Genomic DNA, 57671 nt, shown 5'->3' on the forward strand with positions numbered 1-57671 from the left:
ACTCGGCCTATTGAGTGGTGAGGAGCGGGTGTTCGGCTTTGGATTTGTGGTGGATTTTCCCCTCATCGGAACGCCGCCCGCCCAGCCCTCTCCCGAGGGAGAGGGGCCGATTTGTGGGCTTTTCAGAACCTGAGTTCAATTCGGTATTTCACGTCGGCGTAGCTCTCCCAAACACCCCGATCAGTCCTCCTAATCTCATGGATATGGGGCCGATTTTTTTGCTGTTTTGAGCCCGAGTTCGACGCGGTATCGCATTTCGGCGTACCTCTCCCAAACACCGCGATCAGTCCCCTCTCCCTTTGGGAGAGGGTTAGGGTGAGGGGCTTGTGATCTTCCTTTGGCTTTGGCTTTTGCTTTGGCTTTGGTTTTTGCTCTTTTGCCCCTTCGGCAGGCCGAGCGGAGGTGTTCATCCGGGGGTAGGCGCGCAGCGCCGTGCGGCGCAGCCGCATTCATCGAGAGGAGGTGCAGCGAAGCAAACCGTAGGCGATGCCCCCGGATGGACACCGTAGCGAGGGAACACTGAGCCTCAGCGAAGTGCCGTACGCCGGGGCAAAGCCTTTTGGGTTACCTTTTCGGCGTTTGGAAAAGGTGACTCGCTGTAAGAGCGAAACCGCCAGCGGCAGCACCCGCAGCAACGGATATGCCCCCAAAACCAAAACTCAACGCCCATTGACCCACCCTTAGACGATGCGTAGCCTTGCGCTTTCGAGGTTCTTCGGCCGTTGCCGAAGCTAAGAAGGGAACGCGGTCAATGCCGCGGCTGCCCCCGCAACTGTGAACGGTGATGTTCGCTGCCACGCCACTGCCAGCTCAATCGATGAGCCTGCGGGAAGGCGCAGCAAACGCCAGGCTTAGCGCCTGAACGCCGTCAGCCAGGAGACCTGCCTCGTCACAGATTCTCAATTCAACCGGGCGGGGTGATCCGGTGGCGAACTCTCCGGGCACGCACGCGCGTTGCCGGTTCTCGTCCCGTATGCCCGCCGCTTGCCAAAGGGCATACCGATGAAAACACTGGCCAAACTCCCCGTCACCATCGTCACCGGCTTCCTCGGCTCGGGCAAAACCACGCTGCTGCGACACATGCTCGATAACGCCCAGGGCCGTCGTATCGCGGTGATCGTCAACGAGTTTGGCGAGCTGGGCATCGACGGTGAAATCCTCAAGCAATGCACCATCGGTTGCACCGAAGAAGAAGCCACCGGCCGGGTTTACGAGCTGGCCAACGGCTGCCTGTGCTGCACCGTTCAGGAAGAGTTCTTCCCGGTGATGCGTGAACTGGTCGCGCGTCGCGGTGACCTCGACCACATCCTTATCGAAACCTCGGGCCTGGCCCTGCCGAAACCGCTGGTGCAGGCCTTCCAGTGGCCGGAAATCCGCAGCGCCTGTACCGTTGACGCGGTAATTACTGTGGTGGACAGCCCGGCCGTGGCCGCTGGCACCTTCGCCGCGTTCCCGGATCAAGTCGATGCCCAGCGCAAACTCGATCCGAACCTCGATCACGAATCGCCGCTGCACGAACTGTTCGCTGACCAACTGGCCAGCGCCGACCTCGTCATCCTGAACAAGGCCGACCAGACCAGCCCGGAAGATCTCGCTCGCGTACGCGCTGAAGTCGCCGAAGAGCTGCCACCGGCGGTGAAAATCATCGAAGCCAGCAATGGTCGTCTGCCGCTGGACGTGTTGATCGGCCTCGGCGCCGGTTCCGAAGAACACATCGACAGCCGCCACAGCCATCACGATCACCACCATGGTGAAGGCGATGACGACCACGATGACCACGATCACGACGCCTTCGATTCGATCTCCATCGAACTGCCGCAAGCCGACGAAAGCCTGCTGCTCGACGCCCTGACGCAACTGGTGGTCAAGCATGGCATCCTCCGTGTCAAAGGTTTCGCCGCCATTCCGAACAAGCCAATGCGCCTGCTGATCCAGGGCGTGGGCACGCGTTTCGACAAGCATTTCGACCGTCAGTGGGGCGCCGATGAAGCGCGCGTCACGCGTCTGGTGTTGATCGGTCAGGAACTCGACGCGGCGCAACTCGAAGCGCAACTGCGCGCCGCGCTCAGCGTTTAAACCATGCACCTGCTCAGGACCCAGCCCGGCGGTTTCGTTTCGGATGACAACATTGCCGACCTTGGACAGACCCCCGCCGAGCTGGTGATCCTGTGCAGCGGCGACTCCAGCCTGGCGCTGCTCGCCGAAGCGGCGCAGCAGTTGCCGGAAGATTATCCGAGCCTGCGTCTGGCCAATCCGATGCAGGTGCAGAATCACGCCTCAGTCGATCTGTACGTCGACGAAGTGCTGCGTCATGCCAAGGTAATTCTGATTTCGCTGCATGGTGGCATCGCCTATTGGCGCTATGGCGTCGAGCGGCTGGTCGAGCTGTCCGAACGTGGTGTGCAGCTGATTCTGGTGCCGGGCGATGACCGGCCTGATCCGGAGCTCAGCGACTTGAGCACCGTCAACGCCGAGGATCGCGACCGCCTCTGGCAATTCTTGCGTCAGGGTGGCTTGGGCAATGCGCTGGATTTCTTCCGCTGCATGGCCAACCGTTGGCTCGCCCGCGATTACACATGGGATGAGCCGCAGACCCTGCCGCGCACGGCGATTTACCACCCAAGCAAAACCAGCGCCGCACTGAGTGACTGGCAAGCCGAATGGCTGCCGGAAAACCCGGTTGCGGCGGTGTTGTTTTACCGCTCGCATTTGCAAGCGGCGAACACCGCGTTCATCGATGTTTTCTGCCAGCGCTTGCAGGCGGCGGGGTTGAATCCGCTGCCGATCGCGGTGGCCAGTCTGAAAGAACCCGGCTGCCTGGCGGTGGTCGAGGATTGGCTGGATGAAGTCGAGGCGGGGGTGATTCTCAACACCACCGGGTTCGCTCAGTCCAGCCCGGAAGCGCCGCATCTGCGGCCGTTTCGCCGCAATATTCCGGTGATCCAGGCGATCTGCGCGCAGGACAACGAGCCCGGCTGGCGCGACAGCGAGCAGGGCCTCGGCCCGCGCGATCTGGCCATGCACATTGCCTTGCCGGAACTCGACGGGCGCATCATCAGCCGGCCGATCAGTTTCAAGGATCTGGCCTGGCGCAGTGAGCGCAGTCAGTCCGATGTTGTCTGCTACCGTGCACAACCCGAGCGCATGGATTTCGTCGCCGAACTGGCGCGGCGCTGGATCGATCTGGCACGGGTGCCGAATGGCGAAAAACGCATCGCGCTGATCCTCGCCAACTACCCGACCCGCGACGGACGCATCGGCAACGGCGTCGGCCTCGACACTCCGGCAGCGGCGCTGAACATCCTGCGCGCGTTGCAGGCTGAGGGTTATCCCATTGCGGCCGAACTGCCGGACAGCGGCACTGAGTTGATCCAGCAATTGCTCGGTGGCGTCAGCAACGATCTCGACACGATTGATCTGCGACCGTGCCAGCAAAGTCTCGCCATGGACGCTTACCTGACGATGTTCAACGCGCTGCCCGAAGCCAATCGCGCCGCTGTGGTTGCTCGATGGGGAGCGCCACAAAACGACCCGATGTGCCGCGACGGGCGGATGATGATTGCCGGCATTCGCTTCGGCCTGACCTTCGTCGGCATCCAGCCGGCGCGCGGTTATCAGGTCGATCCGAGCGCGGTCTATCACGACCCGGATCTGGTGCCGCCGCACGGTTATCTGGCGTTCTATTTCTGGCTGCGCAACACCTACGGCGCGCACGGCGTGATTCACGTCGGCAAGCACGGCAACCTCGAATGGCTGCCGGGCAAAGGCGTCGGTCTTTCGGAAAACTGCTGGCCGGATGCACTGCTCGGGCCGCTGCCGAACATCTATCCGTTTATCGTTAACGATCCGGGCGAGGGCGCCCAGGCCAAGCGGCGCACACAAGCGGTGATCATCGACCACCTGATGCCGCCGCTGACCCGCGCCGAAACCTACGGCCCGCTGCGCAATCTGGAACTGCTGGCCGACGAGTATTACGAAGCGCAACTGCTTGATCCGCGCCGCGCCCGCGAGTTGCAGCGCGACATTCTGCAATTGGTGCGCGAGACGCAGATCGACCGCGAACTGCAACTCGATGCCGGGCTGGACAGCGACGCCGATGCGGCGATCTGGTTGCCGCGTCTCGATACGTATTTGTGTGATCTGAAGGAATCGCAGATTCGCGACGGGCTGCACATTTTCGGCGAGTCACCGACGGGGCGATTGCGCATTGATACGTTGTTGGCGTTGCTGCGTATTCCAAGAGGGGACGGCAAAGGCGCGCAATCGAGTCTTCTGCGCGCATTGGCCAAAGCGTTCGAACTCGGATTCGATCCGCTCGATTGCACCTTGGCCGACCCATGGACAGGCCCGCGCCCCGAAGCACTGCAATCGCAAAGCGACGAAGTCTGGCGCACCGCCGGCGACACCCGCGAACGCCTCGAACTGTTTGCCACTGAACTGATTTCCCAGTCACTGCAATCCCCTTGTAGGAGTGAGCCTGCTCGCGATAGCGGAGTGTCAGTCGCTGAAGATTTACCTGATCCACCGCTATCGCGAGCAGGCTCACTCCTACAGGAACCGCGTTGGGCGGAGGTCAGCGCAATCATTCAGAATCTGCGGGAGGTCGTCGCGCCACGTCTGGACGCCTGCGGCCCCGCCGAAATGCGTGGTCTGCTCGACGCCCTCGGCGGTCGTTTTGTGCCCGCCGGCCCCAGCGGCGCACCCAGCCGTGGCCGCCTCGACGTCCTGCCCACCGGCCGCAATTTCTATTCCGTGGACGTGCGCAACCTGCCGACCACCACCGCATGGCGCATCGGTTTCCAGTCAGCGACGTTGATTCTTGAGCGACACCTGCAAGATCACGGTGATCACCTGCGCCAGCTCGGTTTGTCGGTCTGGGGCACGGCCACCATGCGCACCGGCGGCGACGACATCGCTCAGGCGATGGCGTTGATGGGCGTGCGTCCGGTGTGGGCGACCGGCAGTCAGCGCGTCGATGATTTCGAGATTCTGCCGCTGAGTCTGCTCGACCGTCCGCGTGTTGATGTCACGTTGCGCGTTTCCGGATTTTTCCGTGATGCCTTCGCCAATCTGATTCGCCTGTTCGATGCGGCGGTGCAGGCAGTAGCGGCACTGGACGAGCCGGACGACCTCAACCCATTGGCGGCCAAAGTACGAGCCGAGCGCGAGGCACTGCTGCAATCGGGCCTTGATGAGGACACCGCACGGCGTCAGGCCGGTTGGCGGATTTTCGGCGCCAAACCCGGTGCCTATGGCGCAGGTGTGCAGGGCGCCATTGATGGGCGTTTGTGGCAGAGCCGCGACGATCTCGCTGAGGTTTACCTGAACTGGGGCGCCTACGCCTACGGCGGTGCCGACGAAGGCACCGCTGCGCGCGAGCAATTCGTCCAGCGTCTGAGCCAGGTGCAAGCGGTGCTGCAGAATCAGGATAACCGCGAGCACGACCTGCTCGATTCCAATGACTATTACCAGTTCCAGGGCGGCATGCTTGCTGCCGTGGAAACCCTGCGTGGCGAGGCGGCGGCCAGTTATCACGGCGATCACAGCCAACCGGATCTGCCGAAGATTCGCACCTTGAAAGAAGAGCTGAACCGGGTGATTCGCTCACGGGCGGCCAATCCGAAATGGATCGACGGGGTCAAGCGCCACGGCTATAAAGGCGCGTTCGAGATGGCGGCGACGGTTGATAACCTGTTTGCGTTTGATGCCACTACGCAGTTGATTGATGACCACCAATACGCTTTGCTGGCCGATGCTTATCTACTGGATCCAGCAACCCGGGAGTTTGTTCGCGAGCATAATCCGCATGCGCTGCGGGACATGACTGAGCGCATGCTGGAAGCGCAACAGCGGGGGATGTGGCAGGAGCCGGGGGCTTATAAAGAGGCGTTGGAGAATCTGCTGCTGGATATAGAGGAAGATGTGTAGGCGTTCAAAAGCTACCCTCACCCCAGCCCTCTCCCAGAGGGAGAGGGGGCCGATCGGTGTCGGCTTTGAATTTTGAGTTCAACTCGATAATTCAGGTCGGCGTACCTCGAAAGAACACCTCGGTCAGTTCCCTCTCCCTCTGGGAGAGGGCTAGGGTGAGGGCCACCCGGACTGACACACCACCACACCACACCAAGAACACCCACGACCACGACAGAGAAAACCCAAATGACCGACACCCCGCATTTCCCGCTCTCCGCCGTGGTCGGCGCCGATGACCTGAAACTCGCCCTGTGCCTCACGGCCATCGACCCGAAAATCGGCGGTGTGCTGATCGAAGGCCCGCGTGGCATGGCCAAATCCACGCTGGCCCGTGGCTTGGCTGATTTGCTCGCCAGCGGTCAATTCGTCACCTTGCCGCTGGGCGCGACTGAAGAGCGCCTGGTCGGCACCCTCGACCTCGATGCCGCCCTCAGCGAGGGCCGCGCGCAATTCTCACCGGGCGTGTTGGCCAAGGCTGACGGCGGCGTGCTCTATGTCGATGAAGTCAATTTGCTGCCTGATCACCTGGTCGATCTGCTGCTCGACGTTGCCGCCAGCGGCACCAACCTGATCGAGCGAGACGGTATTTCCCATCGGCACTCCGCGAAATTCGTGCTGATCGGCACGATGAACCCGGAAGAGGGCGAGCTGCGTCCGCAGTTGCTCGACCGCTTCGGCTTGAACGTTGCCCTCAGCGGCCATACGGCACCGACTGAACGCGGGCAGATCATTCGTCGGCGACTGGATTTCGACAGCGACCCGCAAGCGTTCTGTGCACAGTGGGAAGCCGAGCAACACGCTCTACGTACTCGCTGCGAAAACGCTCGCGCTGCCTTGGCCAACATTGCGCTGGACGATGCCGCACTGGCGCAGATCACCGAGCGTTGTTTTGCCGCCGGCGTCGACGGCTTGCGTGCCGATCTGGTCTGGTTGCGCGCTGCTCGCGCCCATGCGGCTTGGCGCGGCGCTGAGGAGATTGGCGAAGAAGACATCGACGCCGTGGCCGAGTTTGCCCTGCGCCATCGGCGGCGCGAGCAGCCGGCATCGAATCCACAGCCACCGGCGCAGTCGCCGGTCGAGTCTCAGGCCACGCCAAGTGAAGGCCAGGGCCAGTGGGGCGACCTGCCGGCGCCCGCGCTTGCCACAGGCGCTCGCCGTGAAGTGCCGAGCTGGCCAAAAAAGCCCTAGGCATTCGCCCCCGATCCGACGCGGGGGCGAATGCCAGACCCCGCGCCGGACGTCTGGACAACGGACGCCAGGGCAAGCGCCATGCCGCCCGCAGCGGCGCGGTGAACTGGCCGGGCACGCTGCTCAATGGGCGTCCTCGGGTGAGGGAAGATCTGCTGTTTCAACTGCGCACACGCTCGCCGCATGAACTGTGGCTGGTCATCGTCGATGCCTCCGCTTCGACGCGACGCCATCACGCCTTGAGCGATGCCAAAGGTCTGCTCGCGCAACTGTTCGATGACGCCTATCGCCAGCGCGCGCGCCTCGCATTGTTGACGGCAAGTGGCTCGGCGCCGAAATGGCAGGTGCAGGGGTTGAAGGCGTCCAGCGGTTTGCGCGTCTGGCTGGAGGCTCTGGGTGCAGGCGGTGGCACACCGTTGCTCGCGGCGCTGGTGCAGGCCGAGCATTGGCTGGCGGTGCGGCGCAAGCGTTTTCCTGCCGAGCAGCAACGACTGTTGGTGGTAACGGATGGGCGTCTGAAGCAGTGGTCAGGATTGCCGGCACTGGCGTGTCCGGGCTTGTTGATCGATATCGAGCGTGGGCCGATTCGGTTGGGGCGGGCGCGGGATCTGGCTTCAGCGTTGAGTGCAGAGTATCGACATATCGATGAGCTGATTTCTCTCTGATACCTTCTGTGTCTGGTCGGGCCTCATCGCGAGCAGGCTCACTCCTACATTTGGAATGCGTTCCCCTGTAGGAGTGAGCCTGCTCGCGATTGCATCAATCCGGTCTTGAGCCGAACAACCAAAACCCGCATCCCTGCTCTATGCTGCACCCAGCCAAATCACAAGGAGTGAGCGATGCGCGTATTGGTCAAAAATCCTGCGGACGATTTCCGCGTCAAAGCCTACGCCGGCACCAACGGCGTGCTGCTGGCCATGGACCTGGCCGAGCCCCGTCGCAAAGGGCTGTTGGGTTTCGCCATCGAAAAGCAGCAGGGCGCCAAACCCTGGTTGTTCCTGTTCAACAGCCTGACATTCCCTGGCAAGGCGCACACGTTTCCCCAGTTCCACGCTACAACGAGCGATACCGCGCCGCTGCAGAAATTTCGCTGGGCGGATTACGCGGTCAATCCGGGCATGACCATCCACTATCGCGTGCACCTGGCCTACGGCACTGCCGATGCCGTGCAGTTGGGCGAGTCGCTGGAGCTGTCGATCACTTCCGATGACGGTCACCCGAGCAACCAAAGCGTGATATTCAATCGAGCCGTTGCCGCCAGTCAGGCATTCCAGCGCAAGTTTCCCGACCTCGACGCGCAGATCAGCGCCAACAAAAACATGCCCATCGAAGCCTGGCCCGATGCGGCCCGTCAGTGGCTGGAGAACGGCTTGCTCGGGCGCTTGCTGGGTTTTATCGAGCGCGCCGTCGATGGCCAATGGGCGCTGGACATTGCCATCTACGAGTACCAGCTACAGGCGATCATCGATGCGGTGAACGCGGTATTCGCGCGGGGCGTGCAGGTGCGGGTGCTGTATCACGCCCGGCCGGATGACGAAGACACCACGATCAACGAAGCGAGCCTGGCGGCGCTGCCCTCCGCGAGCAAACGCGGGCGAGTGACTCATAACATCTTTCACGACAAATTCATCGTTCTCAGCCGCGTCGCTGCCAGCGGTGAGCATCAGCCTGAAGCGGTTCTGTGTGGCAGCACCAATTTCACCGCCAACGGCGTCTACCGGCAGGCCAACGTGGTGCATGTGCTGGACGACGAATCGGTTGCTGCCAGTTACCTGCAAACGTTCGAGCAGATTTGGCTGCAGCCGGATGATGTCGGTGCTACCCGCGACTGGATCACCAAGCACAACCCGATGAATCCGCAACAACCGCTGTTCGTCGGTTTTTCACCGCGTACCGGCGGGGCTGACCTGGAGGCGTTCGTGAAGATCATCAGCGCGGCAAAAAAGGACGTGCTGTTCGTCACGGCGTTCTCGCTGCCGGACGCGATTCTCAACGCGTTACTTGGCCAGCCCCACGACGACATTTTGCGTTATGGCCTGCAAAACACCGCCAGCCGCATCACCGGGTTTCACGCCGACCGCAGCGCCGAATTCGCCGCCACTGCGTTGCTCAACACCGGGCTGGAAGGCTGGTTGCGCGAGAACATGAAAGGTCAGAAAGGCAACCTGCTGGTGCACACCAAAGCGGTGGTCACCGATTTCACCAGCGATTCGCCGACGATCATCAGCGGCAGCCACAACCTCAGTGCTTCGGCCAGCAATGGCAACGATGAAAACTACCTGATCATTCGTGGCGACACCGATCTGGCGGATCGTTACGGGCTGGAGCTGTTGCGATTTTACGAGCATTACCGGTTTCGCTATTTCGCGAAGAAACTGGCGTTGAAACAGGTGAACCCGTTAGCGGTGGATGACCGTTGGACCAATGATTACTACATCGAAGGGGATTTGCGGCAGCTGTCGCGGTTGCGCTTCGCTGGCCGCTGACACCGTACTGTAGGAGCTGCCGAAGGCTGCGATCTTTTGATTTTAATTGTAAAAAAGCAAGATCAAAAGATCGCAGCCTTCGGCAGCTCCTACAGAGGTATTCGGTGCTGATTACAGATTTTGAAATGATTTGCCGCTGTAGGAAATGTTCCCAAAGCCTGTACGCTCCAAGGCCATTTTTCATTCAGGATCTACATGAACACCCTCTCGGAGCCTCCCAGTCGCACCTTCCCCTCGCGCCATGGCGCGGTCTTGACGCACTCGCAGCATCCAGTTTTCCGACATCCGACTATCGTTGTTAACGCGGCCCCAGAGCCTTCGCGTTGCGCTTTGCCGTGTCCGGCAGCCTGAATTAACCGAGAGAGATAGAGACGTTTTATGGAATGGTTAGCGGATCCCACGGCCTGGTTAGGCTTGTTGACTTTGATCGTGCTGGAACTGGTACTGGGTATCGACAACCTGGTGTTCATCGCAATTCTGGCGGACAAACTGCCACCGCATCAGCGTGACCGTGCGCGGATTATCGGTCTGTCGCTGGCGCTGATCATGCGCCTTGGTCTGTTGGCGAGTATCTCCTGGCTGGTCACCCTCACTCAGCCGTTGTTCGAGGTGTTCGACAAGAGCTTCTCGGGCCGTGACCTGATCATGCTGTTCGGTGGTGTGTTCCTGTTGTTCAAGGCCACCATGGAATTGCACGAACGCCTTGAAGGTCACGTCGGCGAACGCACGACCAACAGCGCTTATGCCTTGTTCTGGCCGATCGTCGCGCAGATTGTGGTGCTTGATGCGGTGTTCTCGCTCGATGCGGTGATCACGGCCGTGGGCATGGTCGATGAACTGGCGGTGATGATGATCGCGGTGATCATCTCGATTGGCTTGATGATCGTCGCCAGCAAGCCGCTGACGCGCTTCGTCAACGCACACCCGACGGTGATCATGCTGTGTCTGGGCTTCCTGATGATGATCGGTTTTGCCCTGACGGCCGAAGGTCTGGGCTTCCACATTCCGAAAGGCTATCTGTACGCCGCCATCGGTTTCTCGATTCTGATCGAAGTGTTCAACCAGATCGCCCGGGCGCGACGCAAACGTTCGATGCAAGGCCTGCGACCGATACGCGAACGTACTGCTCACGCGGTCATGCGCTTGCTGGGCGGGCGCAAACTGGCGGCGGAAGAAGTCGGTGAGGAAATCTCCGACCTGCTCGACGACGGTGACGCGCCAAGTGCCGAATTGTTCGACCGTCGCGAACGGGTGATGATCAGCGGCGTACTGCAACTGGCCGAGCGGCCGATTCGCGGACTGATGACGGTGCGCGCCGATGTCGACACGATTGATCTGGCCGATGATCGCGAGGCAATTCGTACCCGCTTGATGCACTCGTCCTACTCGCGTCTGCCGTTGATCCGTAACGGTGCGGTGGATGAGCCTTTGGGCTTCGTGCACAAGAAGGAGCTGCTCAAGGAATACCTGGCCGGCGTCGAGCCGAATCTGGAACATCTGGCGCGCAAGACCATCAACCTGCTCGACAGCTATTCGATTCTCAACGCGCTGGAGCAGATGCGCGCGGCCTCGACGCACATTGCCTTCGTGGTCAATGAATTCGGTGATTTTGTCGGTGTGTTGACCATGACCGATATCCTCGAATCGATTGCCGGCGAGTTGCCCGACGCCAGCGAAATCGAAGGCCCGGACGTGGTCGAGGAGCAGGGCGGGTTTATGGTCAGCGGTGCGCTGAACCTGGCGCGGGTGCGCCAACGCACCGGGTTTGGTGCGCAGCCGACCGAGGACTATCAGACCATGGCCGGGTTAGTGATGAGCCTGCTGGATCGTCTGCCGGTCATTGGTGATCGTCTGGAACTTGAAGGCTGGCAGATGACGGTCAAAGCGGTGGAAGAGCGGCGGGTGACGCGGGTGTTGTTGGTGTGTACTGCCGCGTAATACTTGAGTTATCTACTCACTGTGCCGGCCTCTTCGCGAGCAGGCTCGCTCTCACATTGGAACGCGTTTCAAATGTGGGAGCGAGCCTGCTCGCGAATGCTTGGGTTCAGGCATCGCAGTATTCACTGATGAACAATGTAGCGATCCTTCCTGTTCCCACCCAACTGCGAGAAACATCTGACGGACAACGCAGAAACGTCGCTGGAAATCACGTGGTATCGTCAAATGGACTGACGTTAAGACCTTCAGGGAGTGCTATTTTAGGTGCTACTAAAAGTACTTCAGGAAGCACCTTTATGGCGCATATCGTTCTTTCCCACGTAGTAGCGAGTATTTCCGAATTAAAAAAAATCCGATGGGCACCGTAGCTGCTGGAGGTGGACGCTCCGTAACGATTCTCAACCGAAATGAACCAGCGTTTTATTGCGTACCTGCCAAAGAATACGAGGCAATGATGACGCGTCTTGATGATCTGGAGTTGATCGCGCTTTGCAAGGAGCGAGAAAGCGACCCCACCATCAAGGTCTCGATAGATGACCTATGAGCTGGAGTTTTCTGAAAAGGCCTGGAGAAAATGGGAGAAGCTGGGCGCAGGTCTGCGAGATCAGTTCAAGAAAAAACTGGCGGAGCGGCTGCTTAATCCGCATGTACCCGCGGATCGGCTCAAAGGCCTGGGTAACGCATACAAAATAAAGCTGCGAAGCGCCGGGTATCGCATGGTATCGCGTCAAGGATGAAGTATTGGTGGTCACGGTGATAGCCGTTGGCAAGCGAGCGCGAGGCGAAATCTATACAAAGGCTGCCAAGCGCTGAAATAGATTTCCAAAGGACGTCCGTTGCCTGACACGCTGGATTTATCCCCTGGCACCGAACAGGGATCTCCACCACGCCACGATTCGCTCTAGAGTGTTTATCGATTTTCTAGTATCCAGACTCATTAGCGTCAGACTGCCAAATTGTGCGGCGGCGACGCCGATTGCTCCGTCTGTGTGGAGTCTGACCGTGGCTCCGGTCGTGCCAACTGGCGCGAGGATCCAGTCGGTTCGCACTTGCCAGTTTGGATCGTCTGTCAGCGCCAACTCAAGTTCGTCGCCAGCAGGATGTAGCGTCAATATCACGCGCGCCGTGGAGCCGGATTCAGTCTTCATTCTGGCGGACAGCGCATATTCTTTGGCTTCAGATTGGAAAATGACGTCCTGAATGATGTATCCGGGTGAAGTGATCTTGCAGTCATCCTCGTTGAATTTCACGTGCTCTGGATGGCTCACGGACCAGTCTTTTTCGCCTTCGTAGAACTCGCCATTCCTGATCAAATTCGTCATGTCCTATCTCTCCCTGATACTTTTTGGTTAACGCTGCTTCGGAACCTTCAGCCTGTTCAGTACTGACTCCGCAGACGCGCACGTGCAACGGTGCGCAAAGTGCGAAGGGTCTGCCGCAGCCAAGGCAGATCATGCGTTTGTTTGCGGACGGCAACGGGCGCTTTGGTCTTGCCAATATGCTCGGCGAAATCCCGTGCGAGGGTTTCTTCGGTGCCGATGCCTTTGAGTTTTTTCACCAGTCTGCCGTTCTTGTAAAACAGCACGGTGGGCGTCCCGGTGACCAGCGGATGGCGCGGGGACTCGCTGGTATTGAGCATGTAGATATTGGCGCGATGCCGGTACGGCTCGGCCGTCTGGCGAAAAATCGGCCCGGCCCATTCACAGGCGGGGCAGTGTTCGTTGGCGAAATACAGGATCACCGGGCGCCAGGTTTTCAGGACTCTGCGGTAGGTGGGCGGCAAAGTAGCGAGAGGGATATTCGCGCTCATCAGAATCTCATTTTCAATTGTGGCTGTATCTCTTGACGGTAATCCAGCAAGGACCGCACGCCTACTGTCAGAGTTGACAGGTGTCACGCGCATTGTTTTGTGTCATGCGCCCCGCAATGTGGCGCGAATACCCGAGGTGTGTAGCTAACGGTAGCGAGTCTTCATGGCGTCTCTGGTAACAGCGTGATTGTCTTTTTCTGCATCTCTTTGATTTCGAAAACTTTTAATTCCACTACTGATTCCCCAACAATCCTGTGGCACACTTTCTGCTGTCTATTCCGTAGTAACAAACCGTGTTCCGGTATAGCGGAATAAACACCATTCTGGAGTGCTTGCCATGCATCGCCGTCCTTCGTTGTTCAAAGCGTGTGTTTTTGTTCTTGCGGCTTCGTCCGCTGTCATGGGCCTGGCCCAGGCAGCCGACAGCAAGCTCGACAGTGTTCTGGCCCGTGGCAAATTGATTGTCGGCACTGGCAGCACCAATGCGCCGTGGCACTTTCAGGGCGCGGACGGCAAGTTGCAGGGCTTTGATATCGACATCGCCAGAATCGTCGCCAAAGGTCTGTTCAACGACCCGAGCAAAGTCGAGTTCGTCGTACAGTCGTCCGATGCGCGGATTCCCAATCTGCTCACCGACAAAGTCGACATGAGCTGCCAGTTCATCACCGTCACCGCCAGCCGTGCGCAGCAAGTGGCGTTCACGCTGCCGTACTACCGCGAAGGCGTTGGCCTGCTGTTGCCGAACAACAGCAAGTACAAGGAAATCGAAGACCTGCAAGCCGCCGGCGACAGCGTCACCGTGGCGGTGCTGCAAAACGTCTACGCCGAAGAACTGGTGCATCAGGCCTTGCCGAAGGCCAAGGTCGATCAATACGACAGCGTCGATTTGATGTATCAGGCGGTGAACTCCGGTCGTGCCGATGCCGCTGCCACTGACCAGTCATCGGTCAAATATCTGATGGTGCAAAACCCTGGCCGCTATCGCAGCCCTAGCTATGCGTGGAGCCCGCAAACGTACGCGTGTGCGGTTAAACGCGGCGATCAGGATTGGCTGAACTTCGTCAACACGGCTTTGCATGAAGCCATGACCGGCGTGGAATTCCCGACCTACGCCGCCTCGTTCAAACAATGGTTCGGTGTAGATCTGCCTTCCCCAGCCATCGGTTTCCCAGTCGAATTCAAATGATCCCGTGAGAGTGGGGCGATTAAAGTCGCCCCGCTCAAGGTACTGCTGACCATGAACTATCAGTTGAACTTTGCCGCCGTGTGGCGCGATTTCGACACCTTGCTGGCGGGGCTCGGTCTGGGTCTCGAACTGGCACTGGTGTCGATCGCCATCGGCTGCGTGATCGGCCTGCTGATGGCGTTTGCCTTGCTCTCCAAGCATCGCGCCTTGCGGGTGCTGGCTTCGGTGTACGTCACGGTAGTGCGTAACACGCCGATTCTGGTGTTGATTCTGTTGATCTACTTTGCGCTGCCGAGTCTGGGGATTCGGCTGGACAAGATCCCTTCGTTCATCATCACGCTCTCGTTATATGCCGGGGCATACCTGACCGAAGTGTTCCGTGGTGGTTTGCTGAGCATCCCCAAAGGGCAGCGCGAAGCCGGGTTGGCCATCGGCCTCGGCGAGTGGCAGGTCAAGGCTTACGTCACCGTACCGGTGATGCTGCGCAATGTGTTGCCGGCGCTGTCGAACAACTTCATTTCGCTGTTCAAGGACACCTCGTTGGCCGCTGCGATTGCGGTGCCGGAGCTGACCTATTACGCGCGCAAGATCAACGTCGAAAGCTACCGGGTGATTGAAACCTGGCTGGTGACCACGGCGTTGTATGTCGCGGCCTGTTACCTCATTGCCATGCTGCTGCGCTACCTCGAGCAGCGTCTGGCAATCCGCCGATAGGAGGCTGCGATGTACGAATCTCCCAGTTGGTTACATGAATTGTGGATTGCGCGCGAGCCGCTCTGGCAGGGCTTTTTGACCAGTGTGCAAGTGTCGGCGCTGGCGATCCTGCTCGGCACGATGCTCGGCGTGGTCGCCGGTCTTGTGTTGACGTACGGCAAGTTCTGGATGCGCGCACCGTTTCGGTTTTACGTCGACCTGATTCGCGGCACGCCGGTGTTCGTGCTGGTGCTGGCCTGCTTCTATATGGCGCCGGCACTCGGCTGGCAGATCAGCGCGTTTCAGGCCGGGGCCTTGGGGCTGACGCTGTTCTGCGGTTCGCACGTTGCCGAGATTGTCCGGGGTGCACTGCAAGCGTTGCCGCGCGGGCAGATGGAAGCGAGCCAGGCCATCGGCCTGACGTTTTATCAATCCCTCGGCTACGTGCTGTTGCCTCAGGCTTTGCGGCAAATCCTGCCGACGTGGGTTAACTCGTCCACCGAAATCGTCAAGGCTTCGACCTTGCTCTCGGTGATCGGCGTCGCCGAATTGCTGCTCAGCACCCAACAGATCATCGCCCGGAACTTCATGACCCTGCAGTTCTATCTGTTCGCCGGTTTTCTGTTCTTCGTCATCAACTACGGCATCGAATTACTCGGCCGGCACATTGAAAAACGGGTGGCCCTGCCATGACTCAAGCTCAAGTTTCTCCACAGAATCAGGCGTTGCTGGACATCCGTGGCCTGCACAAACAGTACGGCGCAGTCGAAGTGCTCAAGGGTGTCGACCTGAGCATGCAACGCGGCAACGTGGTGACGCTGATCGGCTCCAGCGGATCGGGTAAAACCACGCTTCTGCGTTGCGTGAACATGCTCGAAGAATTTCAGGGCGGACAGATTCTGCTCGACGGTGAATCCATCGGTTACGACGAGGTCAACGGCAAGCGCGTTCGGCATGCGGAAAAAGTCATTGCCCGTCACCGTGCGATGACCGGCATGGCGTTCCAGCAGTTCAATCTGTTCCCGCATTTGACCGCGTTGCAGAACGTCACCCTCGGTCTGCTCAAGGTGAAGAAAATGCACAAGGACGAAGCCGTGGTGCTCGCCGAGAAATGGCTGGAGCGCGTTGGCCTGCTGGAGCGACGCAATCACTTTCCTGGCCAGTTGTCCGGTGGTCAGCAACAGCGCGTGGCGATCGCCCGAGCGATTGCGATGAACCCGAGTTTGATGCTGTTCGACGAGGTCACCTCGGCACTCGACCCGGAACTGGTCGGCGAAGTGCTCAACGTGATCAAGGGCTTGGCCGAGGACGGCATGACCATGTTGTTGGTGACCCACGAAATGCGTTTCGCCTTCGAGGTCTCGGACAAAATCGTTTTCATGAATCAGGGGCGAATCGAAGAGCAGGGGCCTCCCAAGGAGCTATTCGAACGCCCGCAATCGCCGCGTCTGGCTGAGTTTCTCAAAAGCACGCGGTTTTAATTTTTCGTTTTGTAATCAGGAGAAACACCCATGAGCATTACGCGTTACGGCACCGGCAGCACTGCCGCTGGCGGCCAGCCACGGCCATTCGCTCGCGCTGTTGAAGCGGATGGCTGGCTGCATGTGTCCGGCCAGGTACCGGCAGTGGATGGCGAGATCATTGTCGGCGGTATCGTCGAACAGACCCACCAGACCATGAAGAACCTGATCGCGATTCTCGAAGAGGCCGGTTATGGCCTGGAAGATGTGGTACGTGCCGGCGTGTGGCTGGACGATCCGCGTGATTTCAGCAGTTTCAACAAGGTTTTCGGCGAGTACTTCAAGCCGGAACATGCACCGGCGCGGGCCTGTGTGCAGGCGAGCATGATGGTCGATTGCAAGGTCGAAATCGATTGCATTGCGTACAAGAAAAAAGTTTGAAAAAACACACTGATCGTCCCCACGCTCTGCGTGGGAATGCCTCACGGGACGCTCCGCGTTCCAAGGGACGCAGAGCGTCCCGGGCTGCATTCCCACGCGGAGCATGGGAACGATCATTAGCGGTAAACTCCCGGCGACTTTGAATGGGAACCACTGAAATGACCGAAGACACCATCAAACGCCGGGCCCGCGGTCTGGACCGGGCGTTCGATATCCTCGATTTCCTCAAGGAAATCGGTCAGCCGCTGCGGCCGAACGACATCGCCAACGGCATCGGCAGCCCGAAATCCACCGTCTACGAACTGGTCGCCTCGTTGCTCGAACGACGGATTCTGGAACCGGTGGGCAAGGACGGTCATGTCTATCTGGGCCGGCAGTTGTACTTCCTCGGTCAGGCGCATTTACGCCACTTCGACCTTAGCCGCGAGGCCGATCATGCCTTGCAGGAGATCGTCAGCCAGACCCATGAAACCGCGCAGATGTGCCTGCTCAACGGCCGTAAATACACGGTGGCACTGATGAAGGAGGGCGAGCGGCATTTCCGTATTTCCTCCGACATCGGCGAAAACGCCCCCATCCCGTGGACGGCTTCCGGACGCCTGCTGCTCGCGCACTTGAGCGACCAGCAAATCATCGACCTGATCGACGAAAACGACTACATCCTGCCCGACGGCGAGCGCTTGCCGCTGGAGCGTTTTCTGGCGGAGATCCGTCAGGCCGGCATCGATGGATTTTTCTCCTTCGACAGTGTCGCCGACACCTTCACCCATTGCTTCGCCGCGCCGGTCAAAGACCGCAATGGCATCGCGATCTGCACCTTGTGCATCGTCGCCCCACGGGCCGATGCGAAGAACAATTACAACGACTATCGCCGGGTACTAATCGAGAGCGCCAACAGCCTCGCCCGGCGAATAAACGAATAACGCGGCTGCCTGCTGCCGCGAATGAACGCGAGGAGTTTGACCATGACGACTGCCATCAATACTGCTGTGGAAAAGGGCGACGCCGCCATCGGCGCGCACCTGGTGCGTGACGTCAGCCTGCCGGCGCTGGTGCTGCACCGCGAAGCGCTGGAGCACAACATTCGCTGGATGCAGAAGTTTGTCAGCGACAGCGGTGCGGAGCTGGCGCCCCACGGCAAGACCAGCATGACGCCAGCACTGTTCAAGCGACAGCTCGACGCGGGCGCGTGGGGCATTACCCTCGCCAGCGCCACCCAGACCCGCGCCGCTTATGCCCACGGTGTGCGTCGAGTGCTGATGGCCAACCAATTGGTCGGCACACCGAACATGGCGCTGATTGCCGATCTGCTCGCCGATCCGACCTTCGATTTCTATTGCATGGTTGATCATCCGGACAACGTCGCCGATCTTGGCGCCTACTTCGCCTCGCGCGGCGTGAAGCTCAACGTGATGATCGAGTACGGCGTGGTCGGCGGCCGTTGCGGTTGCCGCAGCGAGCAGGAAGTCATCGAGCTGGCCAAAGCGATCAACGCGCAACCGGCGCTGGCGCTGACCGGTATCGAAGGATACGAAGGCGTGATTCATGGCGATCACGCGGTCAGCGGCATCCGTGAATTCGCCGCATCACTGGTGCGGTTGGCTGTGCAGTTGCAGGATAGCGGCGCTTTCGCCATCGCCAAACCGATCATCACGGCGTCCGGTTCGGCCTGGTATGACCTGATTGCCGAATCGTTCGAAGCGCAGAACGCCGGTGGCCGCTTCCTCAGCGTGTTGCGTCCGGGCAGTTACGTGGCGCACGACCACGGCATCTACAAAGAGGCGCAATGCTGCGTGCTCGACCGTCGCAGCGACCTGCACGAAGGCCTGCGTCCGGCACTGGAAGTCTGGGCGCACGTGCAGTCGCTGCCGGAACCCGGTTTTGCGGTGATTGCCTTGGGCAAGCGTGATGTCGCGTTCGACGCCGGTTTGCCGGTGCCATTGCTGCGTTACAAGGCGGGCGTGGTGCCGGCGCTGGGCGAGGATGTCGGTGCCTGCAAGGTCACGGCGGTGATGGATCAGCATGCGTTCATGACAGTGGCGCCGGGCGTTGAGTTGCGCGTGGGTGACATCATTTCCTTTGGTACGTCGCACCCTTGCCTGACGTTCGACAAGTGGCGTGTGGGGTTGTTGGTGGATGAGCAGTTGTCGGTGATCGAAAGCATGAAGACCTGTTTCTAAGACTTGGACCGAGTTGCGGCCAATCGCTGGCAAGCCAGCGATGAGGCCAGACCAGACACCCGCGCATCAACAGAGACAGCACAAGATGAACACCCTCAGCCCCCTGGGCCCGAACATTCCACGTATCGCCCTGATCGGCGAATGCATGATCGAACTGCAGCAACGCGCCGACGGCAGCCTGCAGCAAAGCTTCGGCGGCGATACCCTGAACACGGCGGTGTATCTGGCCCGCGCAATGGGCGAGCAGGCCCTGGTCGACTATGTCACCGCATTGGGTGACGACAGCTTCAGCGACGCCATGTGCCAGATATGGACCAGCGAAGGCATCGGTCTGGATCTGGTGCAGCGTCTGCCGGGTCGCTTGCCGGGCCTGTATTGCATTCAGACCGACGCCAATGGCGAGCGTCGCTTCCTTTACTGGCGCAATGAAGCGGCAGTACGTGACTGTTTCACCACCCCGGCTGCCGCGCCGATTCTCGCGGCGTTGCCGGATTACGATGTGCTGTACTTCAGTGGCATCACCCTGGCTGTGCTCGGCGCATCGGGCCGGGAAAAACTGATCCAGACCTTGATCGAAGCACGGCAGCGTGATGCGCGCATCGTCTTCGATAACAACTTCCGGCCACGGTTGTGGGCTTCTGTAGAAGACGCGCGAGCGGCGTATCGCAGCGTGTTGCCTTACGTTGATCTGGCGTTGCTGACCGTGGATGACGAGCAGGCGCTGTTCGGTTTCGCCGATTGCGAAGCGGTGTTTGCCGCTTATGCGCAGTTCGGCACGCCGGAAGTGGTGCTCAAGCGTGGCGCCGAGGCGTGCCTGATTCGCTGTGATGGCGAGACATTTGAAGTGCCGGCGCAGAAGGTCGAGAAGGTGGTGGACACCACGGCGGCGGGGGATTCGTTCAGTGCGGCGTATCTGGCCAGTCGCTTGCTCGGCGGAAGTCCGGCGGAGGCTGCCGAGGCGGGGCATCAGTTGGCGAGCCGGGTGATTCAGGTGCCGGGGGCGTTGATCCCCAGACCCTGAAATGCAATCCCTGTAGGAGCTGCCGAAGGCTCGGGCCGCGATCGGACGATCTTTTGATCTTGTTTTTCAAGATCAAGATCAAAAGATCGCAGCCTCGTTTCACTCGACAGCTCCTACACAGCTCCTGTGAGGAAAGTATTAATCGCGGTAAAACACCTGCACCAAGTGATACCCGAACTTGCTCTTGATCGGCCCATGCACCGTGCGCAACGGCTTCTTGAAAATCACCGCATCAATCGCCCCGACCATCTGCCCCGGCCGCACTTCCCCCAGATCGCCGCCGCGCTTGCCGGATGGGCAGGTGGAAAATTTCTTGGCCAGCACATCGAACGCTTCACCCTTGGCGATACGTTGTTTGAGTTGTTCGGCCTCTTCGGCAGTTTTCACCAGAATGTGGCGGGCTTGGGCTTTCATCGTGCGGTACCTGATAACGGGGTGACGGCGGGGCGCGGATTATGCCTCAAGTCACGGGGTTTGGCTGATCATCGTGCGGATCTTGCTGGCCAGCAGCTCAATGGCAAACGGTTTGGCGACCATGTCCATGCCGTCCTCGAGAAACCCCTGACGCTCGGCGGCTTTCTGCGCATAACCGGTCATGAACAACACCTTGAGACCCGGCCGATGCTGACGGGCGATTTCCGCCAGTTGCCGACCATTCATGCCAGGCAGCCCGACATCGGTGACCAGCAGATCCACGCGCAGATCGGACTCCAGCAGGGGCAGGGCGGTCTTGGCATCTTCGGCTTCGTAGGCTTGGTAACCCAACTCCCGGAGCAGATCGAGCACCAGCATGCGCACTGCCGGGTCATCTTCGACGACCACCACGGTTTCGCCAGTCGTCGTCGCCGGCACTTGCTCAAGGGGCACGATAGCCGGCCGTTCCGCCTCGACGCCTTGCAATCGCGGCAAATACAGACGCACGCAAGTGCCTTGGCCCGGCAGGCTGTCGAGGCTGACGTGTCCTCCGGACTGCTGGGCAAACCCGTAAATCATCGACAGCCCCAACCCGGTGCCTTGGCCGATGGGTTTGGTGGTGAAGAACGGATCGAAGGCCTTGGAGCGCACGGAGGGCGTCATGCCGGTGCCGTTGTCGCTGACCGCGAGCATCAGGTAGTCGCCGGCCTTGACCGGTTCGAGCGTGGTGATATCGCTGCCGTCGAGATAGACGTTGGCCGTTTCAATCAGCAACTCGCCACCCTCGGGCATCGCATCACGGGCATTGATGACCAGGTTGAGCAGGGCGTTTTCCAATTGGCTGACGTCGGTGCTGACGGGCCACACATTCTCGGCCAGACGCAGGGTGAGTTCGATCGGATCGCCCTTGGTGCGACGGATCAGATCTTCCAGCGAATGCACCAGTTCATTGACGTTGAGGGTTTTGCGATCCAGCGATTGGCGTCGCGAAAACGCCAGCAAACGATGGGTCAGCGCCGCCGCACGGTTGGCCGACGACACGGCCGCTTCGGTAAAACGACCGATCTCGTCCGCCCGGCCATTGGCAATGTAGCGCTGCATCAGATCGAGACTGCCGATGATCCCGGTGAGCATGTTGTTGAAGTCGTGGGCGATGCCGCCAGTCAGTTGACCGACGGCCTCCATCTTCTGCGCGTGGCGCAAGGCATCTTCGGCGCGCTCGCGTTCGAACATCTCGTTCTGCAAACGCTGGTTGGCTTGCGCCAATTGCTCGGTACGGGCGCTGACCCGTTCTTCCAGGGTCTCGTTGAGATTGCGCAAGGCTTCTTCGGTTTTCTTGCGCTCGGTTTCATCGATTACAAAGATATAGAAACCGTTGACGGCGCCGTCCGCACCGTAACGTGGAAGGTAATTCATCAGCGCGTGGCGACTGCTGCCATCGCGGTGCGGGGTGTAGAGGCTGAATGAGCACGGTCGGCCGGCCAGCGCCTCGGCAATGTAAGGCAGGCGCAGGAAATACGCTTCTTCACCGATGACGTCGCGAATCGTGCGCCCGTAGAGTTCCTGCGGCGTGAGGCCGTACCAGTCGAGATAGGCCGCGTTGTTGAGGCGAAAACGCTCCTCGCGGTCGACATAGCTGATCAGGATCGGCATGGCGTTGATGATCAGTTGCAGCTCGGTCTGGCTCTGGCGCAAAGCTTGTTCGGTGTGTTTGCGCTCGGTCAGATCCAGCGCTGCCCCGAGGAAACGCACGGGCCGGCCATGGTGATCCTTGTAGCAGCGCCCGCGCGCGAACACCCAGCGCACCTCGCCATCGCCTTGCTGCAAACGATATTCCTCAGCGTATTCGGTGCCGTAGGTGATGCAGTGTTTGATGCTGCGCGAGACCATCGCGCGGTCTTCCGGGTGTACGCCCTGCAAGTAATCGCTGATTGGCAACTGGCCGGCGAGGCCGGGATCGACGCCATGTAACTGAGCGAAATGGGCATCGGCGATAAAGCGATCTTCGCCGATGTCCCAATCCCAGGTGCCGACGGCGTCGGTGGCGGCCAGGGCTAGTTGCAGGCGTTCTTCGGTTTCGCGTTGGGCCTTGAGGCTTTCTTCGGAACGTCGTTGCAGTTCCAGAGCGATGCGTCGGCGTTCGTTGGTTTCGATGGCAGTGACCAGAATTCCGGCGACTTGCGCGGTTTCATCGCGGATCGGGCTGTAGGTCAAATCCAGCCAGAAGTCCGACTCCTTGCCTTCGCGCTGCAGGGTGAAGCGTCTTTCACTGTAGGTGCGTACCTGGCCTTGTAGGACGGCGCTGTAAATCGGGTCGGTAAAGTCGCGAAGTTCCGGCCAGATCTGGTGCGCTGGCTGTCCGAAAGCGTTCGGATGCTTGTGGCCGGCGAGCAGGGCAAAGCCATTGTTGTAGATCTGCGTGAGTTGCGGCCCCCACAACAGCAGCATCGGCATCGGCGAGTGAATCACGATGTCCACCGCCGTGCGCAGGCTCTGCGGCCAGCTGCCGGCAGCGCCCAGCGGGCCGCGGCTCCAGTCGGTGCGGGCGATCAGTGCCTGAGCGTCGTCGGTGTTCGGTACAGCATTCATTACATCAGTCCTGAGCGTGGTTCGGTGAGGCGGCGTCTATCATTGTTGCAGTTGATCTGCGCCAGGCGCAGGCCATTGTCTGTTCATTGAATGCTTCGCGGGTGCTTTTTGCCATGGAAATCGATGCACTGTTGTCAGTTTTGTCCAATAAAAACGGTTCGGATCTGTTCCTGTCCACGGGCGCACCGCCCAGCGCGCGGGTCGACGGCGTGCTCACGGCGTTGAGCGAGCAGCCTTTCAAGATCGGTGAAACCGCCGCCATCGCCGCCTCCCTGATGGACGCCGAGCAACGACGGGAGTTCGACCGGGATCTGGAAATGAACCTGGCGATTTCGCGAACGGGCATCGGCCGCTTTCGCGTGAACATCTTCAAACAGCGCAACGATGTATCGATCGTGATTCGTAACGTCAAACTCGACATCCCGCGTTTCGCTGACCTGAAACTGCCGCCGGTACTGCTCGACACCGTCATGCTCAAGCAAGGGCTGATCCTGTTTGTCGGCGCCACCGATTCGGGCAAGTCGACTTCGCTGGCGGCATTGATCGACCACCGCAACCGCCATAGCACCGGGCACATCATCACCATTGAGGACCCGATCGAATACATTCATCGCCACCAGCGATCGATCATCAATCAACGTGAAGTCGGGGTCGATACGCGCAGCTTCCACGCCGCTTTGAAAAACACCCTGCGTCAGGCGCCGGATGTGGTGCTGATCGGCGAAATCCGCGACCGGGAAACCATGGAACATGCCTTGGCATTTGCCGATACCGGGCATCTGGTGCTCTCGACGTTGCACGCGCACAACGCCAATCAGGCACTGGAGCGGATCATCAACATGTTCCCGGAAGAACGACGGCCGCAGTTATTGCATACGCTGGGCAATAATCTGAAAGCATTTATCTCGCAGCGGTTAGTGCGCACTGTTGATGGGCAAAGGAGGGCGGCTGTCGAGGTGTTATTGGGTACTCCGACGATTGCTGATTCGATCCGCCGCAATGAGTTAGGCGAATTGAAAAGTATCATGGAGAAATCCGCAGAGTCGGGCATGCAGACCTTCGATACAGCACTGCTGCAGTTGGTCGAAGAGCGTGAGATTACAGTGGACGAGGCGTTAAAAAATGCAGACTCGGTGAATAATTTAAGGCTTGGTATAAAGCTGAAAGTCGAGTCCATAGGGAGTGCTGATATGTCTACAGGTGATTGGGGTCTGGTGGAGTAAGTTGCTGTGGTGATGTCGAGCAATATCATTAGGTTGGGGGTGATTGAAATGTGGGCTTGTATTTAATGAGTTGAAAGTTTTTCTGTTTTTATTAAGTTTGGCTTGCTGTTCTAAAAGTCATAATTAATAAACAGAGTCTGATATGAAGAATCGATGTGGTTTGAACAAGATGTCCGGGTTGGTTGCTGTCGATAATGTGCGTTGCTCTGCTGCAGATGAAGCGGAGCGAAGGGTGTTGACCGGGCAGTTGAAGAAGTTCAGGAGCGAAGTGCAAGAAAATGACGTGGTTGATATGTCGAAACTTAATGAGTGGGTTATGAGGCTGTGGCCAGAGTCCTCTTTCGGACGCTTGCAGAAACCCGCGAGTGAAATGCTTGAAGAGCTGATGAAGCTGAAAAATTCAAACCTTTACAGCAGGGTGACGTCTTCGGGAGAGTTTCACGTATATGCGTTTGAAGACGGCTGGGAAGATGTGACGCCCAACATTAAGTATGATGCTGAAGCAAGTATTAAGCTTGAACGAATAGCTGCGATTGCCATGGAACTCGGCGGCTTTGTTCACCTTGATAACACAGTGCTGCTCTCGCAATGGTTAAGCTTTCACGGGTTCAACGTACCGGATGACAGGGCAAAACTAGATAGTTTGATTGGCTTTCTTGAATGGAAATGGCCTGAGGCAGATAACTTTGCTAACTATTGGGAGCAGATAACAGGTTTCAATGATGAATCGATCGCCTTGACGCCGCTTCAGTGTGCCGAGATTCGTGCGTTGACTGAAAAAAAGGTTCCAGCGGGTGAGAGCTTGCTTGGCAGTATTTTTAAACGGGTCAAGCCATATAATACAGTTACTGTTGATTGGAATAGTGCGAATGAGGTCATAGCGATTTTGCTTCGCCATTCCACCTCGCAGCAACTTGCCAGGGAATATGTCGAGGCATTGGGCTGGTGGGGGGCAACAAAATCCCAATTAGTTGATGAAGACGACCTTGCGCAGGTTTTACTGACCGCTATTATTTTGCAATCGGATCCTTCGATCGGGATAAGCGGAAAGCGTAATTGCATTGGGGGTTTTGATATTTACGATCCGGGTTCAATGGCTGACAAGCCTTTGTATACGCTTCGTGAAAATTTTGAGGCCTATCTCGTTGCAAAGGGTCAGTCGCACTCGATCGTTCCCTTGATTTCTCATTTGCTGTTGGCTCACGTGGCCCCCGCACTCTTGGTGAAAAACCTGCCGGCGGAACTTTATGTCGGCTCGATAGGCTGGGTGACTTTTTGCCAAGCGCTAAATTTTGTCGAGGTCAATCGAAGAGGGGCCTCTCGCTTCATGTCTTATGAGCAGATCATGAAGTTCGCAAATATGGAGACGGTTAGTCCGGTACTGGGGCAACTTCAGGGTATTGCTGCTATCGACCCTATCATTGACTGGGCATTGATTAACGAGGTTATCACTCATGAAAATCTGAAGACCTCTGCTACTGCTGCGGCCCAAAGTGCCCTGGATGCCTATAAAGCTCATGTCGATGCAATGGTCTTGGGAGTCAAGGCATTTGCGGCGCCCCCACCTAATCGAAAACGATTGGCGATGACTGCCTTGAGGCAGGCAGTGCCCAATTGTGATTTTATCGAAGAACCGCTGTTACGCTCGGAAACCTTCTCCGCGATGAGGGTATCGATGCTTGACCTGCATATCGAAGGCTTATTGACATCCGCGACATGGGATTGGAATAAAGAACCCAATATATTTAATGCCTATCCCGAGCTATTGCTGTTGCCTCCCATCAAGCCGATGTTCGAAGCGGAATTGACCAATTATCACAAAAATATTCATAAAGCCATTGGTTCGAATATCAAATTGGCTATAGCCGGAATGCCACGTGCCGATCGGGAAATATTTGCTTCCAGCAAGGTCACTTTTTTTACTGTTCGGCCCTCGGTCGCCGAGCTGTACTATCCCTCATCGAGTAATTACAATCTGGTTGGTGTGGCTAATAAACCACCTAAAAATATCGAGGTTCAGTTAAAGAAGGATCAAGCGGTAGGGCGGTTTGGCGTGATCATGATAGCGTCATACGGCAATAATCAGACTTTGTGTTATGAAATGTTCACCTTGCTGGGCGAGTGCAGAAGGAATGACGAGTTAGGCGAACTGATTGTCTACACTCAGAAAATGAATATGCCCGGCAGGGTAGAGTACAAAGGGAAACTTAATGATGCATTTTTTCCTTTGCCCGCAACGCATAATGTGCCAACTGATTTCGATAGCTACATTGTCGGGAAAAAACCTGTCCGGAATGCTTCAGGGATCATGGTCATAGAAAAGCTCGGCTCTGTCCCGGCGCCGACATCCAAGACGAAAACAGCGCGTAATTCTTATCAGTTTTTTGTCAGTGAACATATCGAGAATATTGCCCGGTTTGTAGTGGAAAACAGACCGTTGGGCAGTCTTCAGGATTTCACGGATGTATTTACCGAGTACACAGATAAAGAGCGTACAGCTAATACATATAAAGAGGTGTTGACCTATATTGTTGATTTGTGTGTTCCATTCAAAAAGTGCATCGAGGATTTGGCGTCTGGAAATAGAAATCAGGTTGTTGACGGAATTTATGCATGTACGATGGATGCTATCGGTATATTTTTTACTGTATTGGGTGCGCCGACGAAAATTTTGCAAATCGCAGCCAAGACAGTATCACTGACCGCAAAAATCGGCAGCCTGGTCAGGTTTGGCATTTCGCTTACGGTTTCCACCTTCAACCCGATTGATGGATTACCGACTGCGGGCTACCAAGCGTCCAAAGCATTGTTTAAGAGTGTCATGCATTTAGGCGTGTCGGGAGCGAAAGTGGTGGAAGCTGCGGTTGTCCAGATGGGCAGGTTGACTGGTACTGCGCAGGAATTTCACAAACTGGCGAGTGCTGCAGATCTGGGGCTTGGTAAGTGGCGGCCCTTGGCAAGCACGGCGGCAGCTTTGAATGTTTGCGCCATCAATAAAAGTAGTCAGTGGTTTGCGGTCAATCGTTTGGGTAAACCATGGGGGAAGCGACTGGTTAATTTCGATCTTCAACAGAAATTCAGTTTGCCGCTGCTACAAAAGCCGATACCGAATACTTTCACGAGTCATATTATAGAGCGCAGCTTGACAGCAGCCCGCTTGAAAATTGACAACGCAATTGATGTGCTGCGGTCTCCCGCCTTGAACTTCAAAACTGACCTCGCGATTGGGCTGTTTTTGGGCAGTACTCCGGCTGCGCGTGACGGCTTATCGAATTTGTTAGGTGCAATCAGGCTGGATTTTGGCGGCATTTCCGCGAGTAACCTTTACCTGGACGTTTTGAAAGTCGATGACAGCGTCATCCATGTAAACCCATTCGATTATGGTAAGTGGAAAAATGCGGGTGCGCAGGAGAGGAAGCATCTGCAGTACATGACGGTCAATACGATCAACTTCAATCAGCGATTCAGCTTGTCGGGTTATGGCGAAATCGCGGATGACCTCATTCATGAAATGACACGGGTTACCCCTGCAAAGACCAGTCTGATCACAGCTGAAAGTGCGACTATCGATGGCAAGATAGGCTTGGATGTTGCGCCCTTGCTAAACCTGGCGAAGGGGCGCCTGCGGCGAACGGAGATGAGCGGCGCTGACGATTTCCACAACAGCGCTCAAGCGCTTGCCAATGCGGACTCGCTAGCGCTTGTTGTGGCATTGCTCAGTCTGTTGAAAACGGACGAAGCCCGGTTTTCGGTGACCGTCGGCGTCATGCTTGCAGCAATTAACGCCAGTGCGAATCAGCCGATTACGGGTGAAATTGTGGTCAGTCTGAACTAAAACTGTGCAACGCGAGTTTCATCTTTGAATGACCTCGGTCGCGCCCAGCTCCGGCCGATCCCGAAACTGCTCCAGCGCTTCGGGATTGGCCAGTGCATCAGTATTTTTCACCGGCCGTCCATGCACTACCTCGCGCACGGCCAATTCGACAACCTTGCCGCTGATGGTGCGCGGAATGTCTGTCACCGCCACAATCTTCGCCGGTACATGCCTCGGAGTGGTATTGGCGCGGATCACCTGACGGATGCGCTGCTCCAGTGCTTCATCCAGTTCCAGCCCTTCGCGCAACCTGACAAACAGCACAACCCGCACGTCATCCTGCCACTGCTGACCGATGGCAACGCTGTCCAGCACTTCAACGACTTTCTCAACCTGACGGTAGATCTCCGCCGTGCCGATGCGCACACCGCCGGGATTGAGCACTGCATCCGAGCGGCCATGAATCAGCATCCCGCCATGAGGCCGTTGTTCGGCGTAATCGCCCTGTGCCCAGACCCCGGGAAACAGGCTGAAATACGACTGCCGCAGTTTTGCTCCGTCCGGGTCATTCCACAGACCGATCGGCATCGCCGGGAAGTGTCGGGTGCAGACCAGCTCGCCTTTCTCGCCAGTCACCGGCTGCCCGGCGTCGTTCCAGACTTCAACCGCCATGCCCAGACTCTTGCCCATGTTCTCGCCGCGCCGCACGGCGCTCATCGGGTTGCCATTGACGAAGCACGAAACGATATCGGTGCCGCCAGACATCGACGCCAGGCACACATCGGGTTTGAAGTCGCGATAGACGAAGTCATAGCTTTGCGGTGATAACGCCGAACCGGTGCAAAGCAGCGTCTTCAGGCTGCCCAGATCATGACTATCGCGTGGCCTGACGCCGCTGCTCTCCAGGGTCGCGAGGAACTTGGGGCTGGTGCCGAACACACTGATGAGCTCGTCGTCGATCAAGTCGAGCAAACGCTGGTTGTCCGGGTGAAACGGCGAGCCGTCATAGAGCACCACGGCGCTGCCGACCGCGAGCGCCGAGACCAGCCAGTTCCACATCATCCAGCCGCAGGTTGTGTAGTAAAACAACCGATCTCCCGGGCCGAGATCGCAGTGCAGGCCGTGTTCCTTGACGTGCTGCAGCAGTACACCGCCAGTGCTGTGCACGATGCATTTCGGCACGCCGGTAGTGCCGCTGGAATACAGCACGTACAACGGATGGTTGAATGGCACCGGGACAAAGTCCGGTTCGCCTCCGGCTTGATAAAAGTCATCCCACAAGCTCACTTCGGCGCGAGTCTGGTAAGCCTCGACATGGGCTTGCGGCTGGGCGTAAGGCACGATGATCAACTGCCGTAGCGTTGGCAGCTGTTCGAGTATTCCGTTGATTTTGTCGGTCTGGTCGATCGTTTTGCCGGCATAGCGATAGCCTGCACAGGTGAGCAGCACTTTCGGTTCGATCTGGCCGAAGCGGTCGATCACGCCGTGGGTGCCGAAGTCCGGCGAGGAGCACGACCAGATCGCGCCGAGGCTGGTAGTAGCGAGCATCGCCACCAGCGTCTGCCAGGTATTCGGCATGCACGCGGCGACGCGATCACCGAGGCCAACACCGGCAGCTTGCAGGCTCGCTTGAAACCCGGCGACGTGCTCGGCGAGCTCGGCCCAGGTCAACTGCTCGCGCTGGCCATTCTCCGCCACGCTTATTACCGCCACAACATCGTCGCGACGACGCAGCAGGTGTTCGGCGAAGTTCAGCGTGGCGCCGGGAAACCACTCGGCGTCGGGCATGTTCGGCCCTTCACGCAACACAGCATCGGGCTGGGTGTGAAAACGGATATCGAAGAAGTCGACGATTGCCTGCCAGAATTCCGCGCGCTGTTCGACGCTCCATTGGTGCAGGGCAGGGTAGTCGTCGAGTTTCAGCGAGTGGCGCTCATTGATCGCACGGCGGAAGGTGTCCATGCGCGAATTGGCGATACGGTTGGCGTCGGGTTGCCAGAGGATGTCGGACATTGCTTGCCTCTTGTTATCGGATTACAAAAATTCCCTTGTAGGAGTGAGCCTGCTCGCGATAGCGGTGTATCAGTTAACTGTTACGGGTCTGACACACCGCTATCGCGAGCAGGCTCACTCCTACAGGGGCGCAGCATTACTGCGCGAGCCAGCCACCATCAATATTCCACGCCGCCCCACGCACCTGGCTGCCGGCCTCGCTGCACAGGAACAACACCAGTTCGCCCAGATGCTGCGGTGTGACGAATTCCAGCGACGGCTGTTTCTCGGCCAGCAAATCATGCTGCGCCTGCTGCGGATCGACACCCTTGGCCGCTCGGTCATCGATCTGCTTTTGTACCAGCGGGGTCAGCACCCAGCCCGGGCAGATCGCGTTGCAGGTGACGTTACTGGTGGCAGTTTCCAGGCCAACCACTTTGGTCAAACCGATCACACCGTGCTTGGCGGCGACGTAGGCCGCTTTGCCGGTCGAGCCGACCTGGCCATGCACCGAGGCGATATTGATGATCCGCCCCCACCCTTTGGCGCGCATCCCCGGCAGGCTCAGGCGCGTGCTGTGAAACACCGAAGACAGGTTGATGGCGATGATCGAATCCCAACGCTCGACGGGGAACTCTTCCACGGCGGCGACATGCTGGATGCCCGCGTTATTGACCAGAATGTCGACACCGCCGAACTCGCGTTCGGCGTAGGCGATCATCTCGGCAATTTGCGCCGGGTCACTGACATCCGCCGGATGATGGCCGACCTTGCCGCCGAACCGGGCGACCTCGGCGATGACTGTCGAGGCATCACCAAAACCGTTGAGAATCAGGTTCGCGCCAGCCTTGGCCAGGCTCAGTGCGATGCCCAGGCCGATGCCGCTGGTGGAACCGGTAACCAGTGCGGTCTTGCCGGAAAGAGTCGTCATGAATACCTCACACAATGCCAGTGGCGTAGAAAGTGCCGATCACTACGAAAACCGCCAGGGTCTTGATCAGCGTAATACAGAAAATGTCTTTATAGGCTTCGCGGTGGGTCAGGCCCGTCACCGCGAGCAAGGTGATGACCGCGCCGTTGTGCGGCAGGGTGTCCATGCCGCCGCTGGCCATTGCCGCCACGCGGTGCAGCACTTCCAGCGGAATGTTCGCCGCGTGGGCCGCGCTGATGAACTGCTCGGACATTGCCGCCAGCGCAATGCTCATGCCGCCTGATGCGGAACCGGTGATACCGGCCAGCAGCGTCACGGTGATGGCTTCGTTGACCAGCGGATTGGGGATCTGTTTGAGCCAGTCTGCCAGCACCAAAAAGCCCGGCAGCGAAGCAATCACTGCACCGAAACCGTATTCCGATGCGGTGTTCATTGCCGCCAGCAAGGCGCCGCTGACTGCGCTTTTGCTGCCTTCGGCGAGCTTGCTGCGAATGGCCTGAAAGCCGAACGCCAAGACCATCAGAATGCCGACCAGCAAAGCGGCCTGCACCGCCCAGATCGCTGTGAGTTTGGCGATTTCGGTGGTGACCGGCGTGGCCATGCCCGGCAGGGCGAGGCTGTGGGTCTTGCCGTACCACTGCGGAATCCATTGGGTGAACAGCAGGTTCATGACGCCCACTGCAAGCAGCGGCGACAGGGCAATCCATGGGTTTGGCAATTTCAGGTCTTCAGCGGTTTCCGGCTCGTTGCGCAATTCGGTGCCGTAGCCTTCACCGGCACGTTGTGCCTTGTTACGTTGACGCTGCAGAAACAGCATGCCGGTGCAGAACACGAAAATCGTGCCGATCACGCCCAGCCACGGCGCCGCCCATGCGGTGGTATTGAAGAACGTGCTGGGGATGATGTTCTGGATTTGCGGCGTGCCGGGCAGGGCGTCCATGGTGAACGAGAACGCGCCGAGGGCGATGGTCGCCGGGATCAGCCGCTTGGGAATATTGCTCTGGCGGAACATCTCCGCTGCAAACGGATACACCGCAAACACAACGACGAATAGCGACACGCCGCCGTAAGTGAGGAGGGCGCAGACCAGCACGATCACCAGCATCGCCTGTTTGGTGCCAAGCAAGCGAATGGCGGCGGCAACGATCGAGCGGGAGAAGCCCGACAGTTCGATCAACTTGCCAAACACGGCACCGAGCAGGAACACCGGGAAATACAGTTTGATGAACCCGACCATTTTCTCCATGAACACCCCGGTGAACGCTGGGGCGACGGCAGAAGGGTCGGTGAGCAGGACCGCACCGAGGGCGGCAATCGGGGCGAAGAGGATAACGCTGTAGCCACGGTAGGCGGCCAGCATCAGCAGCGCCAGGGCTGCCAAGGCAATGATCACACTCATGGTGTGTCTCTCCAGAATTGTTATTTTTGTGGGTGGAACAGGTGTGGGAGAGGCTTAAGCGAGATCTGTGCCAGATATCCAAGATATTGAAATATAAGGATATTATTGATCAGGTTGAACGGCTTCCAGGTATTTCGTCTCGTTTTAGAGACCGAGTTAAGCCGAAAAGATCGCAGCCTTCGGCAGCTCCTACAGTGCGGACGCGAATTTCCCCTGTAGGAGCTGCCGAAGGCTGCGATCTTTTGATCTTCAACCAATTCATCTACATAAGGAGATCGTTGTCTCTGTTTAGAGATTCAGGCAATCCCTAACGCCACCATCTTCTTGTACAGCGTCGACCGCCCCAGCCCCAGTCGCGCAGCCGCCTCCGGCACTTTACCCGCACATTGCGCAAGAGTTGCCTGAATCAGTTGCCGATCAAATCGCTCCCGCGCTTGCGCGTAAGTCTCGGTCGTCAATGCTTCAGCCGTCGGCGCCAGCGCACGTTCAACCGGCGTCAACGTACCAATCGCCGCACGAATATCCTGCTCTGTGAGCATCAAGTCATCACTGAGCAGCGCCGCCCGCTCCAGCACATTGCGCAGCTCGCGAATGTTCCCCGGCCACGCGTGTCGCCCGAGCAGTTCCAAGGCATCCCGGTGCAGTTCATGCTGGCTGCGCAGCTCTTCCAGAATCGCTTCGCTAAGCGCAGGCAGATCATCAAGACGCTCACGCAATGGCGGTACCTGGATCGGTAACACATTGAGGCGGTAGTACAAGTCGGCGCGGAATTCACCGCGTTTGATCGCCGCTTGCAGATCGGTCGAAGTCGCGGCAATCACGCGAACGTCACTCTGAATTACCTCGTTGGAACCGACTGGTTCGAATTCCTTTTCCTGCAACACGCGCAGCAGTTTGCTTTGCAAGGGCAACGGCATGTCACCAATCTCGTCGAGAAACAGCGTGCCGCCCTGGGCGATCTGCAACTTGCCGGTGCGGCCCTTGCGATCGGCGCCGGTGAATGCGCCGGGCGCCGTGCCGAAAAACTCCGCCTCCAGCAATGCTTCGGGAATCGCCGCGCTGTTGATGCTGACGAACGCTTTGTGCGCCCGTGGCGAGGCGCTATGAATGGCTTGGGCCAGCAACTCTTTGCCGGTGCCGGTTTCGCCGAGCAGCAACACCGGCGATTCGGCGCTGGCACTGCGTCGGGCACGGCGTTTGACTTCGAGGCTGGCGGCGCTGGTGCCGATAAAGTGGGCGAAGTTGTATTTGGTCTGCCGGGCGCGCAGCAGGGAGCGGGTCGAAGCCAGTTCTTCCTGCATGCTCAAATAACGTTTGAGCATCGGCGACAGGGTGCGCAACTCGTCGAACAGGGCAAATCCGATCGCGCCGATCACCGTGCCGACGTCGTCATGGATCGGCAGGCGCATCACCACCAACGGCTCTTTCGGGGTGTCCTGCATGTCCAGAAGAATGGGGCGACCGGTACGCACGACTTCGCGCAACAGACTGCCCGGGATCACGCTTTCACAGGGCTTGCCGATGGCACCTTCAGCCGATTCAAGCCCGAAACGCCGGGCGTAACGTTCGTTCATCCAGACGATGTTGGCATCGCGGTCGACAATCACCGTGCCTTCGCTGGATTGCTCGATGATCTCGAACAGCGAACGGATCGCCAGGGTGCGAACCCGTTGGTAGTCCTTGAGGCTTTCGGTGGTGTTCATCTGACGGCTGATCCGGAATTTGGGTTGTTGATGCGGGCCTCTTCGCTGGCTTGCCAGCGATGGCCGCAACTCGATTTCAAGTCGATCGGCAATTATGCCTACCCCGGATGCGCCGCCGCCAACAGCTCTTTGGTATATGGATGCTGTGGCGCATCAAACACGTCATGGCTGGCGCCACGCTCGACCACTTTGCCGTCCTTGATCACGATCATGTCGTGGGCCAGAGCGCGCACAACCGCCAGATCGTGGCTGATGAACAGATAGGTCAGACCGTGTTTTTCCTGAAGCTGGCGGAGCAGGGCGACCACTTGTTTTTGCACCGTACGATCCAGCGCCGATGTTGGCTCGTCGAGCAGGATCAGCGCCGGTTTCAGCACCAGTGCCCGGGCGATGGCAATGCGTTGGCGCTGGCCTCCAGAGAATTCGTGGGGGTAGCGATGGCGACTTTGCGGATCGAGGCCGACCTCTTTAAGCACGCGGATGACTTGCTCATCGCACTCGTCAGCGCTCGACTCGCAGTGCACTTCCAGGCCTTCGCTGATGATCTGCGCCACGGACATGCGCGGGCTGAGGCTGCCGAACGGATCCTGAAACACCACCTGCATCTGCCGACGCCACGGCCGCATCTGTTTCTGATTGAGACCGTCGAGCGCCTGGCCCTGAAAGCGGATACCGCCTTCGGAGTCGAGCAGACGCAGGATCGCCTGACCCAGCGTCGACTTGCCTGAACCGGACTCGCCGACGATGCCCAGCGTCTTGCCACGCTGAATACTCAGGCTGATGCCATCCACCGCACGCAGGTACTGCTTGCGCTGGAACAGCCCGCCGCCGACGACAAACTCAACCTTCAGGTCGTCGACTTCCAGTACGTTCTCGCGCTCATCGCGGGGCAGGGCTTCGCCTTCGGGTTCGGCGTTGAGCAGCACACAGCTGTAAGGATGCTTCGGCTCGGTAAACAGGGTTTCGCAGGGCGCCTGCTCGACGATTTCCCCGGCCTTCATCACACACACGCGCTGGGCGATACTGCGCACCAGATTTAGATCATGACTGATCAGCAGCAACGACATGCCCAAGCGTTGTTGCAGGGACTTGAGCAGCAGCAGGATCTTGCGCTGCACCGTCACGTCGAGCGCCGTGGTCGGTTCGTCGGCGATCAACAGCTCCGGTTCGCAGGCCAGGGCCATGGCGATCATCACCCGTTGCCGTTGCCCGCCAGAGAGTTGATGCGGATAGGCCTTGAGGCGTTCCTTGGGTTTCTGGATGCCCACCAGACCGAGCAGTTCGAGGATGCGCACCTGCGCCGCTTTGCCACCGAGGCCACGGTGCAGCAGCAGGGTTTCGCCGATCTGTTTTTCGATGGTGTGCAGCGGATTGAGCGAGGTCATCGGCTCCTGAAAGATCATCGCGATGCGGTTGCCGCGCAATTCGCGCAAAACCTTGGGATCGGCGCCGATCAGTTCCTGTCCGCGATAGCGAATGCTGCCGGTGGTTTGCGCTTCGCTTTCCGGCAGCAATTGCAGAATCGAATGGGCAGTCACCGATTTGCCTGAGCCCGACTCGCCGACCAGCGCCAGACACTCACCGGGGCGTATGTCCAGGCACAGGTCGCGCACTACGCTCTGGCCGTGGAAGGCAACGTTGAGGTTACGGATTTCAATCAGGTTGTCAGTCATGGCCACGCTTCAGGATCGAGGGTCGAACGCGTCACGCAACGCTTCGCCGATGAACACCAGTAAAGAAAGGATCAGCGCCAGGGTGAAAAACGCCGTCAACCCAAGCCAGGGTGCTTGCAGGTTCTGTTTGCCCTGACCGATCAATTCACCCAGCGAAGCACTGCCGGCAGGCATGCCGAAACCGAGAAAATCCAGCGCGGTGAGGGTGGAAATCGCCCCGGTCAGAATGAACGGCAAGTAGCTCAGTGTCGCGTTCATCGCATTGGGCAGAATGTGCCGGAAGATCACCTTGCGATCGCTCAGGCCTAGCGCACGGGCGGCTTTGACGTACTCCAGGTTGCGTCCGCGCAGGAACTCGGCGCGCACCACATCCACCAGTGCCAGCCATGAAAACAGCGCCATGATCCCCAGCAGCCACCAGAAATTCGGCTCGACGAAACCGGAGAGGATGATCAGCAGGTACAACACTGGCAGCCCCGACCAGACTTCCAGCACGCGTTGCCCGAGCAAATCGACCCAGCCACCGTAGTAGCCCTGCAATGCACCGGCAGCGATGCCGATCAGGGCACTGACAAAGGTCAGCATCAGGGCAAACAGAATCGACACCCGTGCGCCGAAAATCACCCGTGCCAGTACATCCCGCGATTGATCGTCTGTGCCCAACCAGTTGACCGACGTCGGCGGGCTCGGCGCCGGTTTGTTGAGGTCGTAGTTTGGCGTGTCGTCACTGAATGGAATCGGCGGGAACAGCAGCCAGCCACCGTCCTTGCGAATCAGGTTCTGCACATAGTCGCTGCGGTAATCGGCCTGGAACGGCAGTTGTCCGCCGAACTCCTGCTCGGTGTGTCGCTTGAACACCGGGAAGTACCACTGGTCCTGATAGCTGACGACCAGAGGCTTGTCATTAGCAATCAACTCGCCACCCAGTGTCACCACAAACAGGCCGATAAACAGCCACAGCGACCACCAGCCACGGCGGTTTTTCTTGAAGCGTTCGAAGCGCCGACGGCCCAGAGGCGAGAGCTTGAACATCAGGCGTTCCTCGCAGCGAAGTCGATACGCGGGTCGACCAGCGTGTAACACAGGTCGCCGACCAGTTTTATCAGCAGGCCGAAGAGGGTAAAGATGAACAGCGAACCGAACACCACCGGGTAATCCCGCGAAACCGCGGCTTCGTAGCTCATGCGCCCGAGGCCGTCGAGGGAGAAGATCACTTCGATCAGCAAGGAACCGGCGAAGAACACACTGATGAACGCCTGCGGGATGCCGGACACCACCAGCAACATCGCATTGCGAAACACATGACCATAGAGCACGCGGCGCTCGCTCAGGCCTTTGGCCCGCGCGGTCACCACGTACTGGCGCGTGATCTCATTGAGAAAGGAGTTTTTCGTCAGGATGGTCAGCGTGGCGAAACCACCGATCACCAGCGCCGTCACCGGCAGCACCAGGTGCCAGAAATAGTCGGCGACTTTGCCGAGAGTCGACAGCGATTCGAAGTTATCCGACACCAGGCCGCGAACCGGAAACCAGTTCAGCGACTTGCCGCCGGCAAATACCACGATCAGGAACATCGCAAATAGAAACGCCGGCATCGCGTAACCGATGATGATCGCTGTGCTGCTCCAGATATCGAAGTGACTGCCATGGTGCACAGCCTTGCGTATCCCTAGCGGGATCGATACCAGATAGGTGATCAGCGTCGCCCACAGCCCGAGGGAAATGGTCACAGGCATTTTTTCCAGGATCAGATCGGTGACTGTCGCGCCACGAAAGAAGCTCTTGCCGAAATCCAGTTGCGCGTAGTTCTTCAACATCAGCCACAAGCGTTCGTGGGCCGGTTTGTCGAATCCGTACTGTTTTTCGATGTCCTTGATCAGTTGCGGATCGAGGCCGCGACTGGCACGTGAAGTGCCGCTCATGGTTTCGCTGGCACCGCCTCCAACACTGGCGCCGCCGATCCCTTGCAGGTGGGCGATGGCCTGCTCTACCGGGCCGCCGGGCGCGGCCTGAATGATCACGAAATTGACCAGCAGAATGATCACCAGCGTCGGAATGATCAGCAGCAGGCGCCGCAGTATGTAACCCCACATCAGTGCGGCCCTCCGGGTCTGCCACGGGAGATTTTCTCGGCCGTCATCTGTTGATTGGTCAGTGGGGTGCTGCTGATTTCCCACCAGCTCTCGATGGCTTCGTCATTGCTGGCTTGCACCGAAGGTATGCCAAAGCGGTTCCACCACACTGTCGACGTGCCCGGCGGATAATAGTTGGGAATCCAGTAGTAATTCCATTGCAGTACCCGGTCCAGAGCATGGGCGTAGTGCAGCATGTCGGACTGTGTGGATGCGCGGATCAGACCGTTGATGAGCGTATCCACTGCCGGGTTTTTCAACACCATGTAGTTGTTCGCGCCCGGGTCATTGGCCGACGCCGAGGCGAAGTAGTTGAGCAACTCGCCCCCCGGCGAAGTGCTGACCGGGTAGCCGGTGACGATCATGTCGTAGTCGCGGCTCATCAGCCGGTTGACGTATTGCGAGGAGTCGATACGGCGAATGTTCAGGTCGATACCGATCTGTTTCAGCGTGCGTTTGTACGGCAGCAGCAAGCGATCCATACCGTTCTGGCTGACCAGGAAGGTGAAGCTCAGCGGCTCGCCTTGCGCATTCACCAGTTGATCGCCATCGGGTTTCCAACCGGCCTGTTCGAGCAGTTCGAGGGCTTGCAACTGTTTATCGCGGATCAGGCCACTGCCGTCGGTTTTCGGGGCCTCGAAGACTTTGTTGAAGACTTCGTCGGGAACCTGACCGCGCAGCGGCTCGAGGATTTTCAGCTCCTGCGCATCGGGCAGTTCGCTTGCCGCCAGTGGCGTGTTGGAAAAGTAGCTCTGCTGGCGGATGTACATGCCGCGCATCATCTGCCGGTTGCTCCACTCGAAGTCCCAGAGCATGGCCAGGGCCTGGCGCACACGGCGATCGGCGAACATCGGTTTCTGCAGGTTGAACACAAAACCCTGGGCTGACTGTGGCGCCTCGGTGGCCAAGTGTGCTTTTTGCAGACGCCCGTCGCTCAGTGCGGGGCTGTCATAGCCGATTGAGTAGCCGGTGGCCGAGAACTCGCGGTTGTAGTCATAAGCGCCCCCGCGCAGCACTTGCCGGGCGACATCGGTATCGCCGAAGTACTCGATGCTGAAATGGTCGAAATTGTAGAGGCCGCGACTGACCGGCAAATCCTTGCCCCACCAGTCAGCGTTGCGTTCAAAGGTGATGCTGCGCCCCGAATCGACTTTTCCGACTCGATAAGGGCCGCTGCCCAGTGGTGGTTCATAGCCGCCACCCCCGGCGAAATCGCGGCTCTTCCACCAATGCTCGGGAAATACCGGCAGGGTCGCGATGTCCAGTGGCAGGGTGCGGTTTTCATTGCTCTTGAAGTCGAAACGCACGGTCAACGGGCCTTCCACTTCGACGCCTTTGACGTCAGCAAACTGGGTGCGATAACGCAGGCTGCCTTGGGTCATCAATAAATCGTAGGTGTAGCGCACGTCTTCGGCGGTAATCTCTTTGCCATCGGCGAAGCGCGCCTTGGGGTTGATAAAGAACCGCAGTGACAGACCATCGTCCGAGCGTTCCATCTTTTGCGCGACCAGTCCGTAAACCGTGTACGGCTCATCCAGCGAACGCTGGGCCAGCGGCGAATAGAGCAAGCCGTCGATCTGAGTGACGCCGATGCCTTTGTCTATATAAGGAAGAACATGATCGAAGTGGCCGATCTCGATGGCCGAGCGGCGCATCGTCCCGCCCTTGGGCGCTTGCAGGTTGGTGTAGTCGAAGTGGCTGAAACCGGCAGGATACTTGGCGGGTTCGCCATAAACGGTCAACGCGTGTTGCGGTGCGGCGTTCGCGCCGGCGGTGCCCGTCAGCAGGGCGAGGGCGGTGAGCATCAATGTGGGGAAAACCAGTCGCATTGTCAGCCTTGGAACCGGGAAATCGATAAGCGCAAGTTTTACGCGAGAGGCGCGTCAGTCGCCAGCCGTATATGTAACTGAAACACAACGGCCCACCAGAAGGCGGGCCGTTGGTGAGCAATCAGGCGCGGATCAGTCCTGACGGCTGGTGACTTCGAGCAGGTGATAACCGAACTGAGTTTTCACCGGACCTTGCACGACATTGATTGGCGCGCTGAAGACCACGGTGTCGAATTCCTTGACCATCTGGCCAGGACCGAACGAACCCAGATCACCGCCCTGACGGCTGGACGGGCAGGTGGAGTTGGCCTTGGCGACTTCGGCGAAATCAGCGCCGCCTTCGATTTGGGCCTTGAGTTCGTTGCACTTGTCTTCGCTGGAAACCAGGATGTGGCGGGCAGTGGCTTTAGCCATGGGGAAACTCTCCAATCTATTTCAGTAAAGTGTGGAGCCTACCGGATTCAGTGGGCGAATTCTCGGCAAAGTTCCGTTCGGTTGTCCGTGGCTTTGGTCAGATATTCGCGGCGCGCAGACGTTCGGCGTGTTCCACGTACAGTTCAATCGGGTCGGGCAGGGTAGTGATGGCGCTGGCTGTGCGGCGCAGGCTGCTCAGATGGTCCAGCGGATAGTCGGAGCGGATTACCTGCCCCAAGTGCGAGCTGAAACGGCCGACGAAGCCATCATTCTGCTGTGTCTCGGTCATGAAGTATTGCGATAGCGCATGGCAAATGCTCTGGGTCGGATCGAGTGTTATCGGGCTGTCTGCGGGCAGGACACCGCTCCAGGAGTAATAGCGCACACCATTGACCTGTTCCGGGCCTTGTCCGCCCCAGGTGCTGGGCAACCCCTGCGGAAACCTGTCGTTGAAATCGCCCACGCCTTCGGTCGTCAGCGCATTCAGCGCCGCCAGTGCGTTTTGTGGCAGCGCCACACTGCCACTGAGCAACGAAAGAAAATTGCCAAACAGTGTCGCGACATTTTGTGCGACCGCCTCCGGCAGTCGTCCGGGCACCAGTGCCTTGCGCAGAAAATCGGCCAGCTCCGAACCGTGGTTCGGACCGCTGACGGAAGTCACCGAGGCTACGGCGTGTGGCGCAAGCGCCGCAGCGTATCGGGCAGCCAATGCTCCCTGGCTGTGCCCGATGAGGTTGACTTTTTCGGCACCTGTGCCTCGCAGAACACGATCAATCTGTGCAAGCAGTTGCTCACCCCTTGTTTCGTTTTTATGCGTGGCGGAAAGGTGGGGAACAAACACTCGGCTGCCGGTCGTTTTCAGAGCGTCCTTTACATCATGGAACAGCTCGAAATGACCGATGCGCTCGAATCCGAACAGGCCATGTACCAACAGGATGGGATAGCGAGTTGAAGCATTCCGTTGCATGTTCTTACCTTTTTCACAGAAGTTCATCGGGGAATCCGGTGGCCACTCTAAAACACTCATCCCGTTGAAGAAGTAAGAAGAGGCTTCTCTTGGCCGTTGAATCTGGACTAGTGGCTGTAAGAATTTTCAGATACTTATGAAATCCGAATCGGAAGTTGAGGACATCTTTCGCTTGGTTGAGGGCGATTTTGCTCAGTTTGCCTACCCGGCTGGAGGCGTTTGCCGGGTGTCTGCGGCGGCTCGGGCTGACATCGAAAATGTCGGGAAGCGCGTTGAATGTTGGCTGTCGACGCCGTCCATGAACGCGGCGTTTTTCCAAGGAATGGAGCCACCAATGAACATGCACGAAGTCGAGTTTTGCTACCGGACGCGCCACCCCGTCACTCCCTGTGTATCGAGCGAACTACTGCCCGCAGCGACCCTTGATTATCCGGGGGGGACGGTGCTTGATCCTTCGCTGCGCAAGGTTGTTGTCCGTATCGCTCCTTATGTAAACATGACCTGTGGCGACCAGTTGCTATTGAGTTGGGAGGGGCTGGATATAGAAGGCTTCGTCTATCAGCATGAAATGGTGCGCTATGTCAGCGAAACTCAGGTCGGCAAGGATGTCATTTTCGTTATCAAAGACATGCACATCGCCGCACTGGACGGCGGTTCGCTGGAGGTTTACTGGAAACTGCTCAGTGCGAGCTCGTCAGTCCCAGCGTTATCTGCACGCGTGCAATTGTCTGTGGGAGATACACGCCCGAAGTTGCTTGCACCAATTGTCGAAGGGGCGATAAGGGGAACGCTGGATCCGGAGCGAGTGACGGAAGGCACGCTCATCGTGCTCCAGCCTTATGCCCGAATGGCGGCGGGGGATCGGGTCACATTGCTGTGGGGCGCTGAAGCAGTGCCTGCAACGTTCAGCGACAGCCTGAAGGTCGAAACCTTCGCTGTCGCTGACGTGTTGTCATTTTGGGTTGACGGGGCGCACATCGCTGCACATCTCGGTGGTGAGGTGTCAGTGCGCTATCGAGTGGAGCAGTCCGGTGGCGCGGTTCGAGAATCCGAGTCGGCAAGAATCCTCGTCAGTCCGTTCCTGCGTGGTGAGCTGGATGCTCCCGACGTGCTCGAAGCTGAAGATGGCGTGTTGCTGAAAGAGGATTCGATCGATGGAGTCACCATCGTGATCGGTAATGCACAGACGCAGGAAGGTGAGCTGGTGTATCTCAAGTGCGACGGAGATCTTTTCAATCACCGGGATGACCGTGAAATTACGCGGGAAACGGCGGGAAAGCCGCTGATCTTCATAGTGCCGCACCGATTCTGGCGTGAGCACCATGGCTCGACCGTACGGGTAGCCTACACAGTTGAGCGTCTGGACGATGTCAGTCAGGAATCTGCTGCTACACCAGTGCGAGTAGAGGCGTAGCGGAACCGACCAGCCCTCCGGTTTGCCATAAGTCCGCAGGGTTGGTCTGGAAGTCAATCTCTGGCGTGCTCGGCGAGGCGCTGGGCGGCGGCACGCAGCAAGTGTTCTGTTGCGCTGAAACCGAGGCAGCCATCGGTGATTGAAACCCCGTAGCGCAAGGATTCGGTCAGCGGTTGGCAACCTTCGAGCAGGTGAGATTCAATCATCATGCCGATCAGAGCGCGATCACCTTGCAAGCGTTGCTCAAGCACTTCGTTGAAGACGCCTGGCTGACGCAATGGATCCTTGCCACTGTTGGCGTGGCTACAGTCGACCATGATTCGGCTCGGAATCTTCAGTCTGTCCAGGTCAGCGTGGATTTTTGCCACGCTCTCGCGATCATGGTTCGGCCCTTTATGGCCCCCGCGCAGGACCAGATGAGTATCGGGGTTGCCTGGTGTTTGAATGACGGCCGGGTGCCCTTGGCTGTCGACGCCGAAATGCCGGTGCGGATGGGCTGCCGAACGCATGGCGTCAACCGCAATGGCGGCGCCGCCGTCGGTGCCATTCTTGAAGCCCACCGGCATGCCAAGTCCACTGGCCATTTCACGGTGGATCTGCGATTCAGTGGTACGCGCGCCAATGGCCACCCAGCTCAACAGGTCATCGAAGTACCCGGCAGCCATGGGTTGCAGCAACTCGGTGGCCACCGGCAAGCCGAGGCGGATCATTTCCAGCATCAGCTCGCGTGACAGGGTAAGGCCGCCCGCCATGTCATCACTGCCGTCCAGGTGCGGGTCGTAGGCAAGGCCTTTCCAGCCGACCGTGGTACGCGGTTTTTCGACGTAGGCGCGCATCACCAACAGCATTTCGCCGCTGACTTCTTCAGCCAGTCGAGCGAGTTTGCCGGCGTATTCAAGTGCGGATTGCGGATCGTGGATAGAGCAGGGGCCGACGATGACCAGCAGACGTTGGTCCTGACCATTGAGAATGGCGCGAACCGCCTGGCGATGGGCGGCAACTTGCTGGCTCAAGGCATTGCTCAGGGGCAATTGTTGCTTGAGTTGCAACGAGCTGGGTAGACGCAGAGTCAATGCTTCGTTGGCAGGGTTCAGGGTGGACAGCGGCAGAGCAGAAACGGACGAGTTCATATTCGGTTTTCCTGGGCTGGCGGCGGGTGCTTCCCGCTCGCTCGGCCCTACTGGGGTGTTCGACAGTTGGCCGTATTGGCTACGTGTGTGTGCTTGCCACCTATAGGTGACCGATCGGAGGCGGCAGGCTGTCCCGAGCGGAAGCTGGTAAATCGCCAGGCGCTAAAGCTGTCGTAACGGTAATAAGTGGCGTAGTTCATTTCGTGATTCCTCAAAGTGTCTGGTGTGTTGCTGAAAAATTCGGGGCTGAAAAAACAAAACCCCCGGTCGGGAAGCCGACCGGGGGTTGAGAATTCTCTGGTAGGCGACCCGTTGTTATGGGCGCCGTTTAGGTATCAGGCGCGCCAGTGGCTAAACCAATACCCAAAATAAAAGCTGACCGGAGCACATACGTCATTCACCCGGGCAGCCGCAACCGAGCGCAGTGCGCTGGCGGTAAGAAGCTGTGAGAGGGCGTTGAGCATGGTCTGTCTCCAATGAATGGGCCGAGCTTACTAGAGGCCGATACGCCTCAGCAATCAGAAATTGCTATCGCGTCATCAACAAAAGGCCTATTGCCAGGGTCACGCAAGAGTGGCGACACTCTGCGTTTTGCCTGATTACCAAGGATGAACCGTGTCGACACTGACCATTGCTGCTGCCCAGACGATTTCCATTGCCGGGGATCTTTCTGGAAATATTACCCGGCACAGTCGCTTGATTGAGATGGCGGCGGAGCAGGGCGTCCAATTGCTGGCTTTTCCCGAGTTGTCGTTGACTGGCTATGAAGGAGAGGTGGCGGCAGCTCTGGCAGTTGCCCCGCAAGATGGCGTGCTGCAACCCCTCAGGGATTTGGCCCGAGAGCTGGGTGTGACTGCCGTTGTCGGCATACCGATCAGGCTCGAGGACAGTAACTCGGTGCGTATTGGTGCTCTGGTCCTGGGCGCTGATGGTTCGCTCGGTGTGTACAGCAAGCAGCATTTGCACGCTGGTGAGGAGCTTGTTTTCGCCCCCGGTTTTGGCGGGCCGTGCCTGAACATCGGCGAGGAAGTGGTCGCGCTGGCGGTGTGCGCCGATTTCACCCATGCCAGTCATGCTGCTGCGGCAGCAGAAATGGGCGCTGGCTTATACGCCGCCGGTGTATTGATCAGCGAGAAAGGTTATGCAGCCGACACCGCCATACTTCAGGGCTATGCCCGGCAACACTCGATGGCTGTGCTGATGGCCAATCACGGTGGGCTGACTGGCGGTTGGCAGTCCGCGGGACGCAGTGGTATCTGGGCTGAAGACGGTTCATTAATCGTCGCAGCACCGGGGGCGGGCGACCTTTTGGTGGTCGCCCAGCGTAGTGACGGTGTTTGGCAGGGGCGAGTTGTTCCTGTTGTGCAGGCTCAATGATATTCCGGTTACGGCTTGCTGTTCTGGACGATCTGTCGTTTGCCCGCGATCTCACCTGTCAGAACATGCTGCGCTATTTCATTCATCATGAACTGTTGTGGCAGGACGAGGCGTTTGACGTGGCGTGGTCGGGGCGGCAGAACTGGCTGATAGTGCACGGTAATGCGCCAGTGGGCTTTCTCAGCCTCAGCCGGGATGTGCGCGCGTTGTACATTCGTGAACTGCAGATTGCTGAAGCGTTTCAGGGGCGGGGCGCAGGTTCTTGGGCGATTGATCAGGTTATCGACTTGGCCCGCAAAGAAAGACGCCCCGCTTTACGCCTGACCGTATTCGACAATAATCCGGCGAGAAACTTGTATGAAAGAAAAGGACTACAGGTGCAGGGTCGGGACGAGTGTTTTCTGCGAATGCAGCTTGATATAAGTACACATGTGCTCTGAAACCCACGGCCGGCAAGCCCTCTATGATGAATTGAAACTTTTTAAATGACGCTTTCTGCTAGGTCTGTGGGGTACTTTTTGCTAAGGTGTCCGGCATCCCAATATGACCATATCGCGAGGTGTCTGCTTGATTAGGGTGCTAGTGGTCGATGACCATGATCTCGTTCGCACAGGCATTACACGTATGCTGGCCGATATCGATGGCTTGCAGGTGGTTGGCCAGGCCGAGTCCGGGGAAGAGTCCCTGATCAAGGCCCGAGAGTTGAAGCCCGATGTGGTGCTGATGGACGTCAAGATGCCTGGCATCGGCGGCCTGGAAGCCACGCGCAAACTGTTGCGCAGTCATCCGGATATCAAGGTGGTCGCAGTGACGGTGTGTGAAGAGGATCCGTTCCCGACACGCTTGCTGCAGGCTGGTGCTGCGGGTTATCTGACCAAAGGCGCGGGTCTGCCGGAAATGGTTCAAGCCATTCGCCTGGTGTTTGCCGGCCAGCGCTATATCAGTCCGCAGATTGCCCAGCAATTGGCGATCAAATCCTTTCAGCCGTCCAATGATTCGCCCTTCGACGCCTTGTCCGAGCGGGAAATTCAGATCGCGTTGATGATTGTCGGCTGTCAGAAGGTACAGATCATTTCCGACAAGCTTTGCCTGTCGCCGAAAACCGTGAACACCTACCGCTACCGTATTTTCGAGAAGCTTTCGATCAGCAGCGACGTCGAGTTGACACTGTTGGCGGTTCGTCACGGCATGGTTGATGCCAGCCTCTGACCATGACTGAAACATTCGATTCCGGCGCGTTTCTGTCAACAGTCAGCGGACGCCCGGGCGTCTACCGCATGTTCGACAGCGATGCGCGTCTGTTGTACGTGGGCAAGGCCAAGAACCTGAAAAAACGCTTGGCCAGCTACTTCCGCAAAACCGGTCTGGCGCCCAAGACTGCAGCGTTGGTCGGGCGCATTGCGCAGGTCGAAACGACCATCACCGCCAACGAAACCGAAGCGCTGCTGCTTGAGCAAACGCTGATCAAAGAGTGGCGCCCGCCGTACAACATTCTGTTGCGCGACGACAAATCCTATCCCTACGTGTTTCTGTCCGACGGGCAGTTCCCGCGCCTGAGCATTCATCGCGGGGCGAAAAAAGCCAAAGGCAAATACTTTGGCCCCTATCCGAGCGCCGGCGCCATACGCGAAAGCCTGAGTCTGCTGCAAAAGACCTTTTTCGTTCGCCAGTGTGAAGATAGTTACTACAGGAACCGTACCCGTCCATGTCTGCAATATCAGATCAAGCGTTGTAAAGCGCCTTGTGTCGGGCTGGTCGAGCCCCAGATTTATGCCGAAGACGTGCGTCACTCGGTCATGTTTCTTGAGGGGCGCAGTCACGCACTGACCAACGAACTGTCGACAGCGATGGAGGAGGCCGCGATCAACCTGGAATTCGAGCGAGCTGCCGAATTGCGCGATCAGATCGCACTGCTGCGTCGGGTCCAGGATCAACAGAGCATGGAAGGCGGCACGGGGGATATCGATGTCATCGCGGCATTCGTCAACCCGGGCGGAGCCTGCGTGCATTTGATCAGCGTGCGCGGCGGACGGGTGTTGGGCAGCAAGAATTTCTTCCCGCAAGTCGGAATCGAAGAGGACGTGTCGGAAGTCATGGCCGCGTTTCTTGGCCAGTATTTCATCAGCAGCCCTGAGCGAGATTTGCCGAGCGAACTGATCGTCAACGTGGTGCATGAAGATTTTCCGACGCTGATCGAAGCGATCCATGAGCTGCGTGGCCGTGAATTGGCCATCAGCCATCGGGTGCGTGGTACGCGTGCACGCTGGCAGCAACTGGCTGTGACCAACGCAGAACAGGCGTTGGGCGCGCGCCTGGCCAACCGTCAACACACCGCAGCGCGGTTTGAGGCTTTGGCTGAAGTGTTGAACCTGGATGAGCCGCCGCAGCGTCTGGAATGCTACGACATCAGTCATTCCAGTGGTGAAGCGACGGTTGCGTCGTGTGTGGTGTTTGGCCCGGAAGGCGCGATCAAGTCCGATTACCGGCGTTATAACATCGAGGGTGTCACGGCGGGTGACGACTATGCCGCCATGCATCAGGCCCTCACACGACGCTTCAGCAAACTCAAGGAAGGCGAGGGCAAGTTGCCGGACATCTTGCTGGTGGACGGTGGCAAGGGTCAGCTGTCGATGGCTCGAGATGTTCTCAACGAGTTGGCCGTACCGGATCTGATTCTGCTCGGTGTCGCCAAAGGCGCCACTCGCAAGGCGGGCTTCGAAACGTTGTATCTAAATGATGCGGCGCACGAGTTCACATTGCGTGGCGACTCGCCCGCGCTGCACTTGATTCAACAGATCCGCGATGAGGCTCACCGCTTCGCGATTACAGGACACCGCGCACGGAGAGGCAAAACCCGCCGTACGTCAACGCTGGAAGGCGTAGCGGGCGTTGGGCCAACCCGACGTCGCGACTTGTTGAAACATTTTGGTGGATTGCAGGAGCTGTCTCGTGCAAGCATCGAAGAGATCGCCAAAGCCCCGGGGATCAGTAAAAAGCTCGCAGAGTCGATTTATGCGAACCTGCATAGCGAGTAGAATGCCCCTTCACCTCGTAGCCAGTTGTGCCGATGAATATCCCTAATCTGATTACCGTTCTACGCGTCCTGCTCATCCCGATCTTCATTTTGCTGTTCTACCTCCCTTACCAGTGGAGTTACATGGCCTCCGCCTCGGTGTTTGCCTTTGCGGCAGCGACGGACTGGCTGGACGGTTATCTGGCCCGTCGTCTGGAGCAAAGCACTCCGTTCGGTGCGTTTCTCGATCCGGTCGCCGACAAACTCATGGTTGCGGTGGCACTGGTGCTGCTGGTCCAGGAGCACGGCAATCTCTGGCTCACTCTGCCGGCTGCTGTCATCATCGGTCGCGAGATTGTGGTTTCGGCCTTGCGCGAATGGATGGCCGAACTCGGCGCCCGTGCCCACGTAGCCGTTTCGAATCTCGGTAAATGGAAAACCGCCGCGCAGATGCTCGCGTTGGTAATCCTGCTGGCCAATCCAAAGGATTTCAGCTTCTGGGTTATCCTGGGTTACGCCTTGCTGATGGTCTCTGCTGGCCTGACATTGTGGTCGATGGTTCAATACCTTCGCGCTGCCTGGCCGCACCTGAAGACCGATGTTGAAAAGAAATAAAACTTTTTTGAATCAAGGGGTTGACGGAGCTTCTTAATTCTATAGAATGCGCATCACCAAGCGGGAATAGCTCAGTTGGTAGAGCACGACCTTGCCAAGGTCGGGGTCGCGAGTTCGAGTCTCGTTTCCCGCTCCAAGTTTAAAACGCATTTGTTGTTGTGCTACTGATAACAAATGTTTTGAGGCCGAGTAGCAAAATGGTTATGCAGTGGATTGCAAATCCACCTACGCCGGTTCGATTCCGACCTCGGCCTCCACTATAAACAAGCTCCGTAGATCCATGATTTACGGAGCTTTTTTATTTGCACTGCGCTGCAAGATTTAGTCTTGAAAAACGGCCTTTGCGAACTTGCTTCACTGGGAAGTGATGTATATATTTCCCGCTCTGCTGTTCAAGTTTGATCCTGTCAGGATCGCGACGTTGCAGTAGAAAACAGCACCGCGCTACCGCCCGAATGGCGAAACTGGTAGACGCATGGGACTTAAAATCCCCCGCTCGTAAGGGCGTGCCGGTTCGATTCCGGCTTCGGGCACCATGAATATCAAAGGCCTGCATGAGTTTTCTCATGCAGGCCTTTTTTTGTGCCTTTTTTATGCGGGGCTAAACGAACGCCTGCCCGCTAAAACCCCGAGGCAAGCGCTGAAGACCGGCCATTGCTGTCAACCGTTCGATCCATTCTGCGCGCCAGTCTGTTGCGCTGTGTGTGGTTTTGCCCTGGCGGGACATTCTTCGGGCCGCGTTGCGCTGATCCTTTCGTGCCTGTTTGTAGGCATCGGTATTGCGGCAACTGCGGCACTTCACACGATTGAGCTCGCGGCTTGCCGAAAGTTGCTCGCCTTTATGTCCACAGGCCAGATGCCCGTCGACGTTGAAATGGATAACCATAACCGTCTCCTTTGCGACATGTATGAGTTTTGACAACTCACGGACTGCACCGTTCGGCATCCGGCCCAGGCACAAACACTCGCACGCGGGCGGGTGAGTGAGGTGTTTTGCTACGAAGTCATTGCAGGGAGAATAAACATCACAGCCAGACGAGCACGCGGTGACCCGTGTGTCACCGCTTGAGAGGCATATTTCGATGTAGCAGGTTCAACGACGTTATCTGAACCGAGGCAGTGGCCGATCAAGGGGCTTGAGCGCCGACAGCGTATTGCGAATCAGCGGAGCATCCTTCTCGATGTCGTTCAGCCGGTCACGGATGCGCAGGGCGGTCGGGTGTCCGCCTTGGTGGTCGACCCAGTCGGCGATCTCTTTGCAGGCGGCCGCGAGGCGCGCTTGTCGAGCGTCGAGCAGGGTGAGGAGGGTGGTGATGGACTCTTTTTCGGACATGGAACACCTCCGTTCTATGAAACCTGAGCTGCAGCAAAAAGCCCGCGTGTTGCGAGCCTTCTGCCGTGGGGTGCTGCTCCTTCAGCTGGTTTCAGTATAGACCCGCTTCTGATTGGCATCAGCCGGACGATTCGCGGGCCGGTAGTGGGGAACTGACTGCGTTGAGACGCTTGCATTCGCGCTGCGCGTCTTCCTCGGCGTCGTAGCCATCGCCGATGAAACCGCCCGTGCGCGTGTCACAGATGCGATGCCAGCCAATGGCTTCTGCGGGATCATGCTGGCTGTCACCGGCGCGTCGGCCGTGAATGATGATCTTGTTGCAACGCTTCACGACGAAAATGTCTTCCATGGCGTCACCGCAGCTGATTCGTGTCACATCAACTATAGAAGCCCACGGCAATCGTGCAAAAAATACACCGTTCAGCTCGTCGGTTGCCAGCGCCAGCCCTCGGAGTGCCAAGTCAGACAATGGCTTGGGTTTAACGCGTGTAGAAACGCCTGATCGTGGGAAACCACGACAATCGCTCCAGGAAATGTCTGCAAGGCGTGTTCGAAAGCTTCCACCGAAGCCAGATCAAGATGATTGGTGGGCTCATCCAGCAGTAGTAATTGCGCGGGTGTCTGGCGCCACAGTGCCAGCGCAAGTGCAGCTTTCAGGCGTTCGCCACCACTGAGTGAGGCGCAAGGCCGAGTGACACGCTGCGCATCCAGTTGCAGCTGAGCGAGGTAACTGCGCAACGTGCCTTCGCTCAGGGGCGTGTGCTGTGCCTGCAACTGATCGACAATGGAGGAGTGGTCATCCAGCAATTTCAGCTGTTGATCGAGAAAGGCAAATGGCACATGCGTGTTGCACTCGCCACTGACGGGCGACTCTTCGCCTGCGAGCAATTTCAACAACGTCGATTTGCCACAACCGTTGTGCCCGCTGACAGCAATACGCATCGGTCCTTGAAGGATGAGATCAAGTCGCGTGCTGGGCGCATCGACCGGCAACCATGGCAAGCACGCGTCGATCAGCGTGCACACCCGGCGGTTACTCGGAACCACACTGCCCGGTAGATTGATCAGCATGCCGTCGTCCGCCAGCACATTGGCGTACGCCTCACGAACGCGCTCATCCAGATCGGCCTTGCGTGCCTGATGGCCGACTTTTATGTGCCCCATGATGTCCCGCGCGGCCGCTTTCAACGCGGCCCGTTCGAACCCAGAGACGTTGGCAGTTTGCGCATTGCGCCGGCTGCCGGCCGCATGGCGCTGAATCGTGTCGTGCTCGCGTTGCAGTCGCGTGCGTTCGCGCTGACGCTCTATACGGGCCTGATCGAGCTGCGCCTGCGCCGCTTGTTGATGTACCCGGCGATGCTCGGCGAATTCCGAAAACCGTCCGCTGAAGACGCTTGCCCCCAGAGGCGTAAGTTCGACGATTCGCTGCATGTGCTCCAGCAGTTGCCGGTCGTGGCTGACGATAATCAGGCCACCATGCCAGCGTTCAAGCCAACTCATCAGCCACTGCCGACCGGCAGAGTCGAGGTGGTTGGTGGGTTCGTCGAGGAGAAGCAACTGCGCCTGACTCAGCAGTGCACCGATCAAGGCAATTCTGGCTTGTTGGCCACCGCTGAGATTTTCGGTCAGATCCGTCGCGGTGATATCGGTCAGCCCGGCCTCATCGAGCATTTGGCGCAAACGTTCCGTCAGATCCCAGCGTTCGCCGATGAGATCGAAATCTTCGGTTGTGGCATAACCGAGTTTCAGTCGATCCAGTGCGCGGAGCACCGTGGCTGTTCCAGTCGCGTCAGCTACGGTTTGTCCCTGTGTGGTGACGAAGGTTTGGGCGACATAGTGCGCGGACGCTGAACGTACCACGCTGCCGGAGTCAGGCTGCAAATCCCCGGCAATCAGACGTGCGAGCACACTTTTGCCGACGCCATTGCGCCCGACGATAGCGGTCGGTTGACCATCAAGGTTCAGGTTCAGGTTTTCGAAAAGCGTTGCACCATTGGCAAACTGAAAACCCAGTTGATTCAGGGAAACGAGTGCGGCTGTACGCGAGACGTGAGTCATCGGCACCTCCAAAAAATGTCGTGGACACTGACAAGCACCGAGAGGGCGTGTCGCGATTACATTTTTAGAAGGCTGGGTTGTTCACTTCTGCGGTCGTCCGGAGGGTGAGAAGGTGGCTAGCCTAGACGACGCTGTGCAGCGGATCAAGGCACGTCGGTCATTTCGCTCATTCGCTCAAGAAACATCGCCAACGCCACTTCCTCTGCACGCAAGCCCTTGCGCACGCGCGGACGGGGCAGTTCAGCGAGGGCGCCGAGCATGAATTTTTCTACCACGGCGGGGTGGATGTAGCATTTTCGGCAGACCGCTGGGGTGTTGCCCAACTGCTTGGCGACGCCTTTGACCATCTCCACCACATGCCGTTTGGCTTCCGTCTCGGACTCCCATTGCAACTCGCGCAACACCGCCAAGGCCAACGCGCTGCCCGCCCAGGTGCGATAATCCTTGGCGGTGAAATCGGCGCCGGTCAGGGTTTGCAGGTAGGTGTTGACGTCGGAAGAGCTGACGGTGTGACGTTCGCCGTTTTCATCCAGGTACTGAAACAGGTTCTGTCCGGGAATCTCCAGACAGCGCTTGATGATGCGCGCCAGGCGTCGATCCTTGACGGTGATCTGGTGTTCGATGCCGCTCTTGCCGCGGAACTGGAACAGGATCGCGCTGCCGTTGACCTCGACATGTCGGCTACGCAGGGTGGTCAGGCCGTAGGAACGGTTGTCACGGGCGTATTGCGTGTTGCCAACGCGGATCAGCGTGGCATCGAGCAGGGTGATTACCGTGGCCATGACCTTGTCGCGACTGAAGCCGGGCGCCGCCAGTAGCGCTTCCAGTTGCTTGCGCAATTTCGGCAACGCCAGACCGAACTCGCGCAGCCGCGAATATTTGTCGGCATCGCGCACTTCGCGCCAGCGAGCGTGATAACGATATTGCTTGCGGCCACGGGCATCACGGCCGGTGGCTTGCAGATGACCGCGCGGGTCGGGGCAAATCCACACGTCGGTATAGGCTGGCGGTACGGCGAGGGCATTGATGCGTTTGATTTCGTCCGGATCGCTGATGCGCTGGCCGGACGGTTCGAAGTAGCTGAACTTGCCACGCAGTTTTTTGCGGGTGATACCGGGCTGGGTGTCATCGACGTAATGCAGGTCGGATGGCAATTCGGCGATCAACTCGGTGTCGGGCATGGCGGTTTCCTTCGATGGCGAGGCGTTCTGTACAACGATTGACCGCACGCTATTGCCGTCGTGCCGAATGATTCAGGCGAGGACCGCGACCGCTTTGATCTGCGCCCATAATTGCTGGCCCGGGTGCACGCCCAATTGATCTCTGGAATAGCGCGTGATGCGCGCGAGCAGCGGGGTGCCGCCCGCATCGATACGAATCAGCACGTGGGCGGCGTTGTCGGCCGACTGCTCGCTGACCACCGTCACCGGCAGTCGATTGAGAATGCTGCTGAACTCGCTATTCTGCAGGGTCAGGCTGATATCGCGGGCATGTACCTTGCAGCGCAGGGCCTGACCCACTGCCATTGGCGCGTGCGTCACCCGAATGCTCATCTCGGTCGCCGGCAATTGCAGGCTCAGTAATTGGTAGTCCGCATCGTAGGCACAAACCTGGCCTTCAATGATCACGCCTGCGTCATCGCCCATCGCCATCGGCAGATCCAGACGTGCGAGGGTTTCGCCGATCGGGCCGCTGGCCAATGCTTTGCCTTCGCTGAGCAACACCAGGTGATCGGCCAACCGTGCGACTTCATCCTGGGCGTGACTGACGTACAGCACTGGAATGTCCAGTTCGTCATGCAGGCGTTGCAGGTAAGGCAGGATTTCACCTTTGCGCTGACTGTCGAGCGCCGCCAGTGGCTCATCCATCAGCAACAGTTTCGGGCTGGTCAGTAACGCTCGGGCGATGCCGACACGCTGGCGCTCGCCTCCCGACAAGTGCTGCGGATGACGTTCGAGCAAATGACCGATGCCCAAGAGTTCGGTGGCCTGCGCCATGTCGACCCGACGCTGCGACTTGGCAATGCGCTTGAGGCCGAATTGCAGATTGGCCAACACCGACAGGTGCGGAAACAGACTGGCTTCCTGAAACACATAGCCGAGCGCACGTTTGTGCGGCGGGACGAAAATGCCGTTGTCGCTGTCCTGCCAGACTTCGTCGTTGATCCGGATAAAGCCCTGTTCGGCGCGCTCAAGTCCGGCGATGCAACGCAGGCAGGTGGTTTTACCTGAGCCGGAGTGCCCATAAAGCGCAGTCACCCCGCGGCCCGGCAAGTTCAGGTCGACGTCGAGGCTGAAACCCGAATAGGCAATGTTCAAACGTACATCGATCATCAATCAGCTCCAGCCTGCGCGAGTCTTGCGGCTGGAGTACAACGCCAGCAACACCAGAAACGAGAACACCAGCATCGCCCCGGCCAGCCAATGCGCCTGTGCGTATTCCATCGCTTCGACGTGGTCATAAATTTGTACGGAAACTACGCGGGTCTTGTCGGGAATGTTGCCGCCGATCATCAGCACCACGCCGAATTCACCGACGGTATGCGCGAAACCGAGGATCGCCGCCGTGACAAAACCGGGGCGAGCCAGTGGCAGAATCACGCTGAAAAAAGTGTCCCAGGGATTGGCGCGCAGGGTAGCGGCGACTTCCAGTGGGCGGGTGCCGATCGCTGAGAACGCGTTTTGCAACGGTTGCACCACGAACGGCATGGAATAGATCACCGAGCCGATCACCAGCCCGGTAAAGCTGAAAGTCAGGGTGCCCAGGCCCAGCCATTGGGTGAATTGGCCGAGAAACCCGTGCGGGCCCATCATCAGTAACAGGTAGAAACCGATCACGGTCGGGGGCAGCACAAGGGGCAGGGCGACGATCGCCCCGATCGGGCCGCGCAACCACGAACGGGTGCGCGACAGCCACAGGGCAATCGGAGTGCCGACAACCAGCAGGATCGCGGTGGTCAGGGACGCCAGTTTCAGGGTCAGCCAGATCGCCGCGAAATCGGCAGTCGTCAGCGACATTTAGAGCTGATAACCGTAGGACTTGATCACTGCAGCGGCTTTCGGGCCTTTGAGGTATTCAACCAGGGCCTTGGCGGCGGCGTTGTCTTTGCCTTTGTTGAGAATCACGGCGTCTTGTTTGATCGGGTCGTGCATGCTGGCAGGGACGATCCATGCCGAACCGCTGCTGACTTTGCCGTCCTTGTAGATCTGCGACAGGGCGACAAAACCCAGCTCGGCGTTGCCGGTCGAAACGAACTGGTAAGCCTGAGTGATGTTCTGACCTTCAACGATCTTGGCTTTGGTGGCTTCGGTCAGCTTGAGCTTTTCCAGCACTTGCGTAGCGGCCAGACCGTAGGGAGCCGCTTTCGGATTGGCGATGGACAGGTGCTGGTATTCGTTCTTTTTCAGCACCTCGCCTTTTGCATCGACATAGCCTTCTTTCGCCGACCACAGCGCCAGCGTGCCGATGGCGTAGGTGAAGCGCGAACCTTTGACGGTGTCGCCTTCTTTTTCAAGTTTTTCCGGGGTGGTGTCGTCAGCCGAGAGGAACACTTCAAACGGCGCGCCGTTCTTGATCTGGGTGTAGAACTGGCCAGTGGCGCCATAGGCTGCGACCAGTTTGTGGCCGGTGTCTTTCTCAAAGTCGGCGGCGATGGCCTGGATCGGTGCAGTGAAGTTGGCGGCTACCGCTACCTGGACTTCATCAGCCTGAGCAGCGCCGAAGGCGAAGGTCGCCAGCAAAGCGGCCAGGCAGGTAGGGGCAAAACGTGAGGCACGAATGGTCATGTAACAGCTCCGTTGTTGGCGTGTGCACTGGGCAGTTATTGTTGGAGGTGGACTGCGCCGATGCGAGGGTGTATTCGCTATATAGAGAAATATATAGCGAAATGCCGCCAAACGGGAAGCGTTGGTTAAAACCAGAGTGAGGATGCTTGGGCCTCAGTCTTTCCAGCGTCACTGGCGAGTGAGTTTTGCCAATGCACCTTCGGCCAATTGCCGGGTCAGTTCAGCACTGCCAATGTCTTTGCCGAGAGTGAATGCCTGACCGGCCCAGAGGTTGGCAAACGCGGCTTCGTTGATCGCTCGCAACGGCATCAGCGCACCACCGGCCAGAGGAAATGCCGGTGCCTTCGGCGACATCGGACCCAGTTCACGCATGATGCGGTTGAGAATACCCCGCGCTGGTCGCCCGGTGAAGATATTTGTGATCGCCGTTTCGCTCTCTTTGGCGGTGCGCAGCGCTTTGTGGTGAGCGGCGCTGACTTTCGCTTCCGGGGTGAACAGATAGGCTGTGCCGACCTGTACTGCCGAAGCGCCCAACAGGAACGCCGCCGCCACACCGCGAGCATCGGCAATGGCCCCGGCAGCAATCACCGGCACTTCCACCGCATCAACTACCTGAGGCACCAGGGCAAACGTGCCGACCTGACTGCTCAGATCATCACTGAGAAACATGCCGCGATGGCCGCCGGCTTCGTAGCCCATGGCGATAATCGCGTCGCAGCCGTGCTGTTCCAACCAGATCGCTTCATCAACAGTGGTGGCCGAGGAGAGAATTTTCGCCCCGGTTGCCTTGACGCGGTCGAGCAGGGATTTCTCTGGTAGTCCGAAGTGGAAGCTCACGACCTCAGGTCGAAATTCTTCCAGCACTGCACAGGCCGCCGCATCGAACGGCGCCCGGTTGGACACCGGCGTCGGTGCAGCGAAATCGGCACCCAGTTCGCGGTAGTACGGCTCCAGCAGCTGCTTCCAGTCACGTGCGCGTTGCTCATCGGCCGCCGGTGGCTGATGGCAGAAGAAGTTGACGTTGAAGGGCTTGTCGGTGTGCTGGCGAATGGTTTTCAGTTCTTCGCGCAATTGCTCAAGACTCAGCATCGCCGCCGGCATCGAACCCAGTCCACCGGCATTGCAGACGGCGATGACCATGGACGAATTCGTCGCACCGGCCATAGGGCCCTGGATGATCGGCAATTCAATACCGAGCAGGTCAAGAATGCGGGTGTCTGGCCATTGGCTCATTGAAGCTGTTCTCCGAACGATGAAAGGCAGAGCCGGTTTTCTATCAGCAAAACCGGATCCGCAGCCAGTCCGAAATTCAGAACAACCCGTGCAGTTTTTCAGCGTCGATGGAATCCGCCGCCACCGCCACCACCGAACGAGTGATTCATGAATTGCGAGGAATCGTGAAAATTGTTGGTGCGCTGGTTGCCGAAATTGCGTGCGGCGGATTCACGGTTAAGGTTCTGCAATTGGGCATTGTTGTTGACGGGGGCAGTGCG

At 58.4% G+C, this 57671-nt stretch carries 47 protein-coding genes, 3 tRNA genes, 2 pseudogenes and 1 riboswitch (1 of these 53 running past the window's edge); of the genes and pseudogenes, 27 read left to right on the forward strand and 25 right to left on the reverse strand.

The features are described 5' to 3' along the window. The first annotated feature begins 691 nt into the window (after positions 1-691). A riboswitch (cobalamin riboswitch) is annotated at positions 692-903 on the forward strand. A gap of 99 nt (positions 904-1002) precedes the next feature. The 8 genes and pseudogenes from cobW to FGA82_RS27100 all read left to right on the forward strand — a co-directional run bounded on the left by cobW (position 1003) and on the right by FGA82_RS27100 (position 12395). Further along, positions 1003-2076, forward strand: a complete 1074-nt coding sequence (gene cobW / locus FGA82_RS27065; RefSeq protein ID WP_034154301.1) for a cobalamin biosynthesis protein CobW — start codon at positions 1003-1005, stop codon at positions 2074-2076. Between the two features lie 3 nt (positions 2077-2079). Beyond that, complete coding sequence (cobN, locus tag FGA82_RS27070; RefSeq protein ID WP_141129462.1) at positions 2080-5928, forward strand: cobaltochelatase subunit CobN; 3849 nt, start codon at positions 2080-2082, stop codon at positions 5926-5928. A 228-nt stretch (positions 5929-6156) separates the two neighbouring features. Continuing rightward, positions 6157-7158: an ATP-binding protein gene (locus FGA82_RS27075; RefSeq protein ID WP_141129463.1), complete on the forward strand. Its 1002-nt coding sequence runs from the start codon at positions 6157-6159 to the stop codon at positions 7156-7158. A gap of 2 nt (positions 7159-7160) precedes the next feature. Then, on the forward strand, positions 7161-7823 hold the full coding sequence (locus tag FGA82_RS27080; protein WP_432767191.1) for a vWA domain-containing protein: 663 nt from the start codon (positions 7161-7163) through the stop codon (positions 7821-7823). 174 nt (positions 7824-7997) lie between these two features. Next, the gene (locus FGA82_RS27085; RefSeq protein ID WP_141129465.1) at positions 7998-9644 is read left to right on the forward strand and encodes a phospholipase D-like domain-containing protein; all 1647 of its coding nucleotides are present in this window, start codon (positions 7998-8000) and stop codon (positions 9642-9644) included. A gap of 378 nt (positions 9645-10022) precedes the next feature. After that, positions 10023-11582, forward strand: a complete 1560-nt coding sequence (locus FGA82_RS27090) for a TerC family protein (protein ID WP_141129466.1) — start codon at positions 10023-10025, stop codon at positions 11580-11582. A 296-nt stretch (positions 11583-11878) separates the two neighbouring features. Further along, positions 11879-12126 (forward strand): annotated as a pseudogene (locus FGA82_RS32330) (type II toxin-antitoxin system Phd/YefM family antitoxin). Beyond that, positions 12116-12395: pseudogene (locus FGA82_RS27100) on the forward strand (type II toxin-antitoxin system RelE family toxin). The pseudogenes FGA82_RS32330 and FGA82_RS27100 overlap by 11 nt, the downstream one beginning before the upstream one ends. 41 nt (positions 12396-12436) lie before the next feature. Here FGA82_RS27100 and FGA82_RS27105 read toward each other — a convergent pair. Together FGA82_RS27105 and FGA82_RS27110 are read right to left on the reverse strand one after the other, a co-directional pair. After that, positions 12437-12904: a hypothetical protein gene (locus FGA82_RS27105; protein ID WP_141129467.1), complete on the reverse strand. Its 468-nt coding sequence runs from the start codon at positions 12902-12904 to the stop codon at positions 12437-12439. Positions 12905-12960: 56 nt separating this feature from the next. Beyond that, complete coding sequence (locus FGA82_RS27110; protein ID WP_141129468.1) at positions 12961-13392, reverse strand: thioredoxin family protein; 432 nt, start codon at positions 13390-13392, stop codon at positions 12961-12963. Positions 13393-13729: 337 nt separating this feature from the next. Here FGA82_RS27110 and FGA82_RS27115 point away from each other — a divergent pair, with 337 nt between their 5' ends. The 8 genes from FGA82_RS27115 (at position 13730) to FGA82_RS27150 (ending at position 20373) form a co-directional block, all read left to right on the forward strand. Then, positions 13730-14578 (forward strand): transporter substrate-binding domain-containing protein, encoded by an 849-nt coding sequence (locus tag FGA82_RS27115; protein ID WP_141129469.1) that lies wholly within the window; start codon positions 13730-13732, stop codon positions 14576-14578. A gap of 51 nt (positions 14579-14629) precedes the next feature. After that, on the forward strand, positions 14630-15292 hold the full coding sequence (locus tag FGA82_RS27120; protein WP_003225455.1) for an amino acid ABC transporter permease: 663 nt from the start codon (positions 14630-14632) through the stop codon (positions 15290-15292). 9 nt (positions 15293-15301) lie between these two features. Beyond that, entirely contained in the window at positions 15302-15964 is a 663-nt protein-coding gene (locus FGA82_RS27125) for an amino acid ABC transporter permease (protein ID WP_141129470.1), read from the forward strand. Further along, a complete protein-coding gene (locus FGA82_RS27130; protein ID WP_007912331.1) occupies positions 15961-16752 on the forward strand; it encodes an amino acid ABC transporter ATP-binding protein in 792 nt (263 codons plus the stop codon). Before FGA82_RS27125 ends, FGA82_RS27130 begins: the two co-directional genes overlap by 4 nt. Positions 16753-16782: 30 nt before the next feature. Then, positions 16783-17172 carry a RidA family protein gene (locus FGA82_RS27135; protein ID WP_016984340.1) on the forward strand — a complete coding sequence of 130 codons (390 nt, stop codon included), beginning with the start codon at positions 16783-16785 and terminating at the stop codon, positions 17170-17172. 158 nt (positions 17173-17330) lie between these two features. After that, the gene (locus FGA82_RS27140) at positions 17331-18095 is read left to right on the forward strand and encodes an IclR family transcriptional regulator (RefSeq protein ID WP_141129529.1); all 765 of its coding nucleotides are present in this window, start codon (positions 17331-17333) and stop codon (positions 18093-18095) included. A 42-nt stretch (positions 18096-18137) separates the two neighbouring features. Further along, positions 18138-19352, forward strand: a complete 1215-nt coding sequence (locus tag FGA82_RS27145; protein WP_141129471.1) for an amino acid deaminase — start codon at positions 18138-18140, stop codon at positions 19350-19352. Between the two features lie 85 nt (positions 19353-19437). After that, entirely contained in the window at positions 19438-20373 is a 936-nt protein-coding gene (locus FGA82_RS27150; protein ID WP_141129472.1) for a sugar kinase, read from the forward strand. A gap of 138 nt (positions 20374-20511) precedes the next feature. Here the strand turns inward: FGA82_RS27150 and FGA82_RS27155 are convergent, their stop codons facing one another. Next, positions 20512-20787 carry a peptidylprolyl isomerase gene (locus tag FGA82_RS27155; protein ID WP_007912322.1) on the reverse strand — a complete coding sequence of 92 codons (276 nt, stop codon included), beginning with the start codon at positions 20785-20787 and terminating at the stop codon, positions 20512-20514. A gap of 51 nt (positions 20788-20838) precedes the next feature. Further along, positions 20839-23376, reverse strand: coding sequence for a PAS domain-containing hybrid sensor histidine kinase/response regulator (locus FGA82_RS27160; RefSeq protein ID WP_141129473.1), 2538 nt, complete (start codon positions 23374-23376; stop codon positions 20839-20841). 113 nt (positions 23377-23489) lie between these two features. Between FGA82_RS27160 and FGA82_RS27165 the strand changes: the two genes are divergently transcribed. Next, positions 23490-24599, forward strand: coding sequence for a PilT/PilU family type 4a pilus ATPase (locus tag FGA82_RS27165; RefSeq protein ID WP_141129474.1), 1110 nt, complete (start codon positions 23490-23492; stop codon positions 24597-24599). A 160-nt stretch (positions 24600-24759) separates the two neighbouring features. After that, positions 24760-28434 (forward strand): hypothetical protein, encoded by a 3675-nt coding sequence (locus tag FGA82_RS27170; protein ID WP_141129475.1) that lies wholly within the window; start codon positions 24760-24762, stop codon positions 28432-28434. An 18-nt stretch (positions 28435-28452) separates the two neighbouring features. Here the strand turns inward: FGA82_RS27170 and FGA82_RS27175 are convergent, their stop codons facing one another. The 10 genes from FGA82_RS27175 to FGA82_RS27220 form a co-directional block, all read right to left on the reverse strand. Continuing rightward, on the reverse strand, positions 28453-30426 hold the full coding sequence (locus tag FGA82_RS27175; protein WP_141129476.1) for an acetoacetate--CoA ligase: 1974 nt from the start codon (positions 30424-30426) through the stop codon (positions 28453-28455). 136 nt (positions 30427-30562) lie between these two features. Further along, positions 30563-31336, reverse strand: a complete 774-nt coding sequence (gene hbdH / locus FGA82_RS27180) for a 3-hydroxybutyrate dehydrogenase (protein ID WP_141129477.1) — start codon at positions 31334-31336, stop codon at positions 30563-30565. 7 nt (positions 31337-31343) lie between these two features. Further along, positions 31344-32735 carry a GntP family permease gene (locus FGA82_RS27185; RefSeq protein WP_141129478.1) on the reverse strand — a complete coding sequence of 464 codons (1392 nt, stop codon included), beginning with the start codon at positions 32733-32735 and terminating at the stop codon, positions 31344-31346. 296 nt (positions 32736-33031) lie between these two features. Then, entirely contained in the window at positions 33032-34438 is a 1407-nt protein-coding gene (locus FGA82_RS27190) for a sigma-54 interaction domain-containing protein (protein WP_141129479.1), read from the reverse strand. A gap of 98 nt (positions 34439-34536) precedes the next feature. Beyond that, positions 34537-36111 (reverse strand): ABC transporter ATP-binding protein, encoded by a 1575-nt coding sequence (locus FGA82_RS27195; RefSeq protein ID WP_141129480.1) that lies wholly within the window; start codon positions 36109-36111, stop codon positions 34537-34539. A gap of 9 nt (positions 36112-36120) precedes the next feature. After that, on the reverse strand, positions 36121-37143 hold the full coding sequence (locus tag FGA82_RS27200) for an ABC transporter permease (protein WP_141129481.1): 1023 nt from the start codon (positions 37141-37143) through the stop codon (positions 36121-36123). After that, entirely contained in the window at positions 37143-38204 is a 1062-nt protein-coding gene (locus FGA82_RS27205) for a microcin C ABC transporter permease YejB (protein ID WP_141129482.1), read from the reverse strand. Before FGA82_RS27205 ends, FGA82_RS27200 begins: the two co-directional genes overlap by 1 nt. After that, positions 38204-40072 (reverse strand): extracellular solute-binding protein, encoded by a 1869-nt coding sequence (locus FGA82_RS27210; protein ID WP_141129483.1) that lies wholly within the window; start codon positions 40070-40072, stop codon positions 38204-38206. The genes FGA82_RS27205 and FGA82_RS27210 overlap by 1 nt, the downstream gene beginning before the upstream one ends. Before the next feature lie 132 nt (positions 40073-40204). Then, the gene (locus FGA82_RS27215) at positions 40205-40486 is read right to left on the reverse strand and encodes a peptidylprolyl isomerase (protein WP_007912303.1); all 282 of its coding nucleotides are present in this window, start codon (positions 40484-40486) and stop codon (positions 40205-40207) included. Between the two features lie 97 nt (positions 40487-40583). Continuing rightward, complete coding sequence (locus FGA82_RS27220; RefSeq protein ID WP_141129530.1) at positions 40584-41453, reverse strand: lipase family alpha/beta hydrolase; 870 nt, start codon at positions 41451-41453, stop codon at positions 40584-40586. Positions 41454-41787: 334 nt separating this feature from the next. Between FGA82_RS27220 and FGA82_RS27225 the strand changes: the two genes are divergently transcribed. Beyond that, complete coding sequence (locus FGA82_RS27225; protein ID WP_141129531.1) at positions 41788-42867, forward strand: hypothetical protein; 1080 nt, start codon at positions 41788-41790, stop codon at positions 42865-42867. Between the two features lie 53 nt (positions 42868-42920). Here FGA82_RS27225 and FGA82_RS27230 read toward each other — a convergent pair whose 3' ends face one another. Further along, on the reverse strand, positions 42921-43997 hold the full coding sequence (locus FGA82_RS27230; RefSeq protein WP_141129484.1) for a 3-deoxy-7-phosphoheptulonate synthase: 1077 nt from the start codon (positions 43995-43997) through the stop codon (positions 42921-42923). 615 nt (positions 43998-44612) lie between these two features. Between FGA82_RS27230 and FGA82_RS27235 the strand changes: the two genes are divergently transcribed. The 8 genes from FGA82_RS27235 to FGA82_RS27270 all read left to right on the forward strand — a co-directional run bounded on the left by FGA82_RS27235 (position 44613) and on the right by FGA82_RS27270 (position 49538). Next, complete coding sequence (locus tag FGA82_RS27235) at positions 44613-45374, forward strand: carbon-nitrogen hydrolase family protein (RefSeq protein ID WP_141129485.1); 762 nt, start codon at positions 44613-44615, stop codon at positions 45372-45374. Next, positions 45371-45814, forward strand: a complete 444-nt coding sequence (locus FGA82_RS27240; protein ID WP_141129486.1) for a GNAT family N-acetyltransferase — start codon at positions 45371-45373, stop codon at positions 45812-45814. Before FGA82_RS27235 ends, FGA82_RS27240 begins: the two co-directional genes overlap by 4 nt. 127 nt (positions 45815-45941) lie before the next feature. After that, the gene (gene gacA / locus FGA82_RS27245; protein WP_016984198.1) at positions 45942-46583 is read left to right on the forward strand and encodes a response regulator transcription factor GacA; all 642 of its coding nucleotides are present in this window, start codon (positions 45942-45944) and stop codon (positions 46581-46583) included. Between the two features lie 2 nt (positions 46584-46585). Beyond that, entirely contained in the window at positions 46586-48409 is a 1824-nt protein-coding gene (gene uvrC, locus FGA82_RS27250; protein ID WP_141129487.1) for an excinuclease ABC subunit UvrC, read from the forward strand. Positions 48410-48441: 32 nt separating this feature from the next. Beyond that, positions 48442-49002: a CDP-diacylglycerol--glycerol-3-phosphate 3-phosphatidyltransferase gene (pgsA, locus tag FGA82_RS27255; RefSeq protein WP_007950102.1), complete on the forward strand. Its 561-nt coding sequence runs from the start codon at positions 48442-48444 to the stop codon at positions 49000-49002. A 60-nt stretch (positions 49003-49062) separates the two neighbouring features. Beyond that, positions 49063-49138 (forward strand) — tRNA-Gly (locus FGA82_RS27260). Positions 49139-49185: 47 nt separating this feature from the next. Next, positions 49186-49259, forward strand: a tRNA-Cys gene (locus FGA82_RS27265). Between the two features lie 192 nt (positions 49260-49451). Next, positions 49452-49538, forward strand: a tRNA-Leu gene (locus tag FGA82_RS27270). A 65-nt stretch (positions 49539-49603) separates the two neighbouring features. Here the strand turns inward: FGA82_RS27270 and FGA82_RS32615 are convergent. The 10 genes from FGA82_RS32615 to FGA82_RS27320 form a co-directional block, all read right to left on the reverse strand. Beyond that, positions 49604-49888 (reverse strand): hypothetical protein, encoded by a 285-nt coding sequence (locus FGA82_RS32615; RefSeq protein WP_141129488.1) that lies wholly within the window; start codon positions 49886-49888, stop codon positions 49604-49606. A gap of 216 nt (positions 49889-50104) precedes the next feature. Next, positions 50105-50335 carry a hypothetical protein gene (locus FGA82_RS27280; protein ID WP_007912278.1) on the reverse strand — a complete coding sequence of 77 codons (231 nt, stop codon included), beginning with the start codon at positions 50333-50335 and terminating at the stop codon, positions 50105-50107. 118 nt (positions 50336-50453) lie between these two features. After that, complete coding sequence (locus FGA82_RS27285) at positions 50454-50684, reverse strand: hypothetical protein (RefSeq protein ID WP_141129489.1); 231 nt, start codon at positions 50682-50684, stop codon at positions 50454-50456. A 71-nt stretch (positions 50685-50755) separates the two neighbouring features. Beyond that, positions 50756-52393 carry an ATP-binding cassette domain-containing protein gene (locus FGA82_RS27290; protein WP_141129490.1) on the reverse strand — a complete coding sequence of 546 codons (1638 nt, stop codon included), beginning with the start codon at positions 52391-52393 and terminating at the stop codon, positions 50756-50758. 143 nt (positions 52394-52536) lie between these two features. Next, positions 52537-53574: a DNA topoisomerase IB gene (locus tag FGA82_RS27295; RefSeq protein ID WP_141129491.1), complete on the reverse strand. Its 1038-nt coding sequence runs from the start codon at positions 53572-53574 to the stop codon at positions 52537-52539. Between the two features lie 72 nt (positions 53575-53646). Further along, the gene (modC, locus tag FGA82_RS27300; RefSeq protein ID WP_141129492.1) at positions 53647-54726 is read right to left on the reverse strand and encodes a molybdenum ABC transporter ATP-binding protein; all 1080 of its coding nucleotides are present in this window, start codon (positions 54724-54726) and stop codon (positions 53647-53649) included. A 3-nt stretch (positions 54727-54729) separates the two neighbouring features. Further along, entirely contained in the window at positions 54730-55410 is a 681-nt protein-coding gene (gene modB, locus FGA82_RS27305; protein ID WP_141129493.1) for a molybdate ABC transporter permease subunit, read from the reverse strand. Continuing rightward, positions 55411-56178, reverse strand: a complete 768-nt coding sequence (gene modA / locus FGA82_RS27310; RefSeq protein ID WP_141129494.1) for a molybdate ABC transporter substrate-binding protein — start codon at positions 56176-56178, stop codon at positions 55411-55413. Positions 56179-56346: 168 nt separating this feature from the next. Next, positions 56347-57411, reverse strand: coding sequence for an NAD(P)H-dependent flavin oxidoreductase (locus tag FGA82_RS27315; RefSeq protein ID WP_141129495.1), 1065 nt, complete (start codon positions 57409-57411; stop codon positions 56347-56349). 98 nt (positions 57412-57509) lie between these two features. After that, on the reverse strand, positions 57510-57671 hold the end of the coding sequence (locus FGA82_RS27320) for an autotransporter (RefSeq protein WP_141129496.1). It continues 2277 nt past the right edge of the window; 162 of the gene's 2439 nt are visible here — the last part of the coding sequence; the start codon falls outside the window, past its right edge; it ends in the stop codon at positions 57510-57512.

Origin of the sequence: Pseudomonas fluorescens (assembly GCF_005938625.1) — a bacterium.
Classification (GTDB): Bacteria; Pseudomonadota; Gammaproteobacteria; order Pseudomonadales; family Pseudomonadaceae; genus Aquipseudomonas; species Aquipseudomonas fluorescens_BD.

Coding starts and splice junctions, on each gene's coding strand:
- FGA82_RS27185 (WP_141129478.1), bottom strand. CDS start 32,735: ATGAGTGTGATCATTGCCTTGGCAGCCCTGGCGCTGCTGATGCTGGCC.
- FGA82_RS27295 (WP_141129491.1), bottom strand. CDS start 53,574: ATGCCCGACACCGAGTTGATCGCCGAATTGCCATCCGACCTGCATTAC.
- FGA82_RS27230 (WP_141129484.1), bottom strand. CDS start 43,997: ATGAACTCGTCCGTTTCTGCTCTGCCGCTGTCCACCCTGAACCCTGCC.
- FGA82_RS27150 (WP_141129472.1), top strand. CDS start 19,438: ATGAACACCCTCAGCCCCCTGGGCCCGAACATTCCACGTATCGCCCTG.
- FGA82_RS27215 (WP_007912303.1), bottom strand. CDS start 40,486: ATGGCTAAAGCCACTGCCCGCCACATCCTGGTTTCCAGCGAAGACAAG.
- modA (WP_141129494.1), bottom strand. CDS start 56,178: ATGACCATTCGTGCCTCACGTTTTGCCCCTACCTGCCTGGCCGCTTTG.
- FGA82_RS32615 (WP_141129488.1), bottom strand. CDS start 49,888: ATGGTTATCCATTTCAACGTCGACGGGCATCTGGCCTGTGGACATAAA.
- FGA82_RS27075 (WP_141129463.1), top strand. CDS start 6,157: ATGACCGACACCCCGCATTTCCCGCTCTCCGCCGTGGTCGGCGCCGAT.
- FGA82_RS27290 (WP_141129490.1), bottom strand. CDS start 52,393: ATGACTCACGTCTCGCGTACAGCCGCACTCGTTTCCCTGAATCAACTG.
- FGA82_RS27160 (WP_141129473.1), bottom strand. CDS start 23,376: ATGAATGCTGTACCGAACACCGACGACGCTCAGGCACTGATCGCCCGC.
- FGA82_RS27200 (WP_141129481.1), bottom strand. CDS start 37,143: ATGTTCAAGCTCTCGCCTCTGGGCCGTCGGCGCTTCGAACGCTTCAAG.
- FGA82_RS27195 (WP_141129480.1), bottom strand. CDS start 36,111: ATGACTGACAACCTGATTGAAATCCGTAACCTCAACGTTGCCTTCCAC.
- modC (WP_141129492.1), bottom strand. CDS start 54,726: ATGATCGATGTACGTTTGAACATTGCCTATTCGGGTTTCAGCCTCGAC.
- FGA82_RS27085 (WP_141129465.1), top strand. CDS start 7,998: ATGCGCGTATTGGTCAAAAATCCTGCGGACGATTTCCGCGTCAAAGCC.
- FGA82_RS27285 (WP_141129489.1), bottom strand. CDS start 50,684: ATGGAAGACATTTTCGTCGTGAAGCGTTGCAACAAGATCATCATTCAC.
- FGA82_RS27315 (WP_141129495.1), bottom strand. CDS start 57,411: ATGAGCCAATGGCCAGACACCCGCATTCTTGACCTGCTCGGTATTGAA.
- FGA82_RS27145 (WP_141129471.1), top strand. CDS start 18,138: ATGACGACTGCCATCAATACTGCTGTGGAAAAGGGCGACGCCGCCATC.
- FGA82_RS27110 (WP_141129468.1), bottom strand. CDS start 13,392: ATGAGCGCGAATATCCCTCTCGCTACTTTGCCGCCCACCTACCGCAGA.
- uvrC (WP_141129487.1), top strand. CDS start 46,586: ATGACTGAAACATTCGATTCCGGCGCGTTTCTGTCAACAGTCAGCGGA.
- cobN (WP_141129462.1), top strand. CDS start 2,080: ATGCACCTGCTCAGGACCCAGCCCGGCGGTTTCGTTTCGGATGACAAC.
- FGA82_RS27105 (WP_141129467.1), bottom strand. CDS start 12,904: ATGACGAATTTGATCAGGAATGGCGAGTTCTACGAAGGCGAAAAAGAC.
- FGA82_RS27155 (WP_007912322.1), bottom strand. CDS start 20,787: ATGAAAGCCCAAGCCCGCCACATTCTGGTGAAAACTGCCGAAGAGGCC.
- FGA82_RS27165 (WP_141129474.1), top strand. CDS start 23,490: ATGGAAATCGATGCACTGTTGTCAGTTTTGTCCAATAAAAACGGTTCG.
- pgsA (WP_007950102.1), top strand. CDS start 48,442: ATGAATATCCCTAATCTGATTACCGTTCTACGCGTCCTGCTCATCCCG.
- modB (WP_141129493.1), bottom strand. CDS start 55,410: ATGTCGCTGACGACTGCCGATTTCGCGGCGATCTGGCTGACCCTGAAA.
- FGA82_RS27120 (WP_003225455.1), top strand. CDS start 14,630: ATGAACTATCAGTTGAACTTTGCCGCCGTGTGGCGCGATTTCGACACC.
- FGA82_RS27130 (WP_007912331.1), top strand. CDS start 15,961: ATGACTCAAGCTCAAGTTTCTCCACAGAATCAGGCGTTGCTGGACATC.
- FGA82_RS27175 (WP_141129476.1), bottom strand. CDS start 30,426: ATGTCCGACATCCTCTGGCAACCCGACGCCAACCGTATCGCCAATTCG.
- cobW (WP_034154301.1), top strand. CDS start 1,003: ATGAAAACACTGGCCAAACTCCCCGTCACCATCGTCACCGGCTTCCTC.
- FGA82_RS27090 (WP_141129466.1), top strand. CDS start 10,023: ATGGAATGGTTAGCGGATCCCACGGCCTGGTTAGGCTTGTTGACTTTG.
- FGA82_RS27125 (WP_141129470.1), top strand. CDS start 15,302: ATGTACGAATCTCCCAGTTGGTTACATGAATTGTGGATTGCGCGCGAG.
- FGA82_RS27140 (WP_141129529.1), top strand. CDS start 17,331: ATGACCGAAGACACCATCAAACGCCGGGCCCGCGGTCTGGACCGGGCG.
- FGA82_RS27220 (WP_141129530.1), bottom strand. CDS start 41,453: ATGCAACGGAATGCTTCAACTCGCTATCCCATCCTGTTGGTACATGGC.
- FGA82_RS27280 (WP_007912278.1), bottom strand. CDS start 50,335: ATGTCCGAAAAAGAGTCCATCACCACCCTCCTCACCCTGCTCGACGCT.
- FGA82_RS27115 (WP_141129469.1), top strand. CDS start 13,730: ATGCATCGCCGTCCTTCGTTGTTCAAAGCGTGTGTTTTTGTTCTTGCG.
- hbdH (WP_141129477.1), bottom strand. CDS start 31,336: ATGACGACTCTTTCCGGCAAGACCGCACTGGTTACCGGTTCCACCAGC.
- FGA82_RS27225 (WP_141129531.1), top strand. CDS start 41,788: ATGAACATGCACGAAGTCGAGTTTTGCTACCGGACGCGCCACCCCGTC.
- FGA82_RS27205 (WP_141129482.1), bottom strand. CDS start 38,204: ATGTGGGGTTACATACTGCGGCGCCTGCTGCTGATCATTCCGACGCTG.
- FGA82_RS27240 (WP_141129486.1), top strand. CDS start 45,371: ATGATATTCCGGTTACGGCTTGCTGTTCTGGACGATCTGTCGTTTGCC.
- FGA82_RS27135 (WP_016984340.1), top strand. CDS start 16,783: ATGAGCATTACGCGTTACGGCACCGGCAGCACTGCCGCTGGCGGCCAG.
- FGA82_RS27190 (WP_141129479.1), bottom strand. CDS start 34,438: ATGAACACCACCGAAAGCCTCAAGGACTACCAACGGGTTCGCACCCTG.
- FGA82_RS27210 (WP_141129483.1), bottom strand. CDS start 40,072: ATGCGACTGGTTTTCCCCACATTGATGCTCACCGCCCTCGCCCTGCTG.